The 55857-nt window shown below is 44.2% G+C and carries 72 protein-coding genes, 1 rRNA gene, 1 pseudogene and 1 other annotated feature (1 of these 75 only partly in view); of the genes and pseudogenes, 3 read left to right on the plus strand and 71 right to left on the minus strand.

Annotated features, from left to right (window positions below):
- From J2Z66_RS38670 to J2Z66_RS38680, 3 genes are all read right to left on the minus strand, one after another.
- A 16S ribosomal RNA gene (locus J2Z66_RS38670) occupies positions 1-77 on the minus strand; the annotation flags it as partial.
- Positions 78-511: 434 nt separating this feature from the next.
- Positions 512-730, minus strand: a complete 219-nt coding sequence (locus tag J2Z66_RS38675; RefSeq protein WP_209978770.1) for a regulator of G-protein signaling domain-containing protein — start codon at positions 728-730, stop codon at positions 512-514.
- Between the two features lie 108 nt (positions 731-838).
- The gene (locus J2Z66_RS38680) at positions 839-1450 is read right to left on the minus strand and encodes a stage II sporulation protein M (protein WP_209978791.1); all 612 of its coding nucleotides are present in this window, start codon (positions 1448-1450) and stop codon (positions 839-841) included.
- An 88-nt stretch (positions 1451-1538) separates the two neighbouring features.
- Between J2Z66_RS38680 and pdaB the strand changes: the two are divergent.
- Positions 1539-2363 (plus strand): annotated as a pseudogene (gene pdaB / locus J2Z66_RS38685) (polysaccharide deacetylase family sporulation protein PdaB); the annotation flags it as partial.
- 26 nt (positions 2364-2389) lie between these two features.
- Here the strand turns inward: pdaB and J2Z66_RS38690 are convergent.
- Positions 2390-2980, minus strand: a complete 591-nt coding sequence (locus J2Z66_RS38690; protein ID WP_209978795.1) for a KinB-signaling pathway activation protein — start codon at positions 2978-2980, stop codon at positions 2390-2392.
- Between the two features lie 140 nt (positions 2981-3120).
- On the opposite strand from J2Z66_RS38690, the gene gerD reads away from it, so the two are divergent.
- Complete coding sequence (gene gerD / locus J2Z66_RS38695; protein ID WP_209978797.1) at positions 3121-3786, plus strand: spore germination lipoprotein GerD; 666 nt, start codon at positions 3121-3123, stop codon at positions 3784-3786.
- Positions 3787-3840: 54 nt separating this feature from the next.
- Here the strand turns inward: gerD and salA are convergent, their stop codons facing one another.
- The 63 genes from salA to J2Z66_RS39010 all read right to left on the minus strand — a co-directional run bounded on the left by salA (position 3841) and on the right by J2Z66_RS39010 (position 50784).
- Positions 3841-4962, minus strand: coding sequence for an iron-sulfur carrier protein/transcriptional regulator SalA (gene salA / locus J2Z66_RS38700; RefSeq protein ID WP_209978799.1), 1122 nt, complete (start codon positions 4960-4962; stop codon positions 3841-3843).
- A 53-nt stretch (positions 4963-5015) separates the two neighbouring features.
- Positions 5016-5774 (minus strand): N-acetylmuramoyl-L-alanine amidase CwlD, encoded by a 759-nt coding sequence (gene cwlD / locus J2Z66_RS38705; RefSeq protein ID WP_209978801.1) that lies wholly within the window; start codon positions 5772-5774, stop codon positions 5016-5018.
- 107 nt (positions 5775-5881) lie between these two features.
- A complete protein-coding gene (sat, locus tag J2Z66_RS38710; protein WP_209978803.1) occupies positions 5882-7057 on the minus strand; it encodes a sulfate adenylyltransferase in 1176 nt (391 codons plus the stop codon).
- A gap of 36 nt (positions 7058-7093) precedes the next feature.
- A complete protein-coding gene (locus tag J2Z66_RS38715; protein WP_209978804.1) occupies positions 7094-7786 on the minus strand; it encodes a phosphoadenylyl-sulfate reductase in 693 nt (230 codons plus the stop codon).
- Between the two features lie 217 nt (positions 7787-8003).
- On the minus strand, positions 8004-8396 hold the full coding sequence (gene rpsI, locus J2Z66_RS38720; protein ID WP_209978807.1) for a 30S ribosomal protein S9: 393 nt from the start codon (positions 8394-8396) through the stop codon (positions 8004-8006).
- Between the two features lie 20 nt (positions 8397-8416).
- Positions 8417-8854, minus strand: a complete 438-nt coding sequence (rplM, locus tag J2Z66_RS38725) for a 50S ribosomal protein L13 (RefSeq protein ID WP_209978809.1) — start codon at positions 8852-8854, stop codon at positions 8417-8419.
- Positions 8855-9017: 163 nt separating this feature from the next.
- A complete protein-coding gene (gene truA, locus J2Z66_RS38730; RefSeq protein ID WP_209978811.1) occupies positions 9018-9779 on the minus strand; it encodes a tRNA pseudouridine(38-40) synthase TruA in 762 nt (253 codons plus the stop codon).
- Positions 9780-9910: 131 nt separating this feature from the next.
- Positions 9911-10276: a 50S ribosomal protein L17 gene (rplQ, locus tag J2Z66_RS38735; RefSeq protein WP_209978813.1), complete on the minus strand. Its 366-nt coding sequence runs from the start codon at positions 10274-10276 to the stop codon at positions 9911-9913.
- A gap of 12 nt (positions 10277-10288) precedes the next feature.
- On the minus strand, positions 10289-11233 hold the full coding sequence (locus tag J2Z66_RS38740; RefSeq protein WP_209978814.1) for a DNA-directed RNA polymerase subunit alpha: 945 nt from the start codon (positions 11231-11233) through the stop codon (positions 10289-10291).
- A gap of 124 nt (positions 11234-11357) precedes the next feature.
- Entirely contained in the window at positions 11358-11753 is a 396-nt protein-coding gene (gene rpsK / locus J2Z66_RS38745) for a 30S ribosomal protein S11 (RefSeq protein WP_209978816.1), read from the minus strand.
- Between the two features lie 18 nt (positions 11754-11771).
- A complete protein-coding gene (gene rpsM / locus J2Z66_RS38750; protein WP_209978818.1) occupies positions 11772-12140 on the minus strand; it encodes a 30S ribosomal protein S13 in 369 nt (122 codons plus the stop codon).
- Between the two features lie 19 nt (positions 12141-12159).
- Positions 12160-12273 carry a 50S ribosomal protein L36 gene (gene rpmJ / locus J2Z66_RS38755; protein ID WP_037291536.1) on the minus strand — a complete coding sequence of 38 codons (114 nt, stop codon included), beginning with the start codon at positions 12271-12273 and terminating at the stop codon, positions 12160-12162.
- Positions 12274-12306: 33 nt separating this feature from the next.
- On the minus strand, positions 12307-12525 hold the full coding sequence (gene infA / locus J2Z66_RS38760; RefSeq protein WP_009676800.1) for a translation initiation factor IF-1: 219 nt from the start codon (positions 12523-12525) through the stop codon (positions 12307-12309).
- 2 nt (positions 12526-12527) lie between these two features.
- Positions 12528-12830 carry a KOW domain-containing RNA-binding protein gene (locus J2Z66_RS38765; RefSeq protein WP_209978928.1) on the minus strand — a complete coding sequence of 101 codons (303 nt, stop codon included), beginning with the start codon at positions 12828-12830 and terminating at the stop codon, positions 12528-12530.
- A gap of 16 nt (positions 12831-12846) precedes the next feature.
- A complete protein-coding gene (gene map / locus J2Z66_RS38770) occupies positions 12847-13599 on the minus strand; it encodes a type I methionyl aminopeptidase (protein ID WP_209978820.1) in 753 nt (250 codons plus the stop codon).
- Positions 13596-14249 (minus strand): adenylate kinase, encoded by a 654-nt coding sequence (locus J2Z66_RS38775; protein ID WP_209978822.1) that lies wholly within the window; start codon positions 14247-14249, stop codon positions 13596-13598. The genes map and J2Z66_RS38775 overlap by 4 nt, the downstream gene beginning before the upstream one ends.
- 86 nt (positions 14250-14335) lie before the next feature.
- A complete protein-coding gene (secY, locus tag J2Z66_RS38780; RefSeq protein ID WP_209978824.1) occupies positions 14336-15637 on the minus strand; it encodes a preprotein translocase subunit SecY in 1302 nt (433 codons plus the stop codon).
- Positions 15637-16077, minus strand: a complete 441-nt coding sequence (rplO, locus tag J2Z66_RS38785) for a 50S ribosomal protein L15 (RefSeq protein ID WP_209978825.1) — start codon at positions 16075-16077, stop codon at positions 15637-15639. The genes secY and rplO overlap by 1 nt, the downstream gene beginning before the upstream one ends.
- A 36-nt stretch (positions 16078-16113) precedes the next feature.
- A complete protein-coding gene (gene rpmD / locus J2Z66_RS38790) occupies positions 16114-16302 on the minus strand; it encodes a 50S ribosomal protein L30 (RefSeq protein ID WP_209978827.1) in 189 nt (62 codons plus the stop codon).
- 11 nt (positions 16303-16313) lie between these two features.
- A complete protein-coding gene (gene rpsE, locus J2Z66_RS38795; protein ID WP_209978829.1) occupies positions 16314-16811 on the minus strand; it encodes a 30S ribosomal protein S5 in 498 nt (165 codons plus the stop codon).
- Between the two features lie 25 nt (positions 16812-16836).
- The gene (gene rplR / locus J2Z66_RS38800; RefSeq protein WP_209978830.1) at positions 16837-17205 is read right to left on the minus strand and encodes a 50S ribosomal protein L18; all 369 of its coding nucleotides are present in this window, start codon (positions 17203-17205) and stop codon (positions 16837-16839) included.
- Between the two features lie 63 nt (positions 17206-17268).
- Complete coding sequence (rplF, locus tag J2Z66_RS38805) at positions 17269-17811, minus strand: 50S ribosomal protein L6 (RefSeq protein ID WP_209978832.1); 543 nt, start codon at positions 17809-17811, stop codon at positions 17269-17271.
- A 28-nt stretch (positions 17812-17839) separates the two neighbouring features.
- Complete coding sequence (gene rpsH, locus J2Z66_RS38810; protein WP_209978833.1) at positions 17840-18238, minus strand: 30S ribosomal protein S8; 399 nt, start codon at positions 18236-18238, stop codon at positions 17840-17842.
- A 33-nt stretch (positions 18239-18271) separates the two neighbouring features.
- The gene (locus J2Z66_RS38815) at positions 18272-18457 is read right to left on the minus strand and encodes a type Z 30S ribosomal protein S14 (protein WP_209978835.1); all 186 of its coding nucleotides are present in this window, start codon (positions 18455-18457) and stop codon (positions 18272-18274) included.
- A 36-nt stretch (positions 18458-18493) separates the two neighbouring features.
- Positions 18494-19036 (minus strand): 50S ribosomal protein L5, encoded by a 543-nt coding sequence (rplE, locus tag J2Z66_RS38820; RefSeq protein ID WP_209978837.1) that lies wholly within the window; start codon positions 19034-19036, stop codon positions 18494-18496.
- Between the two features lie 32 nt (positions 19037-19068).
- On the minus strand, positions 19069-19422 hold the full coding sequence (gene rplX / locus J2Z66_RS38825) for a 50S ribosomal protein L24 (RefSeq protein ID WP_209978839.1): 354 nt from the start codon (positions 19420-19422) through the stop codon (positions 19069-19071).
- A gap of 75 nt (positions 19423-19497) precedes the next feature.
- On the minus strand, positions 19498-19866 hold the full coding sequence (gene rplN, locus J2Z66_RS38830) for a 50S ribosomal protein L14 (protein ID WP_209978841.1): 369 nt from the start codon (positions 19864-19866) through the stop codon (positions 19498-19500).
- Between the two features lie 36 nt (positions 19867-19902).
- Entirely contained in the window at positions 19903-20166 is a 264-nt protein-coding gene (gene rpsQ, locus J2Z66_RS38835) for a 30S ribosomal protein S17 (RefSeq protein ID WP_209978843.1), read from the minus strand.
- A 25-nt stretch (positions 20167-20191) separates the two neighbouring features.
- Positions 20192-20389, minus strand: coding sequence for a 50S ribosomal protein L29 (rpmC, locus tag J2Z66_RS38840; protein ID WP_209978845.1), 198 nt, complete (start codon positions 20387-20389; stop codon positions 20192-20194).
- Positions 20379-20813 carry a 50S ribosomal protein L16 gene (rplP, locus tag J2Z66_RS38845; RefSeq protein WP_209978847.1) on the minus strand — a complete coding sequence of 145 codons (435 nt, stop codon included), beginning with the start codon at positions 20811-20813 and terminating at the stop codon, positions 20379-20381. Before rplP ends, rpmC begins: the two co-directional genes overlap by 11 nt.
- Positions 20814-20815: 2 nt before the next feature.
- A complete protein-coding gene (gene rpsC / locus J2Z66_RS38850; protein ID WP_209978849.1) occupies positions 20816-21478 on the minus strand; it encodes a 30S ribosomal protein S3 in 663 nt (220 codons plus the stop codon).
- 13 nt (positions 21479-21491) lie between these two features.
- Positions 21492-21824 (minus strand): 50S ribosomal protein L22, encoded by a 333-nt coding sequence (rplV, locus tag J2Z66_RS38855; protein ID WP_209978851.1) that lies wholly within the window; start codon positions 21822-21824, stop codon positions 21492-21494.
- A gap of 30 nt (positions 21825-21854) precedes the next feature.
- Positions 21855-22133: a 30S ribosomal protein S19 gene (rpsS, locus tag J2Z66_RS38860; RefSeq protein WP_209978853.1), complete on the minus strand. Its 279-nt coding sequence runs from the start codon at positions 22131-22133 to the stop codon at positions 21855-21857.
- Between the two features lie 48 nt (positions 22134-22181).
- On the minus strand, positions 22182-23012 hold the full coding sequence (rplB, locus tag J2Z66_RS38865; protein ID WP_209978855.1) for a 50S ribosomal protein L2: 831 nt from the start codon (positions 23010-23012) through the stop codon (positions 22182-22184).
- Between the two features lie 30 nt (positions 23013-23042).
- Positions 23043-23333 (minus strand): 50S ribosomal protein L23, encoded by a 291-nt coding sequence (gene rplW, locus J2Z66_RS38870; protein ID WP_209978857.1) that lies wholly within the window; start codon positions 23331-23333, stop codon positions 23043-23045.
- Positions 23330-23956, minus strand: a complete 627-nt coding sequence (gene rplD / locus J2Z66_RS38875; RefSeq protein ID WP_209978858.1) for a 50S ribosomal protein L4 — start codon at positions 23954-23956, stop codon at positions 23330-23332. The genes rplW and rplD overlap by 4 nt, the downstream gene beginning before the upstream one ends.
- A 16-nt stretch (positions 23957-23972) precedes the next feature.
- Positions 23973-24596 carry a 50S ribosomal protein L3 gene (rplC, locus tag J2Z66_RS38880; RefSeq protein WP_209978860.1) on the minus strand — a complete coding sequence of 208 codons (624 nt, stop codon included), beginning with the start codon at positions 24594-24596 and terminating at the stop codon, positions 23973-23975.
- 42 nt (positions 24597-24638) lie between these two features.
- On the minus strand, positions 24639-24947 hold the full coding sequence (rpsJ, locus tag J2Z66_RS38885; RefSeq protein ID WP_028557496.1) for a 30S ribosomal protein S10: 309 nt from the start codon (positions 24945-24947) through the stop codon (positions 24639-24641).
- Positions 24948-25183: 236 nt separating this feature from the next.
- A complete protein-coding gene (tuf, locus tag J2Z66_RS38890) occupies positions 25184-26374 on the minus strand; it encodes an elongation factor Tu (protein WP_209978930.1) in 1191 nt (396 codons plus the stop codon).
- Positions 26375-26413: 39 nt separating this feature from the next.
- Complete coding sequence (gene fusA / locus J2Z66_RS38895) at positions 26414-28489, minus strand: elongation factor G (protein WP_209978862.1); 2076 nt, start codon at positions 28487-28489, stop codon at positions 26414-26416.
- Between the two features lie 38 nt (positions 28490-28527).
- Positions 28528-28998: a 30S ribosomal protein S7 gene (gene rpsG, locus J2Z66_RS38900; protein ID WP_209978864.1), complete on the minus strand. Its 471-nt coding sequence runs from the start codon at positions 28996-28998 to the stop codon at positions 28528-28530.
- A 45-nt stretch (positions 28999-29043) separates the two neighbouring features.
- Entirely contained in the window at positions 29044-29463 is a 420-nt protein-coding gene (rpsL, locus tag J2Z66_RS38905; RefSeq protein WP_209978866.1) for a 30S ribosomal protein S12, read from the minus strand.
- A gap of 157 nt (positions 29464-29620) precedes the next feature.
- Positions 29621-29872: a ribosomal L7Ae/L30e/S12e/Gadd45 family protein gene (locus J2Z66_RS38910; RefSeq protein WP_209978868.1), complete on the minus strand. Its 252-nt coding sequence runs from the start codon at positions 29870-29872 to the stop codon at positions 29621-29623.
- Between the two features lie 183 nt (positions 29873-30055).
- The gene (rpoC, locus tag J2Z66_RS38915; RefSeq protein WP_209978869.1) at positions 30056-33676 is read right to left on the minus strand and encodes a DNA-directed RNA polymerase subunit beta'; all 3621 of its coding nucleotides are present in this window, start codon (positions 33674-33676) and stop codon (positions 30056-30058) included.
- Positions 33677-33745: 69 nt separating this feature from the next.
- Positions 33746-37279, minus strand: coding sequence for a DNA-directed RNA polymerase subunit beta (rpoB, locus tag J2Z66_RS38920; RefSeq protein ID WP_209978871.1), 3534 nt, complete (start codon positions 37277-37279; stop codon positions 33746-33748).
- A gap of 401 nt (positions 37280-37680) precedes the next feature.
- Positions 37681-38277, minus strand: a complete 597-nt coding sequence (locus tag J2Z66_RS38925; protein WP_209978873.1) for a class I SAM-dependent methyltransferase — start codon at positions 38275-38277, stop codon at positions 37681-37683.
- A 69-nt stretch (positions 38278-38346) separates the two neighbouring features.
- Positions 38347-38709: a 50S ribosomal protein L7/L12 gene (rplL, locus tag J2Z66_RS38930; protein WP_209978875.1), complete on the minus strand. Its 363-nt coding sequence runs from the start codon at positions 38707-38709 to the stop codon at positions 38347-38349.
- Between the two features lie 42 nt (positions 38710-38751).
- Positions 38752-39261 (minus strand): 50S ribosomal protein L10, encoded by a 510-nt coding sequence (rplJ, locus tag J2Z66_RS38935; RefSeq protein ID WP_209978877.1) that lies wholly within the window; start codon positions 39259-39261, stop codon positions 38752-38754.
- Between the two features lie 71 nt (positions 39262-39332).
- Positions 39333-39486: a sequence feature (ribosomal protein L10 leader region), on the minus strand.
- Between the two features lie 51 nt (positions 39487-39537).
- Entirely contained in the window at positions 39538-40230 is a 693-nt protein-coding gene (gene rplA / locus J2Z66_RS38940; RefSeq protein WP_209978879.1) for a 50S ribosomal protein L1, read from the minus strand.
- Positions 40231-40303: 73 nt separating this feature from the next.
- Positions 40304-40729 carry a 50S ribosomal protein L11 gene (rplK, locus tag J2Z66_RS38945; RefSeq protein ID WP_209978882.1) on the minus strand — a complete coding sequence of 142 codons (426 nt, stop codon included), beginning with the start codon at positions 40727-40729 and terminating at the stop codon, positions 40304-40306.
- A gap of 182 nt (positions 40730-40911) precedes the next feature.
- Positions 40912-41445 (minus strand): transcription termination/antitermination protein NusG, encoded by a 534-nt coding sequence (gene nusG, locus J2Z66_RS38950; RefSeq protein WP_209978932.1) that lies wholly within the window; start codon positions 41443-41445, stop codon positions 40912-40914.
- 30 nt (positions 41446-41475) lie between these two features.
- A complete protein-coding gene (gene secE, locus J2Z66_RS38955) occupies positions 41476-41688 on the minus strand; it encodes a preprotein translocase subunit SecE (RefSeq protein WP_209978884.1) in 213 nt (70 codons plus the stop codon).
- Positions 41689-41707: 19 nt separating this feature from the next.
- A complete protein-coding gene (gene rpmG / locus J2Z66_RS38960) occupies positions 41708-41857 on the minus strand; it encodes a 50S ribosomal protein L33 (RefSeq protein ID WP_209978887.1) in 150 nt (49 codons plus the stop codon).
- A 227-nt stretch (positions 41858-42084) separates the two neighbouring features.
- Positions 42085-42729: an RNA polymerase sporulation sigma factor SigH gene (sigH, locus tag J2Z66_RS38965; RefSeq protein WP_209978889.1), complete on the minus strand. Its 645-nt coding sequence runs from the start codon at positions 42727-42729 to the stop codon at positions 42085-42087.
- A gap of 118 nt (positions 42730-42847) precedes the next feature.
- Positions 42848-43360: an NYN domain-containing protein gene (locus J2Z66_RS38970; protein WP_209978892.1), complete on the minus strand. Its 513-nt coding sequence runs from the start codon at positions 43358-43360 to the stop codon at positions 42848-42850.
- Between the two features lie 5 nt (positions 43361-43365).
- Positions 43366-44103 (minus strand): 23S rRNA (guanosine(2251)-2'-O)-methyltransferase RlmB, encoded by a 738-nt coding sequence (rlmB, locus tag J2Z66_RS38975; RefSeq protein ID WP_209978894.1) that lies wholly within the window; start codon positions 44101-44103, stop codon positions 43366-43368.
- A 31-nt stretch (positions 44104-44134) separates the two neighbouring features.
- Positions 44135-44569, minus strand: a complete 435-nt coding sequence (locus J2Z66_RS38980) for a Mini-ribonuclease 3 (protein WP_209978896.1) — start codon at positions 44567-44569, stop codon at positions 44135-44137.
- On the minus strand, positions 44566-45963 hold the full coding sequence (cysS, locus tag J2Z66_RS38985; RefSeq protein ID WP_209978898.1) for a cysteine--tRNA ligase: 1398 nt from the start codon (positions 45961-45963) through the stop codon (positions 44566-44568). The genes J2Z66_RS38980 and cysS overlap by 4 nt, the downstream gene beginning before the upstream one ends.
- A 7-nt stretch (positions 45964-45970) precedes the next feature.
- A complete protein-coding gene (gene cysE / locus J2Z66_RS38990) occupies positions 45971-46615 on the minus strand; it encodes a serine O-acetyltransferase (RefSeq protein WP_209978901.1) in 645 nt (214 codons plus the stop codon).
- 395 nt (positions 46616-47010) lie between these two features.
- The gene (gltX, locus tag J2Z66_RS38995) at positions 47011-48468 is read right to left on the minus strand and encodes a glutamate--tRNA ligase (RefSeq protein WP_209978904.1); all 1458 of its coding nucleotides are present in this window, start codon (positions 48466-48468) and stop codon (positions 47011-47013) included.
- 34 nt (positions 48469-48502) lie between these two features.
- Positions 48503-48985: a 2-C-methyl-D-erythritol 2,4-cyclodiphosphate synthase gene (ispF, locus tag J2Z66_RS39000; protein ID WP_209978906.1), complete on the minus strand. Its 483-nt coding sequence runs from the start codon at positions 48983-48985 to the stop codon at positions 48503-48505.
- Positions 48982-49686, minus strand: coding sequence for a 2-C-methyl-D-erythritol 4-phosphate cytidylyltransferase (gene ispD / locus J2Z66_RS39005; RefSeq protein ID WP_209978908.1), 705 nt, complete (start codon positions 49684-49686; stop codon positions 48982-48984). Before ispD ends, ispF begins: the two co-directional genes overlap by 4 nt.
- Before the next feature lie 60 nt (positions 49687-49746).
- Positions 49747-50784, minus strand: coding sequence for a PIN/TRAM domain-containing protein (locus J2Z66_RS39010; RefSeq protein WP_209978910.1), 1038 nt, complete (start codon positions 50782-50784; stop codon positions 49747-49749).
- Positions 50785-50924: 140 nt separating this feature from the next.
- Between J2Z66_RS39010 and J2Z66_RS39015 the strand changes: the two genes are divergently transcribed.
- Positions 50925-51320, plus strand: a complete 396-nt coding sequence (locus J2Z66_RS39015; RefSeq protein ID WP_209978911.1) for a nucleoside triphosphate pyrophosphohydrolase family protein — start codon at positions 50925-50927, stop codon at positions 51318-51320.
- A 185-nt stretch (positions 51321-51505) separates the two neighbouring features.
- On the opposite strand, the gene pssA is transcribed toward J2Z66_RS39015, so the two are convergent.
- The 4 genes from pssA to clpC all read right to left on the minus strand — a co-directional run.
- On the minus strand, positions 51506-52255 hold the full coding sequence (gene pssA, locus J2Z66_RS39020) for a CDP-diacylglycerol--serine O-phosphatidyltransferase (RefSeq protein WP_209978913.1): 750 nt from the start codon (positions 52253-52255) through the stop codon (positions 51506-51508).
- A gap of 84 nt (positions 52256-52339) precedes the next feature.
- Positions 52340-53419, minus strand: coding sequence for a DNA integrity scanning diadenylate cyclase DisA (disA, locus tag J2Z66_RS39025; RefSeq protein WP_209978915.1), 1080 nt, complete (start codon positions 53417-53419; stop codon positions 52340-52342).
- A gap of 55 nt (positions 53420-53474) precedes the next feature.
- Positions 53475-54845, minus strand: a complete 1371-nt coding sequence (radA, locus tag J2Z66_RS39030) for a DNA repair protein RadA (protein ID WP_209978918.1) — start codon at positions 54843-54845, stop codon at positions 53475-53477.
- A 244-nt stretch (positions 54846-55089) separates the two neighbouring features.
- A protein-coding gene (gene clpC, locus J2Z66_RS39035; protein WP_209978920.1) for an ATP-dependent protease ATP-binding subunit ClpC crosses the window boundary here: on the minus strand, positions 55090-55857 show its final stretch. 1677 nt of this gene lie beyond the right edge of the window; only the last 768 of its 2445 coding nucleotides appear in the window; its start codon lies off the right edge, out of view — the gene reads right to left on this strand; its stop codon occupies positions 55090-55092.

The following is a 55857-nucleotide window of genomic DNA, read 5'->3' on the forward strand; positions in this document are numbered from 1 at the left end:
GAACAAATCCGCTCGACTTGCATGTATTAGGCACGCCGCCAGCGTTCGTCCTGAGCCAGGATCAAACTCTCCAATAAAGTTGCGCATGCTGCCGAGGCAACACACGACTTTTTATTCTCAAGCTTAATAGCTCAAAATTCGAAACTGACGAGATTTACATCTCATTTTAAAACTTATTGTGATCACTTGTGCGCTTCATTTCCGTTAGGGATTTGAGGCCTCATCAGGCGATCTCTTCTTCACTCGTTGTTCAGTTTTCAAAGAGCAATGTTTCATTTTCTTGCTTGAAGCCCGTTTAGAGGCGACTTCTTTAATATACCATACTGTCCTAGTTAATTGCAAGCTTTTTTTTCAAAAACTTTTTTAATTCTTATTTGCTTCCAATAATCCGAGACACCTGCAAAAAGCGGGCGAGATATAAAGTAACATATTTTCGCTAGAGAAGTCAAGCATCTCGGTTCATTTTTTACAAAGTTTTTTAAAACACTATATTTTACAACGTTTACTGACCTTAATGTGATATTCGATTTCGGGCATATTTTGAAATTTCTTTAGGTGAAGCCAAGCGTGCATACATCCGAAATATCACTTTATATCTAGATTCGATAGCTAATTTGATTTCTTGGTCGATGCGTTTATCGCTTAAATCGAAAAGCATTTCGTCCAGTTCTTTGCGAAGCACGTAATCTAACTCCCTGCACTCTCGTTCATTAAACAAAAATCCAAGCATGGATGCTTCAAAACCCCTCTCAACAATTCATAACATATCGCCGCCATCTTCCGCTTTAATGGTATGCTCAAATTTTTCCATTTTTATTACATGAAAAACAATTAAATTTTATCCCCCGAGCAGCCAATAACTTATTGTGCTTTCAACAACAGCAGCCACCAATAACATACAAGCGATAAAAAGAATTAGGGGCCTGGTAAGCTTCAGAATTCGAATGAATTCGGCCCGTGCAGTGGTACCAACTTTTCGCACAATTAAATGGAGCAGCATTTTTCCTACAAGTGATCCCAGTTTAATTCCATAGGCACAAGCAATCATTACAGCTGAAAGCTCAAAGATGCCATGAGGCAATATGCCTTTAAGAATCAGCATAAATGTGGAACCCTCATTATTCAGTGAAAGCACATAGCCAAGAATCATGCCGTTGCTAACTAATAAAAACAAAGGAAGTATTCCAAAAAACAAGCCTAAAAAAATAAACATAATAGAGATTGAAAAATTGTTCGCAAAAATGATAATAAAAAGCCAGAGCTGAGGATTCTCTTTACTGTTAACAAAATCGCTGATCGGCTTCATCTTCTCTACGCCACCGCTTAAAAATGCTGAAAACTGCCCCGAGTCCTGCCATCCCAAAAAAATACCGGTCGCAAAAACAATAGCAACAGCAATAAAATAGTGCTTCATTTCACGGAAATGATTAAAAAGCAGTCTGAATTTCATCTCAAGTTCCTCCAAATTTACAAGCATAAGTGATGGGTGTACGAGCATACATTTGAATTAACCATTTGAATTTTATACTTCCCAATATTTTAAACAAGCCTTACTCAGTAAGGCAACGAGGAGGCTTTTCAGAATGAATTATTTTGTCGTGTTGAATGGAAAAAAGCTGAAGCAAACCGTTTTCATTATTGCTGCCGTACTATTTGCAGCAGCTATCATCTACTCGGAGAGAGGCAATGTTTCCGTCTTTTCCAGCAATGAGCCCGCAGCGATATATAGTGTGAAGACAGAAAAGAAGGTGATCGCCCTTACATTCGATATTAGCTGGGGGGATAAACGGACAGAACCCATCCTTAAAGTTCTGGAAGATAAAGGGGTAAAAAATGCAACCTTCTTTCTCTCATCCCCCTGGAGCAAAACTCATCCTGAAATCGTAGAACGTATCAAAAAAGATGGATTTGAAATAGGCAGCCACGGGCACAAGCATAGCAATTATAGCAGTCTAAGCGATGAGGAAATCCGCAAGCAGATCACTACAGCACATGGAATACTCAGTGATATGATTGGCAAAGAACCTAATCTCATACGTATGCCTAATGGCGATTTTGACAAAAGAGTGCTTAACATCGCTAATGAACTCGGCTATTCAGTTATTCAATGGGATACCGATTCACTTGATTGGATGAATAAAGGGGTCGATAATATTATAGATCGTGTAGTCACCAAGGCTCATCCAGGTGATATAGTATTGCTACATGCAAGCGATTCCTGCAAACAGACTCATGAGGCACTGCCAGTTATTATTGATCAATTGAGGGCTAAAGGTTACGAATTCGTGACAGTTAGCGAGTTAATGAAGCAAACACAAGTGGAGCATAAAGAAATTCAAGATCAGTCTGTGCAAATAAACTGAATGACGAAAGGAGCTAAATGAAAAATTTAGCTCCTTTTTTTGTCTGACATTTTGTGCAGATTAAGAATTTGATAAGCATTGCAGATCATTAAAGGAACAAGCATAAAAACTGTCGATGCAGCACTGTCTTGTTTAAAAGCTGGAACGGCTTCGAGGATCGTAACCACAACCATAAAAAATAACGCAGGAATAAATGCGGTTGGGTTCGTTAATTTCACTTTCCAGTAAGAAACAGCTACTGAGGCAAGTAAAATCAGAATTGGTGTAATGCTGTAAGCCCATAAGGAACCTTCAAAATTACTAAATCTGAGATACACCAAATCAACAAGAGCAACAATAACCAGTGCTAGCTGAATAATATCCCATATAAATTTCTTACGTATAATTCCAATAGCAATAAATCTCACAATCAGGAATGAAAAAAAGCCCATTTGACTCAATACACTTATGGTTGCTCCCCCAAGTATCATATTGATCACATTAAAACCAACACCGGAAATACCTGGAACCGGAAATTCACTATCGGAAAATTGCAGGATAAGTCCAGTTATTGTGGATGCAATAATTCCAATCAGCAGAGTAGACCAAAACAAATGAAACCATTTACGTAATGTCAAGCTGCATACCTCCATGATTCTGCTTTCTATTAGTTAATTGTACCAACCTTCTCATTAAAAAGCCAATTGTCAATGTTCATAAACACTCCCTTATTACGCATACTAGACGAACAAAGTAAAGAAGGGAGCGTAAAACAAAAATGATAAGAAAATGGCACAGCCTTATTCCTCTCGTACTCATGACCTTGCTTGTTACTTCATGCGGATCGGGCTCCTCCTCTGGATCTCAAGGCCCCGGATATAAAGAAACGAAAACGATGGTTATGGATATCCTGAAATCTGAGGATGGCAAAAAAGCTATTAAAACAGCCCAGGAAAGTGGAGGAGGTTCAGGAGCAGGCGGCAGCTCACAAATCAAGCTCTTGTCTGCAGAAGACTCCTCCCATCTTCAAATGGCGGTAAAGGATGTACTCGTTGCTCAAGAAAATAATAAATTTTTACAGGATTTAATGAAAGATCCTAAATTTGCAGGAGATTTTGCTAAAGCTATCCAAAAAGAAACAAAGCAGATGCAAAAAGATTTGCTCAAAGACCCTGAATATCAGAAACAGCTCCTAGATACGATGAAAAATCCGGAATATGAAAAACTGCTTATGGACACGATGAAGCAAGCTCAATACCGCCAGCAAATGATGACGGTTATCCAAGAATCCATGCAAAGCCCATTATTTCGCGCAGATCTTGTAGAACTGCTTAAAACAGCACTCAAGCAGCAAACAGAATCAGGCGGCAAAAGTGGCGGCAGTGGACAAGGCTCTGGCAGTGGTCAGGAGAAATCAAGTAACTCGGAAGGACAGAACATGTAATAAAAGGCCTGCGCTAATTATCGCAAGACCTCTTTTATATAAATATTGATCGGTTTACAGCTTCTCAAGCTTACTAATAACCTTATCAGCCATTTCCATGTATAGTTGGCCAGTGGCTGATTGTTCTTTATAGACCGAAGGAGAGTAATCCGCCTCTGATACATGGTTATCCGGGGCGCCTAACGGAATTTGTGCCAGCAGCTCACTATTTAACTCATCAGCAAGCTTGGCTCCGCCACCTTTTCCGAAAACATATTCTTTTTCCCCGCATGATTTGCATTCGAAATATGACATATTTTCCACAACACCCAAAATTTCATGCTCCGTATGAACGGCCATAGCGCCCGCCCTTGCTGCCACAAATGCAGCTGTAGCGTGAGGCGTAGTCACGATAATCTCTTTACTATGCGGGAGCATTTGATGAACGTCAAGAGCAATATCCCCTGTTCCTGGTGGCAGATCAAGAAGCATATAATCCAGCTCGCCCCACTCCACTTCATTGAAAAAATTACGAAGCATTTTGCCCAGCATAGGTCCCCGCCAAATAACAGGAGCATTATCCTGAACAAAGAAGCCCATAGAAATTACCTTCACTCCAAATTTCTCGATGGGGATGATTCTATTGTCTATAAGCTGGGGCATTTCTTCGATACCCATCATATCAGGGACACTAAAGCCATAAATATCGGCATCAACAATACCTACCTTTTTACCGCTTCGGGCTAAGGCAACGGCCAGATTAACGGTTACTGTTGATTTGCCGACTCCACCTTTTCCACTTGCAACTGCTATGAAATTTACATTCTCTGTCTCAAGTAGAGGCTCCCTTAAAGACGAAGGCTGCGAAGGCGCGGATGGCTGTGATGGTTGAGCCGGAGCTTCCTGCTGGCCATCCCCTTCTTGCATAGTCTGCTGAATTTGGTTACGTTCATGATCAGTGATCATCCGGAAACGAATATGTACCTGCTTCACGTCTTGACCTTGCAGTATTTCCAACACCGCTTGGCGCATTTCTTCTTTGTAGCTGTCACCTTCTTCTGTTGTTACAAATGTTAAAGAAACACTATCTTCTTTAATCATAATATCTCTTATCAAATTAAGCTTGGTTACGCTTTGTTTGAAATGTGGATCTTTCAGCTGTTGTACGAATGTCAGTATTTGTTCTTTGGTTATCATTACCGCACCTCAGTCATCAACATATTTACATGCGGTTATATTATATCACAAATTCAGTTTGTGCCTAATTTTTCTCCTGCGTAATAACGAAGTATTCCTTGATATATGGAAGCAGCGACTTTTTTCTGATAAGCTTCGCTTGTCAGCAAACGCCCCTCGTCTGGATTAGAGAGAAATCCTACTTCTACTAAGGCGCTCGGCATTTTCAACACCTTAAGCAAATAGATGGGCCTATCAGCTGGTTTTGCTATACGATCCGTATTTTCTAAATTTCTTACAAGCTCACTTTGTATTAAACCGGCAAGGTTAGCATTGTCCATATGATTGCTGGAATAAAACGTTTGTGCCCCTCTCCATCGGTTCGAAGGGATACTATTCAAATGAACACTGATAAACAAATTAGATTTCATTGCCGATACAAAGTCTGCACGCTTCATAAGATCCTCTGTTTTTCTCCGGCTGTAGCCTTTAGTGTCTTTGCTTGCGAGATCCTTGTCCTCTTCCCTAGTCATTATGACAATAGCTCCAGATTGTTGAAGGTAATCGCGCAAATGAAGAGTAATGGCCAAATTAATATCCTTTTCAATAACACCCTCACTATTTTTGGCTCCCCCATCAGGACCTCCATGGCCGGCATCAAGCGCTATCGTCTTTCCAGACAAGGGCAGAGTCCATTCAGACCAGGTCCTCGTCGCTGGCAGCTCATAAGTATATATAAAGACCAACAAAGCCATCAGCAAGACTGACAAGGCCAGCTTAAGCCCGCTGTTCGGGGTCAGCCAAACAACAAAACGTTTTCTTCTTTTCCACATAAAAAATCCACCTCTGCTCCTTATAGACTCTGTATCATCTATATGGGACAGGGTGGACGATTATACCATGAACCTGTCCTTAGACAGATTCTCTTGCATGTAATTTGTTAAACCTGATACTCAGGCTCTTTCATACCTTCAATAAGCACCTCAGCCACTTCAGGACGTGTAAACTGCGGAGGCGGACATTCACCGTTTCTCAACAGCTGACGAACCTTGGTGCCTGACAAATGAAGATGAACTGATTTATCATGCGGACAAGTTTTACTTGATGCCATATTTCCACATTTCGTACAGAAAAAGCTGTGCTCAAAAAACAGTGGAGTAATTCCAATTTCCTCAGCAGTAAAATTACTGAAAATCTCTTGCGCCTCGTAAGTGCCATAATAGTCCCCTACGCCCGCGTGATCGCGTCCAACGATAAAATGGGTGCAACCATAGTTTTTACGAACTGTAGCGTGGAATATGGCCTCTCTGGGGCCTGCGTAACGCATAGCAGCCGGGAATACGCCTAAAAACACACGATCCTTAGGATAGTAGTTTTCCAAAAGCACTAAATAGCTCTTCATACGCACATCAGCAGAAATATCATCAGACTTGGTCTCCCCAACAAGCGGGTTCAGAAATAGTGCATCCACAATCTCAAGTGCTGACTTTTGAATATATTCATGTGCACGATGAACAGGATTACGTGTTTGAAAACCAACAACAGATTTCCATCCGTTCTCAACGAATAGGCGCCGCGTATCCGCTGGATCGAAATAAAATTCTTCAAACTTCTTCGGTTTAGGACGATTAATAAGCTCAATAGGGCCGCCCAAATAAGTCGAGGAACGGGATAAAAGCTTCTGCACACCAGGATGCTCCGAATCATCGGTTTTGAACACTTTTACCGCTTCATTCTGTAGATCTACCGTGAAGATGCTGGTGACATCCATGATCGCATAAGTAATACCATCTTCTTCACCGGTAAGTGCAATCTGTTCCCCTTCCTTAATCGTTGCCGCCAGGGCGGGCTCAATAGCCAATGTGACGGGAATGCTCCATACAGTACCATCAGACAGCCTCATTGTATCCACAACGGAATGGTAATCCTGTTCAATCATAAATCCAGTTAGCGGAGAAAATGCCCCCACAGCAATTAAATCGAGATCAGATATTGTCCAAGCGCTTACTGGGATTTGTTTTAAACCAGCCGCTTTCTGCTCTGCAGCAGCCTTATCAGCTTCGGGTACTAATCTGTTGATTAAAGTTCCTCCATGAGGACGAATTGTTTCTTTCACTTTTTTAACCCTCCTACTTCCATTAGCCAGCTTATATTATTTATGAAGTCCGCATTCTGTTTTATCTGAATTTGCCCATCTTCCCGCCCGAGGATCTTCTCCATCAGCAACTTGGCGCGTACAATGTGTGCAGCCTATGCTTGGGTAATTACGGTCATGCAGAGGGTTGTAAATGACATCATTCTCACGAATGTAATTCCATACGTCCTCTGAGGTCCAGCTTGCCAAAGGATTAAACTTAATCAGACCAAACTTAGCATCATATTCAACCTTCTTAGAATTGGCTCTGGTCGGAGCTTGATCGCGGCGAATTCCTGTTATCCAAGCATCGTAGTTTTTAAGTATATCTGTAAGTGGATCCACTTTGCGAATATTGCAGCATTGGTTCGCATTGCTTTTCCATAATTCATCTCCAAACTGCTCAGCTTGCTCATCAAGAGTTAGCTTTGGAAGCACTCTTACAAACTTCTTTCCATAATGCTGCTCTAGACGATCTCTGGTTTCATAAGTTTCATCAAAATGAACATTTGTGTCCAGATAAAAAATATCCACATTGGAATCAATTTTTTGCAGCATATCCACAAGCACAACATCCTCAGCACCAAAACTGCAAGCTAACGTAAGGCTAGAGAACTTCTCCACAGCCAAACGGATCACAGCTTCTGCTGATTGATGCTCATATTCCTCACTGCTCTTTGTAACGAATGCTTCTTTCTCAAACAAATTCATCTGTATATGCCTCCCTCTTATAATTCCGACTAAACTTATGCGAATTTACTTTTAATCTAATTATAAATGTATTTCAGCCATTGTCAATAACTTCTTTTCATTTTGGTTTTTTGTTTGGCTTTTATGCGTTCCTATATCCTATTCATAAGAGTAAATTTGGATAAAAAAAAGACCCTTTTCGGCAATTTGCCAAAAAGAATCTTTTTTGAACCGTATATTAACGTTTCGAGAATTGCGGTGCACGACGTGCTGCTTTCAAGCCGTACTTTTTACGCTCTTTCATACGTGGATCACGTGTTAGGAATCCAGCTTTCTTCAAAGATCCACGATATTCAGGATCTACTTTAAGAAGTGCACGGGAAATTCCGTGACGGATAGCTCCTGCTTGTCCACTGATTCCGCCTCCATGAGCGATAACCAAAACGTCATATCTGCCTACAGTTTCAGTTAAATTCAGGGGTTGCTTAACGATAAGCTTTAATGTCTCAAGACCAAAATATTCGTCCAGCTCACGTTTGTTGATAATGATACGTCCTTCACCCGGTATAAGGCGTACACGCGCTACCGAATGTTTACGACGACCAGTTCCATAGTATTGAACTTGTGCCACAAAACAGTCCTCCCTTTATATTATCCGCGAAGTTCCCAAAGTTCAGGTAGTTGTGCTTGATGTGGATGCTCAGAACCAGCATACACCTTCAATTTTGTTTTCATGCTGTCGCCAAGACGGTTCTTAGGAAGCATACCGTGAATAGCGAGTTCAATCATTTTCTCAGGCTTGTTGTTCAACATATCCTGAGCAACAGTTACTTTTAGTCCACTTTGGTACATAGAGTGGCGGTAGTATTTTTTGTTTTGCAGCTTTTTACCGGTCAAATGAATTTGTGATGCATTGATTACAATCACAAAATCTCCTGTATCCACATGCGGAGTAAACTCCGGCTTGTGTTTACCACGGATAATGCTTGCCGCTTCACTGGCCATACGACCTAAAGTTTTACCGGCAGCATCAATAATGTACCATTTGCGCTCTACTTCGTTTGGCTTAGCCATATATGTGGTACGCATGCTTAATCCTCCTAAAATATATCTCGATCCGTCATCCTATGTTCTTGATCTTACGTGATGTTGTTGTTTCTGTGATCACGGGGCTGTGGGATAGCCGATCAAGAAACGCCAATTAATATCATACATGATACTGGAGAAAGAATCAAGTAGTTCTTTTTGCAAACTAATACTCCACGTTCCAAAGCGTTAAACCGTTTGCTTCAGCAGTAGGACCTGCCTGGCTGCGGTCACAAGCTTCGAGAATACGTCTCATATCACTGCTATCTCTTTTGCCTTCACCGATTTGGAATAGGGTGCCTACTATAATTCTCACCATATTGTACAGAAATCCGCTCCCTGTAATCATCACTCTTAAGCTTCCCGCCTTGGTGTCATCCGACATAGCATCAGGCTCCACTTCGATTCTGGCCTCATAGATGGTCCTGACCCGAATTTCTTTATCGGTTCTAACCGTACAGAAGGATGTGAAATCATGCTCGCCTATCAAACATTCAAGAGCTTCCCTCATAGCCTCAATATGCAATGGAGTATAGTGATGAAATTCAAATTTTCGTTGAAATACATTGGGGAATCGCGCAACACGAACGGCATAGCAGTACGTCTTACGCTTTGCAGATTTACGGGAGTGAAAAGTAAGAGGCGCTTCTTCCGCAGATAAAGCCACAATATCTTTAGGCAATCTAGTGTTTAGAGCCAAACACCAGCGTTCGACTGGAATCACCGAGTTGGTTATGAAGTTAATAACCTGCCTTCTTGCATGTACGCCTGCATCCGTTCTTCCAGAAGATATCACCTTTACAGATTCACCTGTAAGCTTGAAAATCGTGTCCTCAAGCTTGTCCTGAATGGTGTTCCCTCCAGGCTGTGTCTGAAAGCCAGAATAGGCTGTACCATCATAGCTAATAATAAATTTTAAGTTTTTCACACTTGTTCCTCCGCTTAGCAGCGAAGTCCAGGATACTATAGGCTGCAAAGCCAGCCCACAGTATCCTAACTAAGACTGCAAAAAAAGGGCTTCAGCAGAATCGCAGATTCCGTCCACCCTTTCCCACTGTCTTATGCGCGATCTACTAGCTCTAAATACACCATAGGTGCAGCGTCTCCACGGCGCGGTCCAAGCTTAAGGATACGAGTATATCCGCCTGGACGCTCGGAATAGCGAGGAGCCAGCTCAGAGAAGAGCTTTTGTATAGCGTCTTGATCAGCATTTGCAGCTTCTCTACGAACAAAAGCAGCCACCTGACGGCGTGCATGAAGATCTCCGCGTTTAGCTAATGTAATCAGCTTTTCCGCAATAGAACGAAGCTCTTTTGCTTTAGCTTCAGTTGTTTGAATGCGCTCATGTATGAACAGATCCGTTACCAAATCACGAAATAAAGCTTTACGTGAACTGGAATCCCGGTTCAGTTTCTTGTAGTTCATGGTTTAACCTCCTTATTCCTCGTTACGTAAACCCAGACCAAGCTCTTCGAGCTTCTCTTGAACTTCTTCAAGTGATTTACGGCCTAAGTTCCGTACCTTCATCATATCTTCTTCGGTCTTCGTTATTAGCTCTTGAACGGTATTAATACCGGCACGCTTTAGGCAGTTATAAGAACGAACAGATAGATCCAGTTCCTCGATAGTCATCTCTAGAACTTTCTCTTTCTTATCTTCCTCTTTTTCAACCATAATTTCGGCATCCTTCGCTTCGTCAGTTAGGCCAACGAAAAGGAACAGATGCTCAGTCAAAATTTTGGCGCCTAAGCTAACGGCTTCTTCAGGTCGAATACTGCCATCAGTCCACACTTCGAGGGTAAGCTTGTCATAGTTAGTTACTTGGCCGACGCGAGTATTTTCTACTGTGTAATTAACGCGGGTAATAGGTGTGTAGATCGAGTCAACCGGAATTACGCCAATAGGCTGCTCATCCCGTTTGTTCTTATCTGACTGCATATAGCCGCGGCCTCTGTTAGCATGAATTCTCATATGAAGACGAGAATCAGAAGAGAGCGTCGCTATATGCAAATCTGGATTAAGAATTTCGACATCACTATCGCCGCGGATATCACCAGCAACGATATTGCCTTCGCCTTCAGCGTCAATTTCAAGTATTTTTTCCTCATCGGAGTGAATTCTCAGCGACAATCCTTTGAGATTGAGGATTATTTCTGTTACATCCTCAAGCACGCCGGGTATCGTTGAGAACTCATGCAAAACTCCGTCGATGTGAACAGAGGTCACTGCAGCACCCGGTAAAGATGACAGTAAAATACGACGTAAAGAGTTACCTAATGTTGTCCCATAGCCACGTTCCAGCGGCTCTACGACAAACCTGCCGTATGAGCCATCTTCACTTAAAGCTACAGTTTCTATTTTTGGCTTTTCGATTTCGATCATGAAATGCACCCTCCATTCAAAACGTCGTTTCCTCTGGATACTTTAGCAAAAATAGGGTAGTATGCCTATCCTTCAACACCATTATTCACGATTTTGGGATATTTATACTACAGAGAACCCTGAATTATACGCGACGACGTTTCGGAGGACGGCAACCATTATGCGGGATCGGTGTCACGTCTTTAATTAAGTTTACTTCCAAGCCAGCTGCTTGCAAGGAACGAATGGCTGCTTCACGTCCGGCACCAGGGCCTTTAACCATAACTTCTACAGCCTTCATGCCGTGCTCCATAGCTGCTTTAGCTGCTGATTCAGCTGCCATTTGTGCTGCGTATGGAGTGCTTTTACGGGATCCCTTGAAACCAAGGTTTCCTGCACTTGCCCAAGAAATCGCATTACCATGCGGATCCGTGATAGTCACGATGGTATTGTTGAATGTGGAGCGAATATGTGCCACTCCGGAATCAATATTTTTACGGTCACGACGTTTCGTACGGACTACTTTTTTAGGTTTTGCCATTAGCTCTAACCCCCTTTATTATTTCTTCTTATTAGCCACTGTACGACGAGGACCTTTACGTGTACGGGCATTTGTTTTGGTACGTTGACCACGAACAGGTAATCCACGACGGTGGCGAATACCACGGTAAGAACCGATTTCAATCAGACGCTTGATATTCAGGGAGATCTCACGACGAAGATCGCCTTCTACTTTGATCGTCTTGTCGATAACTTCGCGAATTTTGCTTACTTCATCCTCAGTCAGATCACGAATACGTGTTTCAGGGCTAATCCCTGTGCTGCTGACGATTTTTTGGGAAGTCGTATTACCGATACCAAAAATGTAAGTTAAAGCAATCACTACGCGCTTGTCACGAGGTAAGTCTACTCCAGCTATACGAGCCATTTACCAGCTGCACCTCCTTCTATCCTTGTTTTTGTTTATGCTTTGGATTTTCACAAATTACCATAACATTGCCTTTACGGCGAATAACTTTACACTTTTCACACATGGGCTTGACCGAGGGTCTTACCTTCATTTCGATTCCCTCCTAAGAGTAGATTCATGCCATTTATTTAAATCGGTAGGTTATACGGCCTCTTGTTAAATCGTAAGGCGATAATTCTACGGTAACCTTATCTCCAGGTAATATTCGGATAAAATGCATTCTGATTTTACCGGAAACATGGGCAAGGATTTTATGACCATTCTCCAATTCAACCTTGAACATTGCATTAGGAAGAGGTTCAATCACTGTACCTTCTACTTCAATCACATCTTCTTTGGCCACAGTCATTCTCCTTTCTCATGTGCTTCAGCTTTTAAATTTTCCACGAACTTAGCAATTGCAAATCGCAATTTACCATTAGTTACACGACCCGTATCCATTAAGCTTCCTACAACCTCACTGCTAATTGTCGTCTGCAATTGAAGATGTAGCAGATTCTTCTTTTTGGGGGAGTCAAACCTTCGCTTGTCTCCATCAGCGATCAAGACAAAGCGAGAATCCAGAAGAGCGATGATAACGGCATATTTGCCGGGATCACTCCCGCGAAGCACCTTGACAATCTGCCCGAGTTCAGGGGTTTGATTTATAAACACGCATTATCACCTACGCTTTGAGTTTCGTCAGGATCTCAAAACCATCCGCCGTAATCGCCACTGTATGTTCAAAATGAGCGCATAACGAACCATCCACTGTCACTACAGTCCAATCATCATCCAAAGTCTTCACAAATCTATCGCCAACTATAACCATAGGCTCTATCGCCAAAACCATGCCTTGTCTTAATCGAGGCCCTTTATCCGGCAGCCCATAGTTAGGAATTTGCGGCTCTTCATGAAGCTTGCTTCCGATTCCATGCCCGACATATTCTCGAACGACAGAAAATCCGGCATCTTCAATACAGTTTTGAATCGCATGTGAAAGCGAGAATAACCTAACATCCGGTTTTGCTACTGCAATTCCTTGCTCTAGAGACTTCTCTGTTACCTCCAAAAGCTTTTTAGCGGTTTCCGAGACCGCACCCACCGGGTACGTCCATGCGGAATCCCCATGATAGCCTTTGTACTGAGCTCCAATATCAATGCTGATAATGTCACCCTCTGCCAGTCTTCTAGGACCAGGGATGCCGTGTACTAACTGTTCGTTGACTGAAGCACAAATGCTGCCTGGAAAACCGTTGTAGCCTTTAAAAGATGGAGTCGCTCCCTGGCTGCGAATGTAATCCTCTGCGATCTGATCAAGATCCTTCGTTGTAACATTCGGACGAATCGCCCCTGCTAGCAAGCGGTGGGTCTCAGCTACGATACGACCTGCTTCTCGCATAAGGTCCAGTTCAATCTCGGACTTACAAATGATCATTCCGCCAATCCTCTGAGCAATGAGCTTATTTGCTGTGTTACCGCATGAATATCTTGTTCCCCGTTAACCTCACGTAAGATTTCTCTTTTGTTGTAATAATCCAGCAGCGGAGCTGTCTTATTCGTATACTCATCTAGGCGGGTGCCGACTTTTTCTTCCGTATCATCGCTTCTTTGATACAACTCTCCGGAGCATTTATCACAAATGTCTGATTGCTTCGGTGGATTAAAGATCACATGATAGGTAGCGCCGCAAGACTTGCAAATTCTACGTCCGGTAAGTCTTGCAAGGAGAAAACTGCGATCCACTTTCAAATTAATAACATGCTCAATCTTTTTGTTCAGGGATTGTACGATTTCACCCAGCGCATCAGCCTGCGCTATTGTTCTTGGAAAACCATCAAGCAAAAAGCCCTTTTCACAATCCTGCTGAGCCAGACGCTCTCTTACAATACCGTTGGTGATCTCATCAGGCACGAGTAGACCTTTATCTACATAGCCTTTAGCTTCTATGCCCAGAGGTGTTCCTTGACTCATAGCCAAGCGAAACGCGTCTCCAGTAGAAATATGGGGAATTTGAAATTCACTGACGATTTTCTCCGCCTGCGTACCTTTGCCTGCACCAGGAGGACCCATAAAAATAACGTTCACCTTGACTCCCTCCCATCGCACTTGGCATTACGAACAGCACAATAGGTGCCGATGCCGCAACAATTTGCCCCATCAGAACCTATCTGCTATTTATTGATAAATCCTTTGTAATGGCGTTTAATCAGATGGCTTTCGATCTGTTTCATGGTCTCAAGTCCAACCCCTACAACGATTAGTATCGAGGTACCGCCAATCTGTACGGAACTGGGCAGCCCGGCTAAACGACCGAACAGCATCGGCAGTATGGAGATAGCTGCCAAGAATAGAGCTCCAGATAACGTGATTCTCGTCATGACACGAGTCAGATAAACCGATGTGGTTTTACCAGGACGAATTCCTGGAATGTAGCCACCGTTCTTTTTCATCTGATCTGCCATTTGTACCGGATTGATTTGAACGAACGTGTAGAAATAAGTGAACCCGATAATGAGCAGAATGTAGAGTACCATACCCAATGGCGCCGTATAGCTTAGGTTGTTAATAATCCAGTCGGCTACTACATTACCTCTCCAGTAACTTGCAATAGTTGGTGGAAATACCAGTAGTGATAATGCAAAGATTACTGGAATAACACCTGCTGCATTTACCTTGAGTGGAATGTGTGTTGTTTGACCGCCATACATCTTGCGTCCAACGACACGCTTCGCGTATTGTACCGGAATTTTCCGAACACCCTGCTGAACGAAGATAACCCCTGCCACGATAGCAATTACGACTAACAGGATAAGGATAACCTTCACGATATTTAAGAATAGCGCTCCACTTGCATCAGCAAACAATGTTTTGTAAATTTGCTGAATACCTGTTGGAAACGCGGCAACGATACCTGCAAAAATGATAATGGAAATACCGTTTCCTATCCCAAACTCGGTGATTTGTTCTCCTAACCACATCAGAAACGCAGTTCCAGCCGTCAATACAATAGCGATCATCACATAAGTTGTGAAGCTAGGATCGATAACAAGACCGTTGTAGGCATTGTTAAAACCAATAGCAAGACCAAAGGCTTGAATGATACCTAATCCTATCGTACCGTAACGAGTAATTTGCGCCAGCTTCTTTTTACCAACATCGCCTTCTTTAGCCCATTGTGCAAAACGTGGAATCACGTCCATGGACAATAGCTGAACAATAATCGAAGCGGTAATGTAGGGCATAATCCCCATCGCGAAGATGGAGAATTTAAAGAGCGCCCCACCAGAGAAAGTGTTAAGTAAACCAAAGACATCAGCTTGATTCGTTTGGTCTTGCAGCTTCAGAACGTCTGTATTGATGTTAGGTACCGGGATAAAAGCACCTATTCTGTAGACGATTAATACAAGAAGGGTGAATACTATTCTTTTGCGCAAATCCTCTACCTTAAAGATGTTGGATATGGTATTAAACATTAAATCACCTCGGTTTGACCGCCGGCAGCTTGGATTTTCTCTACCGCAGATTGAGAGAACTTGTTCGCCTTAACGGTTAATTTTACTGTGATTTCACCGTTACCTAGAATTTTAATACCATCTTTAGGAGACTTTACTATACCGGAATTCAAAAGAATTTCCGGAGTCACTTCGGTACCATCAGCGAAACTGCTAAGATCTTCTAAGTTGACGATCGCGAACTCTTTGCGGAAAGGATTGTTAAATCCGCGTTTCGGTAAACGACGGTATAACGGGTTTTGTCCGCCTTCAAATCCTGGACGAACACCGCCACCTGAACGTGCATTTTGACCTTTGTGTCCGCGAGTGGATGTTTTACCCATTCCGCTACCTACACCACGGCCAACACGCTTACTAGCGTGACGAGAACCGGTTGCGGAGCTAAGCTCATGTAACTTCATCGTTGCACACCTCCTCTAGATCTTAATGTAACTCATTTATGCTTCTATTTCTTTAACTTCAACAAGGTGACTTACTTGCTTAACCATCCCTCTGATAGCGGCGTTATCCTGATGAATCACAGTTTGCTGCAGCTTGCGCAGACCTAAAGTTTTCACAGTAACGCGTTGTGTTTCCGGACGACCGATCAGGCTGCGTTTGAGGGTAATTTGTAATTGTTTTGCCATGTTTACCCCTCCTAACCTAATAGCTCTTCAACGGTTTTACCGCGAAGCTTCGCAACGTCTTCCGCTCTTTTCAGACGGCTTAAGCCTTCAAGAGTTGCATTCACCATATTCATGGAGTTGGAAGAACCCAAAGATTTTGTCAAAATATCGCCTACACCAGCAAGCTCAAGAACCGCACGAACCGGTCCTCCAGCAATAACTCCAGTACCTTGCGAAGCCGGTTTAAGTAAAACACGGCCAGCACCGAAACGGCCTGTAACCAAGTGAGGAATCGAAGTTCCAACGATCGGAATATGAATTAGATTTTTCTTCGCATCTTCAATGCCTTTGCGAATTGCATCCGGAACCTCGGATGCTTTCCCAATCCCTGCACCAACCCAGCCGTTACCGTCTCCTACGACAACAAGTGCGCTGAAGCTGAAACGACGTCCGCCTTTTACTACTTTAGCTACGCGATTAATATTTACAACTTTTTCTGTAAGCTCTAAAGTATTAGGATCTACACGCAAGTCGTTTACCTCCTTATATATTATTCTAGAATTCTAATCCTGCTTCACGAGCCGCATCAGCTAATGCTTGAACACGTCCATGATATAGGTAACCGCCGCGGTCGAAGACAACTTTCTCCACGCCTTTTTCTTTAGCACGCTTTGCGATTAATTCTCCGACTTTACGAGCTGCTTCTACGTTGCCACCATTAGTAACATCGCTTTTCAGATCTTTATCCTGAGTTGAAGCTGCTGCTATAGTAACTCCGTTTGCATCGTCGATAATTTGCGCATACATATGCTTAGAGGAACGGAAAATGTTCAACCGAGGACGTACTGTTGTACCTTCGATTTTTTTACGAACACGAAGATGCCTCTTTAAACGGGCTTTATTCTTATCGCCTTTATTAATCATTTGGGCATACACTCCTTCCAACAGTATTACGAAGCTAAAGCTTCTATAGAACCTATTAGATTGTTATTTTTTCTTACCAGCTTTTCCTTCTTTACGAAGAATCCGTTCGCCTTCATACTTGATTCCTTTACCTTTATACGGCTCAGGCTCACGTACAGAACGAATTTTAGCTGCTGTTGCTCCAACTAACTCTTTGTCGATCCCTTTAACGATAATTTTCGTGTTCGTAGGAACTTCGAATTCAATACCGTTCTCCGGGTTGATTTCAACCGGATGGGAGTAGCCAACGTTAAGAACTAGCTTATCTCCATTCTTGTTGGCACGATACCCTACACCTACAAGATCAAGATTTTTTACAAAACCTTCCGTTACACCATTAACCATGTTCGCTACAACACTGCGTGTTGTTCCGTGCAAGGAACGATGAAGCTTGTTATCGGAAGGGCGCTCAACGTTAATTTCGCTTTCAGCAACGTTGATCTTCATATCTTTATGAAGTTCACGAGACAAAGTACCTTTCGGTCCTTTTACTGTGATTAAAGTATCTTCCAGGGTAATATTAACACCACTTGGAACGCTAATCGGTTTGCGACCAATACGAGACATGTTTGCACCTCCATTCAATTACGTTGTATTACCAGACGTAGCAGATTACCTCTCCGCCGGCTTTGGATTGACGAGCATCTTTATCCGTCATTACTCCGTTTGATGTGGAGATGATGGCAATTCCCAAACCTCCAAGTACACGGGGCACTTCTTGTGATTTGGTATAAACGCGCAAACCTGGTTTGCTAATTCTTTTCAATCCGGAAATAACACGTTCATTGTTTGAACCGTATTTCAGGAACAAACGGATAATTCCTTGCTTGCTATCTTCTACGTATTCAGCGTCACGGATAAATCCTTCTTTTTTAAGGATTTCAGCGATTTCCCTCTTCATCTTGGATGCAGGGATTTCTACTGTTTCATGACGTACGATATTCGCATTACGAATGCGTGTTAACATATCTGCAATTGGATCTGACATGACCATTTAGTGTAAACCTCCTTCCCGAAAATAGGGTGATTACCAGCTTGCTTTTTTCACACCTGGAATCTGACCTTTGTATGCTAATTCACGGAAACAAATTCTGCAAACTTTGAATTTGCGTAGCACGGAATGCGGACGGCCGCAGCGCTCGCAGCGTGTGTATGCTTGTACTTTAAACTTCGGCGTACGTTGTTGCTTTACTTTCATCGAAGTTTTTGCCACTTAGTTTAACACCTCCTGAAAAGGTACGATTATAAGCTATTTGACGAAAGGCATACCGAGTTGCGTTAACAGCTCGCGTGACTCTTCATCTGATTTAGCTGTTGTTACGATAACAATATCCATACCGCGCACTTTGTCGATTTTATCATATTCGATCTCTGGGAAAATCAATTGCTCTTTCAAACCAAGCGTATAGTTGCCGCGGCCATCAAAAGCTTTGTTGGAAACACCGCGGAAGTCACGAACACGTGGAAGTGAGATGTTAAAGAGCTTATCTAAGAAATGGTACATGCGCTCGCCGCGCAGTGTTACTTTTGCACCGATAGGCATATTTTCACGAAGCTTGAAACCCGCAATGGATTTTTTTGCTTTCGTTACAACAGGCTTTTGACCTGAAATTTTTTGTAGATCTTCTACTGCAGTATCGAGAACCTTGGAGTTAGAAACTGCCTCACCAACACCCATGTTGATGACGACCTTCTCAATCTTAGGCACTTGCATCACTGTTGTGTAGTTGAACTTTTGAATTAATGCTGGTGTGACTTCATTTAAAAAACGATCCTTCAATCTTGCTGCCATGTTTCAAGGGCCTCCTTTCCGAGCATTTGGCTTTAGTCGATTGCTTCACCGGATTTAGTCGCTATGCGAACTTTAGTTCCGTTGTCTAGCACTTTATATCCTACACGAGTAGGCTTTCCGCTCTTCGGATCGATCAGCATCACGTTGGAAACGTGAATCGCAGCTTCCTGATTCAAAATACCGCCTTGAGGGTTTTGCTGAGTAGGCTTAGAATGCTTCTTCACCATATTCACACCTTCTACAAGAACACGGTTTTCACGGGGATACGCAGCGATCACGCGTCCTTTTTTACCTTTGTCCTTACCGCTGATTACAAATACTGTATCGTCTTTTTTAACGTGCAGTTTATTGTTATGAGACTCAAGTCTCTTTTTCAATCTTGGCATTGTCGTTTACACCTCCTGGAAAAAAGCTTACTGCGTTAACTATGCTTAGCCTTTCTCGCCGAAAGGCATGCCTTACTAAATGACTTCAGGAGCCAGAGAGACGATCTTCATGAAGTCTTTATCACGAAGCTCACGAGCTACTGGTCCGAAAATACGAGTTCCGCGCGGGCTCTTATCGTCTTTCACGATAACAGCAGCATTCTCATCAAAAGTGATGTAAGATCCGTCTTTACGACGAGCTCCGCTCTTTGTACGAACGATTACCGCTCTTACAACATCGCCTTTTTTGACAACGCCACCTGGTGTTGCTTCTTTAACCGAACAGATAATCAAATCACCGATGTGACCTACGCGACGACCTGTACCGCCTAGTACACGAATGCACATAAGTTTCTTTGCACCAGAGTTGTCAGCCACATTCAAACGGGATAATGGTTGAATCATCGTATTTCCTCCTTTCGGGGTTCATGCCTGAAATGTTTAAATAATTACTGCTGTTTCCACGATTTCAACGAGTCTCCAGGACTTATCCTTGGAAAGTGGTCTAGTTTCCATAATTTTCACAACGTCACCAATCTTGGCTTGGTTGTTCTCATCATGAGCTTTAAATTTCTTCGTGTATTTAATTCTCTTATGATAGAGATTATGCTTTTTGTAAGTTTCGACGGCAACAACGATGGTTTTTTGCATCTTGTCGCTGACTACTTTACCAACTTGCACTTTACGGTCATTGCGTTCACTCATATCGAACCCTCCTCTCTAGATTTGGTTACCCAATCCCCAGTTCTCTTTCTCGCAAAACAGTTTTGGCACGCGCGATCTCTTTCCGTACATGACGGATTTGAGTCGGGTTATCCAATTGACCTGTAGCTAGTTGAAAACGGAGGTTAAAGAGTTCTTCTTTAAATCCGGATACTTTTTGCTCGATCTCAGCAGTGGTTAAGTTGCGGAATTCACTAGCCTTCATTTGCTTCACCACCTACTTCATCTCTCTTCACGAACTTCGTTTTAATCGGAAGTTTGTGAGCAGCTAGACGCATCGCTTCACGAGCGATCTCCTCGCTTACACCTGCAAGTTCAAAAAGAATTTTGCCGGGTTTTACTACGCATACCCATTTTTCCACGTTACCTTTACCGCTACCCATACGAACTTCAAGCGGTTTTTGTGTAACAGGCTTGGATGGGAAAATTTTAATCCATACTTTACCGCCACGCTTGATATAACGAGTCATGGCAATACGAGCTGCTTCGATTTGACGGTTGGTTACCCAAGCCGGTTCTGTCGCCTGCAGACCGAATTCGCCGAAAGCAACTTCTGTGCCGCCTTTAGCTTGGCCTTTCATGCTGCCGCGGTGTTCCTTACGATGCTTAACACGCTTTGGTACTAACATGATTAATTTCCTCCTTCCGGCTGAGCCTTTTTCTTAGCTGTCGGAAGAACTTCTCCACGGTAAATCCATACTTTAACACCGATACGACCATAAGTGGTGGCTGCTTCTGCAGTACCATAATCAATATCCGCACGTAGTGTATGAAGTGGAACGGTTCCTTCGCTATATCCTTCCGTACGTGCGATTTCTGCTCCGCCAAGGCGTCCGCTTGTTGCAACTTTAATACCTTTAGCTCCGGCTCTTGTGCTTCTTTGCATTGCTTGCTTCATAGCGCGGCGGAATGATACCCGACGCTCCAGTTGTTGAGCAATACCTTCTGCAACTAAAATCGCATCCAGTTCTGGATTTTTAATTTCGGCAATGTTGATGTGGACTTTCTTGTTGGAAAGGTTAGCAATGTAAGTACGAATAACCTCAACTTCGGCTCCGCCTTTACCAATAACCATTCCCGGTTTAGCTGTATGAATCGTAACGTTCACGCGATTAGCCGCACGCTCGATTTCGATATGGGATACTGCTGAATCTTTAAGCTTATTCTTCAAATATTCACGGATTTTCACGTCTTCCATCAACAGGGTTCCAAAATCTTTCCCTGCGAACCACTTGGATTCCCAATCGCGAATAATCCCTACTCTGAGACCTACCGGGTTTACTTTTTGACCCACTCGTTATCCCTCCTTATTTCTCGGATACCACTACTGTAATGTGGCTGGTACGCTTCTTGATGGCACTTGCACGGCCCATCGCGCGTTGTTGGAATCTCTTCATTGTTGGCCCTTGGTTAACAAAGACCTGTTCTATAACCAATTTATTTGGATCTAACGAATAGTTATGTTCTGCATTGGCAATAGCGGAATTGAGCAGTTTCTCCACGATTGGAGAAGCTGCTTTTGGCGTGTGACGCAAAATTGCAATCGCATCGCCTACCGCTTTTCCCCGAATTAAGTCAATGACTAATTGTACTTTACGAGGAGCAATCCGAACAAAGTTTGCAGCTGCTTTCGCTTGCATGGTAGTACCTCCTCTCGGCAAAAAATGCGATTAGCGTTTCCCTGTTTTCTTATCATCGTCGTGACCTTTGTAAACACGAGTTGGTGCGAACTCACCTAGCTTATGTCCGACCATATCTTCTGTTACATACACAGGCACGTGTTTCTTACCATCATAAACCGCAAAAGTGTGACCAACGAACTGCGGGAAAATTGTAGACCGACGCGACCAAGTTTTGATTAGTACTTTCTTGCTCGCTTTATCCATATCTTCTACTTTTTTCAGTAAATAGCCATCAATAAATGGACCTTTCTTCAAGCTGCGCCCCATTGATGAACCTCCCTTCCCTGTACCTTACGAGTTTTGGTAGACCCTCTATTACTTCGTACGACGACGTACAATGTATTTATCGGATGCTTTGCCTTTTTTACGAGTTTTGTAACCGAGTGTAGGTTTGCCCCATGGAGACATAGGAGACTTACGTCCGATTGGTGCACGTCCTTCACCACCACCGTGTGGGTGATCATTCGGGTTCATAACAACCCCGCGAACTTCAGGTCTTTGACCTTTCCAACGATTACGTCCAGCCTTACCAACCTTCACTAGCTCATGATCCCCGTTACCAACGGATCCGATCGTAGCGCGGCAAACCTTAAGAACTTTACGAACCTCACCAGATGAAAGGCGAACGGTTACGTATTGCTCTTCTTTACCAAGCAATTGGGCCTCTGTACCAGCAGCACGAACAAGTTGTCCGCCTTTTCCTGGCTTCAATTCGATATTGTGGATAACCGAACCTACAGGGATGTTTTCCAAAGGAAGTGCATTCCCAATCTTGATATCGGAAGTTGCTCCAGATACGATTTGATCGTCAACTTTCAAGCCTTTAGGAGCCAGAATGTATCTCTTTTCTCCATCCGCATAGTGAATCAATGCAATGTTAGCTGAACGGTTTGGATCGTACTCGATTGTAGCAACGCGTCCTGGTATTCCATCTTTATTCCGTTTGAAATCGATAATCCGGTATTTACGTTTGTGTCCGCCGCCACGGTGACGAACTGTAATTTTACCTTGATTGTTACGACCTGCAAACTTATGCAGAGGAGCCAGTAACGTTTTTTCCGGTGTTGATGTTGTGATTTCTTCAAAAGTAGAAACCGACATCGCACGTCTAGCAGGTGACGTTGGTTTATATTTTTTAATTGGCACTAGGATTCCCTCCTTACTTCAGAAAATGAGTTACACAGTTTCAAAGAATTCCAATTCTTTACTTTCCGGACTAAGAGACACAATCGCTTTCTTCCATTCGGAAGTGTAGCCAGAGTGACGACCTTGGCGCTTCGGCTTGGCCGGCATTCTAAGTGTGTTTACATTTGTAACTTTAACTTTGAAGATAGCTTCAATGGCTTGTTTAATTTCTGTTTTGTTAGCACGAAGTTCGACTTCAAAAACATACTTTTTGTTTGCCATTAAATCGCTTGTGCGTTCCGTAATGATCGGGCGCTTGATAATGTCGCGTGGATTTTTCATTGTGCAAGCACCTCCTCTACCTTCTGTACAGCATCTTGGGTAATGATCAATTTATCATAGAGCATTACGTCCAGAACGCTGATTCCATCAGCAGCAACAAATTTCACACCTGGAATATTACGTGTCGATAATGCAATGTTATCTTCAAGTGTTGCAGCAACCACTAATGCTTTGCTATTCACTTTAAGATTGCTTAGAATCGCAATGAAATCTTTAGTCTTAGGGGCATTCATTTGAAGTTGATCCAGAACGATCAATTCATTATCAATTACCTTTGAAGACAAAGCGGATTTAATCGCTAGACGACGAACTTTTCTTGGCAATTTGTAGCCATAGCTGCGAGGAGTCGGTCCAAAAACCGTACCGCCGCCTTTCCATTGAGGCGCACGAATGCTGCCTTGACGAGCACGTCCAGTACCTTTTTGTTTCCACGGCTTACGTCCACCGCCACGAACCTCAGAACGACCTTTGGTCTTGTGTGTTCCTTGACGCATAGATGCTTGCTGCAAGAGCACGGCTTCATGAAGCACATGCACATGAGGCTCAATGCCGAATACGGCATCTGACAATTCTACTTCACCAACCTGAGCACCCGTTACATTATATAAAGCTACTTTTGGCATCAGTTTTCCTCCTTTCCTACTTTTTCACGGCAGATTTCACGCTAACGTAGCTGTTTTTAGGTCCAGGAATAGATCCTTTTACTAGAAGCACGTTGCGATCTGTATCTACTCTTACGATTTGCAGATTTTGAAGAGTCACTGTTTCATGACCCATATGTCCTGGCAGGTTTTTACCTTTAGGAACACGATTCGCTTGAATGGAACCCATGGAACCCGGTCCACGATGGTAACGCGATCCGTGAGCCATTGGCCCTCTGGACTGGTTATGTCTCTTGATATTACCTTGGAACCCTTTACCCTTGGAAGTACCTGTTACATCAACGAAGTCGCCCTCTGCGAACAGATCTGCCTTCAGCTCTTGGCCAACCTCATAGTCAGCGAGTTGAATGCCGCGAATTTCTTTAATGTAGCGCTTAGGTGTTGCGCCCGCTTTTTTCGCATGGCCCAACTCTGGTTTAATTGCATTCTTTTCTTTCTTGTCGTCAAAACCGATTTGGATAGATTCGTAACCGTCATTCTCCGCATCTTTCTTTTGAAGAACCACGCAAGGACCAGCTTGAATTACAGTAACTGGAATTACTAAACCTTCCGGAGTAAATACTTGAGTCATCCCAAGTTTCTTCCCTAAGATACCTTTCATCGTTGACACCTCATTTCCTTCACATTTGTTTCTATCTATGGCTTACAGTTTGATTTCGATGTCTACACCAGACGGTAAATCCAGTCGCATTAGAGCATCAACAGTTTGCGGTGTTGGATTCACAATATCGATCAAACGCTTATGCGTACGCATTTCGAATTGCTCTCTGGAATCCTTGTACTTGTGAACCGCACGAAGAATCGTGATGATTTGCTTCTCAGTAGGAAGCGGAATCGGTCCGGATACACCTGCACCAGATCTTTTTGCAGTTTCTACAATTTTCTCAGCGGATTGATCAATGATTCTGTGATCATACGCCTTCAAACGAATACGAATTTTTTGCTTTGCCATATAAGTCCCTCCTTCTATCGCCCAATTTATTATCGGACATACTCCGCGAAAATCCCCTGACGCCCTCCCCATGGCAAAGGGGCCGGGTGTGTCAGCAACCTCCCGCATCATCGCAACGTCGCAGACCAACGTTCACTATTATATAAAAAAACAAAAAGAAAAGCAAGTAAATTTTAGATGTTTGCCTAAAAAAAACTCATCACGCGAAGTGATGAGCTTTTTTCCTATTAAATTGCTTACTTTTGAATGGAAGCAACTGCTCCTGCGCCTACAGTACGTCCGCCTTCACGAATAGCGAAACGAGTACCTTCTTCTACAGCGATTGGGGCAATAAGTTCTACTGTAACAGTGATGTTGTCACCAGGCATAACCATTTCAGTTCCTTCAGGAAGGTTAATGATTCCTGTTACGTCCGTAGTACGGAAGTAGAACTGAGGGCGGTAACCTGTGAAGAAAGGCTTATGACGGCCACCTTCTTCTTTAGTAAGAACGTAGATTTGTGCAGTGAAGTTTGTGTGTGCTTTCACTGAACCCGGCTTTGCCAAAACTTGGCCGCGCTCAATGTCATTACGATCAACACCACGAAGAAGTGCTCCGATGTTGTCGCCCGCTTGTGCGGAATCAAGCAATTTTCTGAACATCTCAACGCCTGTAACTACACATTTGCGAGTTTCTTCAGCAAGACCAATAATTTCTACTTCGTCTTGGATTTTAACTGTTCCACGCTCTACACGGCCTGTAGCAACTGTTCCACGGCCAGTGATGGAGAATACATCCTCAACAGGCATAAGGAAAGGCTTGTCAGTTTGACGCTCAGGAGTTGGGATGTAAGCATCGACTTGTTCGAACAACTCGATAATTTTGTCAGCCCAAGCACCATCAGGGTTGGAAAGAGCTTCACGAGCAGCTCCACGGATGATTGGAGTATCATCGCCAGGGAATTCATATTCATTCAACAGGTCACGAACTTCCATTTCAACAAGCTCAAGAAGCTCTTCGTCATCAACCATGTCGCATTTGTTAAGGAAAACTACGATGTAAGGAACACCTACTTGTTTGGAAAGAAGGATGTGCTCACGAGTTTGTGGCATAGGACCGTCAGCTGCGGATACAACTAAGATCGCTCCATCCATTTGTGCTGCTCCAGTAATCATGTTCTTAACATAGTCGGCGTGTCCAGGACAGTCAACATGTGCATAGTGACGATTAGGAGTTTCATACTCAACGTGTGCTGTGGAAATTGTAATACCACGCTCGCGCTCTTCTGGTGCTTTATCGATTTGATCGAATGCTACTGCTGCTCCACCGTATCTTTTGGAAAGTACAGTTGTGATAGCTGCAGTCAAAGTTGTTTTACCATGGTCGACGTGACCGATTGTACCGATGTTAACATGCGGTTTATTACGTTCAAATTTAGCCTTTGCCATTTCAAACAATTCCTCCTTAGGGGTTACAATAGTTTATTTTTAAACGCCTTTGGCCTTTGCAACAATTTCTTCTGCAATGGACTTAGGAACCTCTTCATAATGTGAAATTTCCATGGAGTAAACGCCGCGGCCTTGTGTTCTTGAACGAAGTGTTGTCGAGTACCCAAACATTTCAGACAAAGGCACCTTAGCACGAATAATTTGCGCTCCAAAACGGCTGTCCATACCTTCAATACGTCCACGTCTGGAGTTCAAATCCCCCATAACGTCGCCCATATATTCTTCAGGTACAGTAACTTCAACTTTCATGATTGGCTCAAGAAGAACCGGTTGACACTTGTCTTTAGCTGCTTTAAGGGCCATGGAACCAGCGATCTTAAACGCCATTTCGTTGGAGTCAACATCATGATAAGATCCGTCTACTACAGTAGCTTTGATGTCCACGAGCGGGAATCCAGCAATTACACCATTCTTCATGGATTCCTCAATACCAGCTTGAATAGGTGCAATGTATTCTCTTGGAATAGAGCCCCCTACTACTTTGCTTTCAAAAAGGAAACCTGCGCCTGGCTCTTGCGGACTAAATTCAACCCAACAATGTCCGTATTGACCACGGCCACCGGATTGACGAACGAACTTACCTTCAACCTTGGCAGATGCACGGAAGGTTTCTCTGTAAGCAACCTGAGGCTTACCAACATTGGTCTCAACTTTAAACTCGCGAAGCATACGGTCAACAAGAATCTCTAGGTGAAGCTCACCCATACCTGCAATAATCGTTTGGCCTGTTTCTTCGTCCGTATGAGCACGGAATGTTGGATCTTCTTCAGACAGCTTTTGCAGAGCGATCCCCATCTTATCTTGGTCAGCTTTTGTCTTTGGCTCAACCGCAAGCTGGATAACCGGCTCAGGGAAGTTCATTGACTCTAGAATAACCGGGTTCTTCTCATCGCATAAAGTATCTCCAGTAGTTGTATCCTTCAAACCAACAGCAGCTGCAATGTCACCGGAGTAAACATCGCTAATTTCTTGACGGCTGTTTGCATGCATTTGAAGAATCCGACCAACTCTTTCCCGTTTGCCCTTGGTGGCGTTCAAAACATAAGAGCCTGAACTTAGAACACCAGAGTACACACGGAAAAACGTAAGTCTTCCTACGAAAGGATCCGTCATAATTTTAAATGCAAGAGCTGAGAATGGTTCAGCATCTGAAGATTTACGAATAACTTCAGTACCGTCATCCAGCAGTCCTTTAATATCTGGTACATCCAAAGGTGAAGGAAGGTAATTAATTACCGCATTCAACATCAGTTGAACTCCCTTATTTCTGTAAGAAGACCCACAGATAACCGGGAAAATCTTAACTTCGCAAACTCCCTTACGAAGAGCTGCCTTGATTTCAGCTACAGTAAGTTCTTCACCCTCGAGATATTTCATTGTAAGCTCTTCATCAAGCTCAGCAACCTTCTCTACAAGCTCCAATCTTAATTCAGCAACTTTATCTTTGTACTCATCAGGAATTTCAACTTCTTGAATATCCTTACCAAGATCGTCCATATACATATAAGCTTTTTCTTCAACCAGGTCGATAATGCCTTTGAATTCATTCTCAGCACCGATCGGAAGTTGAATCGCAACTGCATTTGCACCAAGCTTTTCTTTCATCGAAACAATAACGCCTAAGAAATCCGCTCCGATAATGTCCATCTTGTTTACATAAGCAATCCGGGGAACATTATAACGGTCCGCTTGTCTCCAAACGGTTTCGGACTGTGGTTCAACGCCTTCTTTGGCACTAAACACACCTACTGCTCCGTCCAACACACGAAGGGAACGCTCTACCTCAACAGTAAAGTCTACGTGCCCTGGGGTATCGATAATATTGATGCGGTGACCTTCCCATTGCGCTGTAGTAGCAGCGGAAGTAATCGTGATTCCGCGCTCCTGCTCCTGCTCCATCCAGTCCATCGTTGCGCCACCTTCGTGGACCTCACCGATTTTGTGTACACGGCCTGTATAGTACAGAATACGTTCAGTTGTAGTCGTTTTACCGGCATCAATATGAGCCATAATCCCAATGTTACGTGTATTAAACAAGGAGAACTCTCTAGCCATACGTATTTCTCCTTCCTATATTGGGGGGAAAATTTATTCTACCAACGATAGTGAGCAAACGCTTTGTTTGCTTCAGCCATCTTGTGTGTATCTTCACGTTTTTTCACGGAAGATCCTGTGTTGTTGCTGGCATCAATAATTTCATACGCCAGTCTTTCTTCCATTGTCTTCTCTCCGCGCAGACGCGAGTAGTTTACGAGCCAACGAAGACCTAAAGTTGAACGGCGATCCGGTCTAACTTCGATAGGTACTTGGTAGTTAGCTCCACCCACACGGCGTGCTTTTACTTCAAGAACTGGCATAATGTTTTTAATTGCTTGTTCGAAAACTTCCATTGGCTCTTTGCCAGTGCGCTCTTGAACTAGGTTAAAAGCATTATATAAAATGGACTGTGCTACCCCTCTTTTTCCGTCAATCATGATACGGTTAATTAGACGGGTAACAAGCTTGCTGCTATAAATCGGATCTGGCAATACATCTCTACGAGTAACTGGACCTTTACGAGGCATAGTTATCCCCCTTTCTTGAAAAAATCATCCCTGATATAGTCGATCTTATTTCTTTACCTTCGCACGTTTCGTTCCATATTTCGAACGAGCTTGCTTACGGTTGTTTACGCCTGAAGTATCCAAAGCGCCACGAACGATGTGATAACGTACCCCTGGAAGATCTTTAATTCTTCCTCCACGAATCAGAACAACGCTATGCTCTTGCAGGTTGTGTCCAATACCTGGAATGTAGGCTGTTACCTCTACACGGTTTGTCAAACGAACACGGGCATATTTACGAAGAGCTGAGTTAGGCTTCTTAGGAGTCATCGTACCTACGCGGGTGCAAACACCACGTTTTTGAGGAGCGCTCAAATCGGTTGCTTCTCTTTTCAAAGCGTTAAAACCTTTTTGCAAAGCTGGGGATTTGGATTTCTCCACCTTCGCTTCACGGCCTTTACGAACTAATTGGTTAATTGTTGGCATTTCGCCACCTCCTCCCTAGAATTATAAACCACTTCTTATTGCAAGCCCACAGATCCAGGCGAGTCATAAATGGACAAAGGAAATGTCTCTGTCAGGGGACTTAGGCTTTAATTCTGAAGAATCATGCTTATGTCCTGCAACAAAAACGTCTTTCGGATCACTCATTCACGATGGCTGCTACGGCAGCTCCAACTTCAATTCCACATGCTTTACCTAAAAGCTTCATAGAATCTACGTAGATTACTTGTACATCCATCTTCTTACAGAGGTTCACCATTTTTATCGTCATACGTGGATCTGCATCTTTGGCAACAAAAACTTCGGCCGCCCTGCCAAGCTCGACCATTCGAATAGCTTTCTTGGTACCAATACTCACGTTCTTTGCCTGTTTCACTTTTTCATAAGACATCAAACATATCCTCCAAAGCACAGGAAAGCATATTAACATAGGCACACTTTGATATATTAGCACTTCAAAAAAGCAGTGTCAAGAAAATTAAGTATTCTTCACAAAATTTATCTCAGAAAAAAGCGCTCGGAAAGAGATCCTCTCAAGAAGATCTGCTTTCCGGCGTTGCTTCTTCACACAATTTTATTCAACTGCAACTGTTTCTTTTTCCAGTCCTTCTACTTCTATATCCACTTCGTTCGGATTCGTAATACGAATATTCCGATAACGCGGCATACCCGTTCCAGCTGGAATCAGCTTACCAATAATAACATTCTCTTTAAGTCCGAGAAGCTGATCGACTTTTCCTTTGATCGCCGCATCTGTCAAGACACGAGTTGTCTCCTGGAAGGAAGCAGCGGATAGGAAGGAATCTGTCTCAAGAGAAGCTTTGGTAATACCAAGCAGGATTGGTTTGGCTACTGCCGGCTCACTATCTGAGAAGAGAGCTGTTTTATTAGCCTCCTCGTATTCATGAATATCTACGAATGAACCAGGAAGCAGAGTCGTGTCTCCGGCATCAACGATACGGATTTTACGCAGCATTTGACGTACCATAACTTCAATATGCTTGTCGTTAATTTCCACCCCTTGGTTCCGGTAAACGCGCTGTACCTCTTGCAGAATATAGTTTTGAACGCCGCGAATCCCTTTAATGCGGAGCATATCTTTAGGATCGATAGAACCTTCTGTCAGCTCATCCCCTGCTTCAATATGCTGATTCACTGAAGCACGGATTCTGGATCCATAAGGAACTGCATATGTCTTGGATTCAGCTTCGCCTTGAACTTCAATTTCACGACGATCCTTAGCCTCACGGATTTCTTTCACTACACCATCAATTTCGGAGATAATTGCTTGCCCCTTCGGATTCCGTGCTTCAAAGAGCTCTTGAATACGCGGCAAACCTTGGGTGATATCATCTCCGGCAACGCCCCCGGTATGGAACGTACGCATGGTCAGCTGAGTTCCCGGCTCACCAATCGATTGAGCAGCGATAATACCAACAGCTTCTCCGATTTCTACGTGCTGGCCTGTTGCCAAATTACGGCCATAGCATTTTTTACAAACACCATGTCTGGAACGGCAGCTTAACACAGAACGGATTTGCAGCTTCTCGATGCCAGAGTTGATAATTTTATCAGCTGTTCCGGCTTCAATCAGTTCATTGCGGTTTATGATAATTTCTCCCGTTTGCGGGTGACGCAATGTTTCAAAAGCGTAACGTCCTTCAATACGGTCGTAAAGATCCTCAATGACTTCTTTACCGTCTTGAATTTTACTTACCATAAAGCCTTTGTCAGTACCACAATCTTCATCACGAACGATGACATCTTGAGCAACGTCAACAAGACGACGAGTCAAGTAGCCGGAATCCGCGGTACGAAGCGCTGTATCGGCAAGACCTTTACGGGCACCGTGCGTGGAAATAAAGTATTCCAGAACCGTAAGTCCTTCACGGAAGTTCGATTTAATTGGAAGCTCGATAATTTTACCGGAAGGATTGGCCATCAGACCACGCATTCCTCCGAGCTGTGTAATTTGTGATTTGTTACCCCGAGCCTTGGATTCAACCATCATATTGATGGAGTTGTATTTATCAAGGGATTTCATCAAGATATCTGTGATTTCATCCTTCGCTTTACTCCAAATGGAAATGACTCTGTCGTAACGCTCTTCATCTGTAATCAGACCGCGGCGGTATTGATTCGTTACGGAACGTACCTTTTCTTCGCTTTCTTGAAGAATAAGATCCTTTTCCTTCGGCACGATAACATCCGAAACCGCAACTGTAATACCTGCTTTAGTCGAATACGTGAAGCCTAACTCTTTAATTTTATCCAGAATCACTGAGGTTTGGGTCGTATGATATTTACGGAAGCATTCCGCAATAATCGTTCCGAGATATTCCTTGCCTACAGCCTTACCTTCTGGAAGCTCCTGCATAATCGTTCTCAGATCCGCCCCTTTGTCAAAAACAAAATGGGAATCCGGGATACCATTCAACAGATTTGTCTTCGTAGGCTCATTGATAAACGGCAAATCTTCCGGGAAAATTTCATTAAAGATGATTTTACCGATTGTCGTGATCAATATCGCTTCCTGCTGCTCAGGAGTGAAGCTTGTTTTATTTAGAACCTTGGCTGGGATAGCTACTCTGGCATGAAGTGCAGACTTCCCGGACTGATAAGCAGAAACTGCTTCATTCACGGATCTAAGTATGCTCAGCGCGCCTTTGGCAAACTTGTTATCTGTTGTTAAATAAAAGCTTCCCAGTACCATATCCTGTGAAGGAGTAACAACAGGCTTGCCATCCTTAGGATTCAAAATATTCCCGGACGCCAGCATCAGCACACGTGCTTCAGCTTGGGCTTCAGAGGATAAAGGAACGTGAACCGCCATTTGGTCACCGTCAAAATCAGCGTTGTATGCTGTACATACGAGCGGATGCAATTTGATCGCACGACCCTCAACGAGAATAGGTTCAAACGCTTGAATACCTAGTCTATGCAAGGTAGGGGCACGGTTTAGAAGAACCGGGTGCTCCTTAATTACTTCTTCAAGAACATCCCATACATCAGGACTTACGCGCTCGACTTTACGCTTCGCACTCTTGATGTTGTGAGCTAAGCCTTTATTTACAAGCTCTTTCATTACGAAAGGCTTAAATAATTCTAGTGCCATTTCCTTCGGCAGACCACATTGATACATCTTCAGATCCGGGCCTACAACGATAACAGAACGGCCTGAGTAGTCAACACGTTTACCCAGCAAGTTCTGACGGAAACGTCCCTGCTTCCCCTTCAGCATGTGGCTGAGGGATTTAAGTGGACGGTTACCAGGTCCCGTAACGGGACGGCCGCGGCGTCCATTGTCGATCAAAGCATCGACAGCTTCTTGAAGCATACGCTTTTCATTCTGAACAATGATATCGGGTGCACCCAGATCAAGCAATCTCTTGAGACGGTTGTTCCGGTTGATTACACGGCGATACAAATCGTTCAAATCGGAGGTAGCAAATCTGCCCCCATCCAGCTGAACCATTGGGCGCAGTTCCGGCGGGATAACTGGCAGTACATCAAGTACCATCCAGCCTGGCATATTTTTGGAATTACGGAAAGCTTCCATAACTTCCAGGCGCTTGATCGCACGATTACGACGTTGGCCCTGTGCGGTCTTGAGCTCTTCCTTAAGCATTTCCACTTCTCTATCGATTTCGATATCCTGAAGCAGCTTTTTCACAGCCTCAGCGCCCATACCGGCCTGGAAGGCGTATCCGTACTTCTCGCGATAGCTGCGGTACTCTTTTTCGGACAGAAGCTGTTTCTTCTCTAAAGGTGTATCTCCTGGATCTGTGACGACATAGGATGCAAAGTAAATGATTTCCTCCAACGATCTTGGAGACATATCCAGTGCAAGTCCCATACGGCTTGGAATCCCTTTGAAGTACCAGATATGGGAAACAGGAGCAGCGAGCTCGATGTGTCCCATACGTTCACGACGTACCTTTTGACGGGTTACTTCTACGCCACAGCGGTCACAGACAACGCCTTTATAACGGACGCGTTTGTATTTACCGCAATGACATTCCCAGTCCTTTGTTGGCCCGAAGATCTTCTCACAGAAGAGCCCTTCTTTTTCCGGCTTTAAAGTTCTGTAGTTGATAGTTTCCGGCTTCTTCACTTCCCCACGAGACCAGGAACGAATTTTATCGGGTGATGCTAAGCCGATTTTCATGTACTCGAAGTTATTAACATCTAACAAGGAGCAACCCTCCTTAAGAATATATAGCCTAGCAAGCTACGAAGCTTATTCGATCTTCGTCAAGTTCGTTTATTCCATTCCCATTTCGGCGCCTTCTAAATTAAGGTTCAGCTTGTCGCTGGTAACCTCATCGTCTTCATCCGATTCCTTCATCTCGATCTCTTCTTCAGTGCCTGACAAGATTTTGACATCCATACCCAAGCTTTGAAGCTCCTTGATCAGAACCTTGAAGGATTCCGGCACGCCTGGCTCCGGAACATTCTCGCCTTTGACAATAGATTCGTAAGTTTTCACACGTCCTACGACATCATCCGACTTGACGGTAAGAATTTCCTGAAGTGTATAGGCTGCGCCATAGGCTTCAAGCGCCCAAACTTCCATCTCCCCGAAACGCTGTCCACCGAACTGTGCTTTACCACCCAACGGCTGTTGAGTAACGAGTGAGTAAGGACCGGTAGAACGTGCATGGATTTTGTCGTCAACCATGTGCGCAAGCTTGATCATGTACATGACACCAACGGTAACTTCCCGTTCAAAAGATTCTCCGGAGCGACCATCATAAAGCATAGTCTTGCCGTTACGCTGCATCCCAGCTTCTTCCATAGCATCAAATACGTCATACTCACGCGCGCCATCGAAAACTGGAGTGGCAGTGTGAATACCCAAAAGCTTTGCAGCCATCCCCAAGTGAACTTCCAGCACCTGTCCTATGTTCATCCGGGAAGGTACTCCCAGCGGGTTTAGAACGACTTCTACAGGAGTTCCATCAGGAAGGAACGGCATATCTTCTTCAGGAAGAATACGCGCGATAACCCCTTTATTACCGTGACGTCCGGCCATCTTGTCACCTTCGGAAATTTTCCGTTTTTGGGCAATATAGACACGAACCAATTGATTAACGCCCGGAGGAAGCTCATCGCCGTTCTCACGGGTAAATACTTTAACGTCAACAACGATACCATCTGTTCCGTGAGGAACCCGCAGGGAAGTATCCCGGACTTCACGAGCCTTCTCACCGAAGATAGCATGAAGCAATCTTTCTTCTGCCGTCAATTCGGTAACACCCTTAGGCGTTACTTTACCGACAAGAATGTCTCCGGCGCCAATTTCTGCACCTACGCGAATAATTCCACGCTCATCTAAATTTTTCAGGGCGTCTTCACCAACATTGGGAATATCCCTGGTGATTTCTTCTGGTCCAAGCTTCGTATCGCGAGCTTCAGATTCATATTCTTCAATGTGGATTGAAGTATATACATCTTCTTTCACCAGCTTCTCGCTAAGTAAAATCGCATCCTCGTAGTTGTACCCTTCCCATGTCATAAAGGCAACGACTACGTTGCGGCCTAGAGCCAATTCACCTTGCTCAGTGGAAGGACCATCAGCAAGAATGTCTCCTACTTTAACCTGTTGTCCTTTTTTAATAATAGGACGTTGGTTGATACAAGTACCTTGGTTGGAACGCATAAATTTATGCAGCTTGTGCTTAACAAGATTTCCGTTAACCAATTTGCCATCAACAAGCTCTTGTCTGCGAACCCAAATTTCATTAGCCGAAGCTTTTTCAATAATTCCATCGAATTTGGAGACAATACATACACCCGAGTCCTTCGCAGCTTTATGCTCCATACCAGTACCGACAAGCGGTGCCTTTGGAATCAAAAGAGGAACGGCTTGACGCTGCATGTTCGAACCCATTAGCGCTCTGTTAGAGTCATCATTTTCCAGGAAGGGGATAAGCGCCGTCGCGACGGATACAACCTGCTTGGGAGATACGTCCATGTAATCTACACGTTCGATCGGAAGAATAAGGTTGTCATCCTTGAAACGAACAATTTCCGTATCTTGGACAAACTTTCCTTCTTCAGTAAGCTGGGCGTTCGCCTGTGCGATAACGTAATTATCTTCTTCATCCGCTGTCATATAAGCAATCTGCTCGGTTACAATACCCGACTTCGGATCTACCCAACGATACGGAGCTTCTATGAAACCATACTCATTGATTCTGGCAAAAGTGGAAAGAGAGTTGATCAAACCAATGTTCGGACCCTCTGGCGTTTCAATCGGACACATACGGCCATAGTGAGAGTGATGAACGTCACGGACTTCAAAGCCTGCGCGCTCTCTCGTCAAACCACCTGGTCCCAGTGCTGAGAGACGTCTCTTATGAGTCAGCTCGGCAAGCGGGTTAGTCTGATCCATAAATTGGGACAACTGTGAGCTTCCGAAGAACTCTTTGATCGAAGCGATAACGGGTCTGATATTGATCAAAGCTTGTGGTGTGATCACGTTAGCATCTTGAATGGACATACGCTCACGTACTACACGCTCCATACGGGATAATCCGATACGGAATTGGTTTTGCAGAAGTTCACCAACGGAACGCAATCTACGGTTGCCAAGATGGTCAATATCATCCGTGTTTCCAATGCCATGAAGAAGGTTAATAAAATAATTAATTGAGGAAATAATATCGGCAGGAGTAATATTCTTAATGGCTTTATCAATAACACCATTAGAAATGACTTTAACTACTTTGCCGTCTTCTATTGGAGAATAGACTTCAACGCACTGCACTGGAATTTGCTCTGCTTCAGAAACGCCAGTAATATTGTACTGCCTGAAGCCGACACCCTTTTCCAAGTATGGTAAAACTTCATCCAAAGCACGGCGGTCAAGCACTTGCCCTGCTTCTGCAATAATTTCACCTGTCTCTGGATCTACCAGTGTTTCTGCAAGACGTTGATTAAACAAACGATTCTTAATGTGCAGCTTCTTGTTAATTTTGTAACGACCCACGTTTGCTAGATCATAGCGTTTAGGATCAAAAAAGCGTGCAACAAGAAGACTTCTAGCATTATCTAATGTAGGAGGTTCACCCGGACGAAGACGTTCATAGATTTCAATCAACGCTTTGTCTGTTGAATCCGTATTATCTTTATCTAGCGTATTGCGGATATATTCATCATCACCTAGAAGCTCCAAAATCTCCATATCTGTACCGAAGCCCAAAGCTCTTAACAGCACGGTCACAGGAATCTTCCGGGTACGGTCAATACGTACATAGATGATATCTTTGGCATCGGTCTCTAGTTCAAGCCAAGCCCCACGGTTCGGAATAACCGTCGCGGTGTAAGTTTTTTTGCCGTTTTTATCAACTTTCGTGCTATAATAAACACTGGGTGAGCGAACGAGTTGGGAGACGATAACACGCTCCGCGCCGTTGATAATAAAGGTTCCCGTTTCAGTCATAATTGGGAAATCTCCCATGAACACTTCTTGCTCCTTGACCTCGCCGGTTTCTTTATTAATCAAACGGACCTTCACCCTTAACGGCGCTGCGTAGGTCACGTCACGCTCCTTGGACTCATCGACCGAATATTTAGGCTCACCTAAACTGTAATCGATAAACTCCAATATCAAGTTTCCCGTAAAATCCTGGATCGGTGAGATATCCTGAAACATTTCCCGCAAACCTTCATCCAAAAACCATTGATATGATTTCTGTTGGATTTCGATCAGATTGGGAATGCCCAGCACCTCATTAATTCGTGCATAAGTCCTGCGTTTACGTCGTCCAAATTGAACAAGATGTCCCGCCAACTTTCATTCACCCCTCAACTCTACTCATTAAGTAAAAAATAAAGAAGAAAAACTTCTACCTACCTACACTCAGGACGCCTCCATTTTGGAGCCCGTCCGAACAAGCGACTGTATGGATGGAGGTTTTTCTCTGTTCATCGACAAGACTTTTTCCATATATTTCTTTTCATCATGTTAGAGTTGCCTAAAATTTCAACATTATACGCTGGATGCTAAAATTTTATTCATTTCTCCCTGAAAAAAAGACTTGACATTTTTGTAGACTACATACATGTGTCCCATCTTAATACTGACATTTTTTAATGATACCACATCCAAAATGTCAAGTCAAACATTTCTTTGTTAGCCGTTACGGGCTTTTACTCACCTATCATCTACCTTGCCAGTTGTGCAGCTATCTATCACTTCGTCGCCTTCAAAATCCAGTACCCCTTATCCCTGGATACTTCCTCAACTTCACTGTATAAGGATTCCAGTTTCGCTTTCGCAGAAGGTGCCCCCTGTTTTTTTTGAATAACGACCCATAACGAGCCCCCTTGTGTTAAACACTCATAAGCTTCTGAGAAAATACGATGGACGGTCTCCTTACCTGCCCGAATAGGCGGATTCGTAAGAATGACATCGAACTGGTGGCCCTTCACCTTTTCAAAAAGATCACTCTGCATGACCGATACGTGAAAAACTCCATTTTTCCGAGCATTTTCCGCACATAGTTCTACTGCCCGCTCATTGATATCAATCATTGTTACATGTCCATCCGGACATAATTTAGCTGCCGTAATGCCGATCGGGCCATATCCGCAACCAACATCGAGAACTCGTGCTGATCTATCGAATTTCATCGTCTCAATCAGAAGTTTACTTCCATAATCGACTCCTTTTTTTGAGAAAACACCAGCATCCGTCCCAAACACTAGCTTATATCCCCGAAGCACCTCTTCTGTTTGATGGTGATCATGCTCTACTGTAGGCTGCTTAGTATAATAATGCTCAGACATTTTCGAAACTCTCCTTTCAAAAGAAAACCTCTTGAAGACTAGCTTCAAGAGGTTTGGTTGAAATTAGAATTACTTCACTTCTATAGTTGCGCCAACTTCTGTAAGCTTAGCTTGAATAGCGTCAGCTTCTTCTTTACCAATTTTCTCTTTAATTGCTTTAGGTGCGCTGTCAACAAGATCTTTAGCTTCTTTCAGGCCAAGACCTGTGATTTCGCGAACTGCTTTAATAACGTTGATTTTGGATGCGCCTGCGTTTGTCAGGATAACATCAAATTCAGTTTGCTCTTCAACTTCTGCTGCTGCTGCGCCGCCGCCAACTGCTACTGGAGCTGCTGCAGTTACACCAAATTCTTCTTCAATAGCTTTTACCAGATCGTTCAGTTCAAGAATAGTCATACCTTTTATTGCTTCTAAGATTTGTGCGTTGCTCATAGGTTAAACCTCCATTATTTTCGTAGAATTATTTAAATAAGATTAAGCTTCCGCTCCGCCTTCTTGTTTCTCAGCAACTGCTTTAACAGCAAGTGCAAAGTTACGAACAGGAGCTTGAAGAACGCTAAGCAACATAGAGAGCAAGCCTTCTTTGGAAGGAAGATCTGCTAAGGCTTTAATTTGGTCGTATCCAACAACGCGGCCTTCAACGATTCCAGCTTTAACGTTCAGTTTATCATTTTTCTTAGCGAACTCAGTTAAAATCTTGGCTGGTGCCACGATGTCACCTGAGCTGAATGCGATAGCTGTAGGACCTGTCAGATACTCATCCAAACCGGATAGTTCCGCATTAGCACTCGCTCTTCTGGCCAAGCTATTCTTAAGAACAGTAAACTCGATGCCCGCTTCACGCAAGGTTTTGCGCAGCTGAGTTACTTGAGCTACGTTCAAACCGCGATAATCCGTAATAATTGTGCAGCTGCTGTTTTTCAGCTTTTCTGTAACCACGGATACAGCCTGTTCTTTTTCTGCGATAATTTTCGCGTTTGCCATTTCAGTAACACCTCACTTCTTGAGCATTGTATCTTTCTATTTTACAAACAGCAGACCGGTCAGCATTTCCTATAGACATAAGAAATGCCTTCGTAGACTCTACGAAGGCATGATGTGCTGATTTTCCCTTGTGTAAACAAAGAAATATATCGTTCTATCATAACACCTCGGTAGGAAATTAAGCGGTTAAGCACCTACTGTCTACGGTTTGCATATTCATTTTTAGACTTTAGTCAGATTACCATGTTTGAACCCGAAAGTCAAACGTGCTAATTCTTATCTAAAGGATGTTAAATTCACACGTACGCTAGGTCCCATAGTTGAAGAGATTGCAACACCTTTAAGGTAAACACCTTTAGCTGCTGCAGGCTTCGCTCTAAGAAGAGCATCAATCAATGCACGGAAGTTTTCATTCAACTTAACGGCATCAAACGATACTTTACCCAGTGGAGCATGAATTTGGCCGGCTTTATCCAGACGGTATTCGATTTTACCAGCTTTGATCTCCTGAATGGCTTTAGTTACGTCGAAGGTTACAGTACCAGCTTTCGGGTTAGGCATTAAACCTTTACCCCCGAGAATACGGCCCAGTTTCCCTACTTCGCTCATCATATCTGGAGTGGCTACGCAAACATCGAAGTCGAACCAACCTTGTTGGATTTTGTTGATCATATCCAGATCGCCTACAAAATCGGCCCCGGCTGCTTCTGCTTCTCTGGCTTTGTCGCCTTTAGCAAAAACGAGTACGCGCTTTGTTTTACCAGTACCATGCGGAAGTACAACTACCCCCCGAACAGCTTGGTCTTGTTTTCTTGGGTCTACACCCAGACGAACTGCAACATCTACAGTTTCATCGAATTTAGCTGGAGCTGTTTTCTTTACCAGCTCGATAGCTTCTGACGGATCATATAAGGCTTCAGCGTCAACAAGCTTGGAAACTTCTTCGTACTTCTTACCGTGCTTGGGCATTTCTACTCCTCCTTAGTGGTTTTAACGGATAATCCTCCCACCGAGCGGCATAATTACCGCATTCCTTACGGAATTAATCTTCGATGACGATTCCCATGCTGCGAGCAGTACCTTCAACCATGTGCATTGCACCCTCTACGGTTGCAGCGTTAAGATCGGGCATTTTTTGCTCAGCGATTTCGCGAACTACCGAACGCTTGACAGTTGCGACTTTCTTTTTGTTTGGTTCTCCGGAACCTTTTTCAATACCTGCAGCTACGCGAAGCAGAACTGCTGCCGGAGGCGTTTTGGTGATGAATGTAAAGGAACGATCCTCGAATACGGAGATTTCAACCGGAATAATAAGTCCAGCCTGGTCTGCAGTACGAGCATTAAATTCTTTACAGAAAGCCATGATGTTCACACCTGCTTGACCTAATGCGGGACCGATTGGCGGCGCCGGATTTGCTTTCGCAGCTTGAACCTGAAGCTTTACTACTTTGATTACCTTCTTTGCCATTTTGACACCTCCTTGCAATAGTGTGGTAAGCGGGTCTGGGACCCTCCCACTAACGAAGGTCTATCCCAAGGAATAGACCTGGTAGTGACTTGTCGATAAACCTTCCTTGCCTGCGAAGCTGGCTCACCGCTCGCGAACGAGACGGGAGTTCGTTCCCCAAGGAAAGTCGATACACGCTGTAGCTACAGCTTCTCTACTTGAGTGAAATCAAGCTCCACCGGGGTCTCTCTGCCAAACATATTCACATGTACCTTAAGCTTGCTCTTGTCCACAATAATATCTTCTATCGTTCCGACGAAGTTGGCGAAAGGCCCCACCTTGACGCGCACAGTATCTTTGAGCTCGAAGTCGATTCTCGGCTTCGGTTCCTCCATACCCATGTGCTTCAGGATAGCTTCCACTTCCTCCGGAAGGAGCGCAGTCGGCTTGGAGCCGGAACCCGTAGAACCTACGAAGCCGGTAACTCCAGGAGTATTACGGACGACATACCAGGAATCATCAGTCTGCACCATTTCAACGAGAACATAACCTGGATAAACTTTGCGCATGACGGTTTTTTTCTTGCCGTCCTTGTTTACCAGTTCCTCTTCCATAGGCACGAGCACACGGAAGATCTTGTCCTGCATTTCCATAGATTCAACACGTTTTTCGAGGTTTGCTTTTACTTTGTTCTCATACCCGGAATAGGTATGTACGACGTACCATCTTTTTTCCATTTCCATTTTCTAAGTCACCTATAGTCCTGTTTATTTAAAAACAAGGCGCAGCAGCTCAGTTAGGCCAAGATCAAGTACAAAGAAATACACAGTAACAAAAGTTACTGTACCAATAACGACAAGCGTATAGGTGATCATTTCTTTGCGACTTGGCCACTTCACTTTTTTAAGTTCTGACCAACTGTCGGTGAAGAAAGAAAAAGAGGACCCCAAGCTTTGCCTCATTTTAGCTAAGAAAGCCACAAACTACACCTCCAAAGAACTACCTGGTTTCGCGATGAGCCGTATGTTCATTGCAAAATCTGCAATATTTCTTCAACTCAATACGGTCTGGATTGTTGCGCTTATTTTTAGTGGATGCATAGTTTCTTTGTTTGCAACTTGTGCACGCAAGTGTAATGATAACCCGCATGTTGTACACCTCCTACTACAGACACTTTCTGATTACAGCCCTTTTTGCGCATCAGAAAGAAAGCGACTTTGAGGGCTACCTGCAATACTGTATCACAACTGAAATAGAGTGTCAAGAAAGAAGTAGCTTCAAGTGATGCTTCAAGAAGAAGTATCTTCATTATGCACTTGGACAGCAGTGATTAAACCTTATAAAACAAAAAACACCCTCGAACAACGAAGGTGCCGCTATAAATCTCTCACTTCTAAATATCGCTCAAGCTTGCGCTTTACACGCTGCAGCGCATTATCGATAGACTTCACATGTCTGTCCAAATCTACGGCAATTTCTTGATAAGATCTGCCATCCAAATAGAGCATCAACACTCTGCGTTCCAGCTCACTCAAAATTTCCCCCATTTTATCTTCAAGACCGCTAAATTCTTCTTGATTGATAATCAATTCTTCGGGGTCGGTAACCCTTGATCCGCAAATGACGTCCAATAAGGTGCGATCGGAATCTTCATCGTAGATGGGCTTGTCTAAGGAAACATAGGAATTGAGAGGAATGTGCTTCTGACGGGTGGCTGTCTTGATTGCAGTAATAATCTGCCTGGTGATACATAGTTCAGCAAACGCTTTAAAGGATGCAAGCTTGTCTCCACGAAAGTCACGAATTGATTTGTACAAGCCTATCATACCTTCTTGCACTATGTCTTCCCTGTCGGCGCCTATTAAGAAATAAGATCGAGCCTTGGCACGAACGAAGTTCTTATATTTGTTAATTAGGTATTCCAATGCTTCACTACTGCCTACTCGGACTGCCTCGACTATGTCTTCGTCTGTCTTGAGGTCATAATCTTGCATTCTCAGTTCTTTGAGGTCGACACTCACCAACAATCCCTCCGGCCTGCAGGACTACCCAGATTCTCTTAAAAGATAGGATAAGTATACATGATGTAATCTAACATCGTCAACGGGGAGGCGCTCCCTTTATAGTCCCGAAAGTCTATTATTTACCTCTTCTCCACTTTTCCAGGGCATCTTTGACGTCATTTTTCAGATTACTGTCAAAAGAATTACGCTTGGAAGCAGGTTCCTGACGTATTTTGGCGCGCATTTCCCTGCGGCTTTGCTCAATCTTGGTCAACAGCTCGCCTGATGGCAGCCTTAGCGCCCCTTTGCCGAAAATAACATGCTGCTCCATCATATCCGAGGTAGCTACATATATCTGCTTCCGTCTTCCGACCAGTTTGGTGACCAGGCTTTCAATCAGCTCATCTGCCGTTTCCTTCTCTTTGGTATAAAGAATCCGCAGCTTGCTCTGCACATATTTTTTTCCCAAGCCCGGAACCCGGTAGGCATCGAAGACAAGATATACTTTCATTCCCGAAAAAGCTTGGTATTCCGCCAGCATATGAATCAGCTTATCACGTGCTTCCTCTAACTCTGTGTCTTTCAGTTTCTGCAGCTGCGGCCAAGCCCCAATTATGTTATATCCGTCTACGATTAGATACTCTTCCATAGCTCTTAGCTCATACTGCGCTGTCTTACCACTTCATACATCAAGACGCCGGCCGCCACCGAGGCGTTCAAAGAATTAATGTGCCCAGCCATAGGAAGCTTCACAAGAAAGTCGCATTTCTCTTTGATTAACCGCCCTACGCCCTTCCCTTCGTTTCCGATCACAAGGGCAAGCGGCAGCTTGAATGTGGCTTTATACACATCCTGAGTCGCCGAAACGTCCGTTCCTGCCACCCAAACCCCTGCTTCCTTCAACAGGTCGATCGTTTGGGCGATATTCGTTACACGGGCTACAGGCACATATTCTACAGCTCCAGCCGACGTTTTGGACACCGTTGCCGTTAAGCCAACCGATCTCCTTTTGGGAATAATTACACCATGTACGCCTGTGCAATCTGCTGTTCTAAGAATCGAACCCAGATTATGAGGGTCTTCGATTTCATCCAAAATCAAAATAAAAGGCTCTTCACCAAGTTCCTTGGCTTTGGCTAAAATATCTTCAATCTCCACGTATTCATAAGCAGCAACTTGAGCAACTACACCTTGATGCTGAATGCCTTCAGCCATTTGATCAAGCTTGCGCTTGTCTGTGAACTGCACAATAATGCCGTTGTTTTTGGCTTCAGCCACAATCGGTCCGGCAAATTGCTTCTGGGCGCCCTCGGCAATCCAAATTTTATTAATCGTCCTGCCCGCACGCAGCGCTTCAAGAACGGAATGCTTACCACCGATGTAATCCTCCATTAGATTCCCTCCTTCATCGAAACGTTATTTGCTATTTCCCCGCATCTGCTTTAGAAGCCATTACGAAATCCAACAGCTCTTTTAGCCTCGCATATGACTGCGTATAATATAAATATCCAACCAGACATTCAAATGCCGTACTGTGACGATATTCAAGCACCTCTGCATTTTTGGCCGTAGAACCTGACTTAGCGTTACGGCCCCTTTTAACGACATCCTTCTCTTCCTGCGTAAGCAGAGGCATTAATGTTTCCAGCAGCTTGGCCTGCGCTTTAGCTGAGACATATTTCGTCGCCGTTTGATGCAGGTGATTGGGACGGTGATTCGTTTGGGAAATGACATACTGCCTAATATATACTTCGAAAATAGCGTCCCCTATATACGCAAGCACAAGTGGATTTAATAAATGGGGCGCCTTGGACGGTGGAAAATGAAACAAATTCAACTCATCAGCCCATTCACTCATTTGCGCCGCCAGCGAATGCCTTGAGGCGTATCCTCAAGAAAAATCCCCTTCTCCGTCAGCAAATCCCTGATTTCGTCTGCACGCGCCCAATTCTTCGATTTCCTTGCTTCCGTACGCTCAACAATAAGCTGATCGATCTCTGCATCAAGAAGCTCAGCAGCTGCTTCACTTAAAATGCCAAAGATCGCATCAAAGCTATGCAGTTGATCCAGGAGAAGCTGTAATCCCTGAAGGCTAACACGGTCCTGCTGCAGGTAAAGATTCGCTTCGGCAACGAGGTCAAATATCGCTGTTATAGCATCCGGTGTATTGAAATCATCATTCATTTTTTCTTCAAAATTGCTAGCAATCTCTTTAACCCGCTCGGCCAGTCCTTCAGGAATTATGCCTTCTTGGGCAACGGCCATACGATGCTTAAGATTATCAACGGAGTTCTGAATACGCTCGAGTCCATTAGCAGCCTGAAGCAAGCTATCATCACTATAGTTTAACGGATTGCGGTAATGACCAGTCAGCATAAAAAAGCGGAACACCTCAGGACGGACCTGCTTCACTATATCGCGAATCAGGACACCATTGCCAAGTGATTTGGACATTTTCTCATTATCAATGTTCACAAATGCGTTATGCATCCAATAATTGGCCATAGGACGGCCTGTGATCACTTCCGTCTGGGCGATTTCGCACTCATGATGCGGAAAAGTCAAATCATGTCCGCCTCCGTGGATATCAATCGATTCGCCCAAATATTTGAGAACCATTGCTGAGCATTCAATATGCCAGCCAGGACGGCCTTGTCCCCATGGACTATCCCAATATATTTCACCCGGCTTAGCAGCCTTCCACAGCACGAAATCCTGCGGACTCTCTTTGCGTTCGTCCACATCAATGCGAATTCCATACTGCAGTTCATCCAGCTTCTGGTGGGAAAGCTTGCCGTATTCTGCAAACTTTGAAGTCCGATAAAACACATCGCCACCACTCTCGTAAGCGAAGCCCTTCTCCAAAATCGATGAGATGAAAACGATAATCTCATCGATGTTTTCGGTCACTCTCGGATTCAGACTAGCATCCCTGACCCGCAGCGCCGCGATATCCTCTTTGAAGGCCTGAATGAACATCTCAGCTAGCTGAGGCACTGTCATATCAAGCTCTTCAGCTTTACGGATCATTTTATCGTCCACATCTGTGAAATTAACCACATAGTTCACGTCAAAACCTTGTGTTTCCAAATATCTGCGCACTACGTCAAAGAAAATAACCGGTCTGCCGTTGCCAATATGAATATAATTATAGACAGTTGGCCCGCAAACATACATCTTCACTTTCCCTGGTTCTAAAGGAATGAACTCTTCTTTTTGTCTGGACAAGGTATTGTATATCTTGAGCGTCATGCTCTTTTCACCCTCCGTTCTTTCGTTTCTCTGCTTCAAGCTCCGTCTTCAGCGAATCGATCTGCTGCTGCAGATCTCGGCATAGCTCAATAATCGGATCAGGCACATTCGCATGATCCAGCCGGTTCACCCGCACGCCATCACGCTTCACGATTCTGCCTTTAGGACCTACCACGGTAGTATTGGCAGGCACTTCCTCCAACACAACAGCATTTGCACCAATACGGGAATTATCCCCTACACGGAAGGATCCTAATATTTTGGCTCCAGAGGATATTACCACATTATTGCCGATTGTAGGATGTCGTTTCCCCTTTTCTTTTCCTGTACCCCCTAAGGTAACACCTTGATAGAGAATTACGTCATCGCCAATTTCACATGTTTCCCCAATAACAACCCCCATACCATGGTCGATAAACAACCGCTTTCCAATTACCGCGCCAGGATGCACTTCGATGCCTGTCATAAAGCGGCTCGTCTGTGAGATAATTCTGGCAATCGTATGCAAGCCATGCCGATACAGCCAATGGGCCAGCCGGTGCCCCCATATAGCATGCAGACCTGAATAGGTAAAAATCACCTCAAACCAATTACGCGCAGCAGGATCATTATCGAACACGGCGGTTATATCAGATCTGAACGTTTTCCACATACACTCACCTTCTTATGAATGCCAATGCATCCTTATGTGCTAAGGGTAGACGGCTTCGCAATCCTACTTAAGAATGAACCCCTGTTTGTCCTGATAATCAAAAAAGCCCCCACAGCCCGAAGGCTGCAGAGGCGTTGTAACGCGGTTCCACTCTGCTTGGTGACTTTGAAGTCTCCCAACTCATCGCCCTGTAACGTGGACGTCCCCGGCTGAACCTACCCCGCGCTTTCACACGGATCGGTTCAGCGGCTCCCAGGTGCATTTCCAGTTAAGGGGAATGGATAACTTTCACCCAAAGCTTCCGCTTTGATTATCCTCTCTGTGAATCCCTGCTTATCTGTACTTTCCTGATCATTGCTTTTCCTGCCTTTTAGTATAGCTAAAATAATGTCCGTTTACAATAATTTCTGCAGCCGGGACACAACTTTTTCTTTGCCTAGCAAATACAGCGACATATTCAGATCCGGTCCATGCACCTGTCCAGTCAATCCGGCGCGTATAGACATGAATAATGGCTTGCCTTTGTACCCAGTTTCCTTCTGCACCTGCTTCAGCAGAGCCGGCATTGCTTCTGGTGTAAACTGCTCAGCTTGCTCCACTTGCGCAAGAAAGCTTTTGAGCACCACAGGTACATGCTCCTCAGCGAGAGCAGCTGTTGCCTCTTCATCCAGTACTAGCTCCTCTTTGAAGAAAATAGCGGACAATTCGACGATTTCTGCAGCAAAACGCATTCTGTCCTGATTCAGTCCAACTAAAGCAGCTACCCAGTCCAACGTTTCCTGGTCCGGCTCAGCTGCGATGTAGCCTGCTTTTTGCAAATGGGGCAGGGACAGCTCCACCACTTGAGACAAAGGCGCTTTTTTGAGGTAATGATTGTTCATCCAATTTAGCTTGTCCATATCGAAAACAGCGGGACTTTTCGAAACACGGTCCAGATCGAACTGGGCAATCAGCTCCTCCTTGGTAAAGAACTCCTCTTCACCTTTTGGAGACCAACCCAGCAAGGCTATGAAATTTACGACCGCTTCCGGCAAATAGCCCAAATCTTTATATTGTGCAATAAACTGGATGATGGACTCATCACGCTTACTCATCTTTTTACGATCCGTGTTAAGAATCAGAGCCAAATGGGCAAATTCGGGGACAGACAAGCCCAGCGCCTCATACATCATGATTTGTCTTGGTGTATTGGATAGATGCTCCTCGCCGCGAATGACCAAAGAAATCTTCATCATGTAATCGTCAATGATAACAGCAAAATTATAAGTGGGAATCCCATCGGGACGGGCAATAATAAAATCGCCAATACCATCTGACTCAAATTCAACATGTCCACGCACTTTATCTTCAAAAGCAACGATCTTCTGCGCTGGTACACGGAACCGTATAGAAGGCTTACGTCCTTCAGCTTGAAACGCTGCCACTTGCTCAGCAGTCAAAGAGCGGCATTTGCCTGAATAGCCAGCAGCCAGTTCGCCGCGGCTCTCCTGTTCAGCACGTTCCTGCTCCAAATCCTCTTCCGAACAAAAACAGGGGTACGCGTTGCCTTCCCGCACTAATTGATCAATGTAAGGCTGGTATAAATCAAGCCGTTCCATTTGCCGGTAAGGACCATAAGGCCCTCCAATATCTACACTTTCATCCCAATCCAGACCCAGCCATTTCAGCCCGTCGAGCTGGTTGCCAATCCCAGACTCCAAATGTCTGGTTTGATCCGTATCTTCAAAACGAACAATAAATGCGCCGCCGCTGCGGCGGGCCGCCAAATAATCGAAAAGTGCTGTACGCGCTCCCCCAATATGAAGATGCCCCGTTGGGCTAGGTGCGTAGCGCACCCTTAGTTGACTAGTCATAACGCACCCCTTTTTTTAAATATAATACCAGCAATCATAGCATATCTTTAAATAAACAAACAACAGATTGAGCCGCGATACCTTCTCCTCTGCCGGTAAAACCAAGCCATTCAGTCGTCGTCGCTTTGACATTGATCTGCTCTGGTGCAGCTTCAAGAGCTTCGGCAATGATAGCTACCATGGCAGGTATATAAGGAGCCATCTTAGGCAGCTGAGCGATGATTGTACTGTCCGCATTGCCCAGGCGATAGCCTCTCTCCTTGGCAAGCTGCCAGACTTGCTTAAGCAGCACCAAACTATCTGCATCCTTGTACTCTGCAGCTGTGTCCGGAAAATGTTTGCCGATATCGCCAAGACCGAGCGCTCCCAAAATAGCGTCACTAATCGCATGCAGCAGCACATCGGCGTCAGAATGCCCCAAAAGTCCTTTCTCGTATGGAATATGTACGCCCCCGATAATACAACTTCGTCCTTCAGCTAATTGATGAACATCAAAGCCTTGCCCGACTCTAATCATGATGATTTCTCTCCCCTTACATTCTTTGCAATCCATTCGCCCCAAGGTAAATCCTCCGGGGTTGTAATTTTAATGTTGTAATAATCTCCCTCGACCACATGAACAGGCACTCCCATTCGTTCTACCAGCATAGCATCATCCGTACCAACAAACCCGTCCACATTCGCCCTTTCATGCGCTTCAAGCAAAAGGGAAAAGCGAAAAGCCTGCGGCGTTTGGATTGCCCACAAGCTCCTTCGGTCTGGCGTAGACTGAATCTGCCCTGCTTCATCAACTATTTTAATTGTATCCTTAACAGGCACGGCCAGCACAGCCGCTTCCTCCTGCATGGCTTTGTGCCAGCAGGAGAGCACCTGCTCAGGAGCCACGAACGGTCTTACCCCGTCATGTACCAATACCCATTCTGTCTCGCCCGAGAGGGCGCCCAGCCCCTTATACACCGAATCCTGCCGTTCCTTTCCACCAGCCAGCACATGCTTGACCTTAGTGAACGCATATTCGGTTATATATTGACTGCAACGCTCCAAATCGGCTTCTCCTACTACAAGTACGATACTGCCGATTTGCTGTATGTTTTGAAATAATTGCAAGGTATGTACGAGTATTGGCCGTCCACCAAGCTGCATGTATTGCTTACTCTCTTCTGACCGCATACGCGAGCCTTTACCCGCGGCTACGATGATCACGCCTAGCTTCCCCATGTTTTCCCCACCTGTTATCTGCTTGCTGCCTGCACAGCTCCTCTCCTTATCATACTGGTTTTACTGCGCTTTTTCCAATAGTTTCGGTTTAGCGAAGATCATCCGCCCTGCAGAGGTTTGCAGCACACTGGTTACCATAACCTCCAGCAGCATGCCTATAAAGTCACGGCCGCCTTCAACCACAATCATCGTACCATCATCCAGGTAAGCAACACCTTGTCCATGCTCCTTGCCATCCTTGATGACCTGCACGAGAATCTCTTCACCGGGCAAAACAACAGGTTTTACAGCATTCGCCAGGTCGTTAATGTTAAGCACGGATACACCTTGAAGCTCACATACCTTATTCAGGTTAAAATCATTTGTAATTACTTTTCCCTGCAGCACCTTCGCGAGCCGGACCAGCTTGCTGTCCACTTCCGAAATGTCCTCGAAATCACCTTCGTAGATCAAAACCTTTACCTCAAGCTCTTTTTGAATCTTATTGAGTATATCCAGTCCTCTTCTGCCTCTGTTGCGCTTCAGCAGATCTGAAGAATCCGCAATATGCTGCAGCTCCTCCAGCACAAATTCCGGAATTACCAGCGTGCCCTCGATAAAGCCCGTTTTACAAATATCCGCAATACGGCCGTCAATAATGACGCTGGTATCAAGAATTTTATGCTCCTCATAAGGTCTTGGACCTGGTTTGTCCGCCCCTTGCGAACGGCTCTTCATAATAATTTGAGCTAACTCGTCCTTTTTTACATAACCAATCCGAAATCCCATAACTCCCAATACAGAAGAAACGATAACAGGAAGCACCGCACCGATCCAAATCGCTTTTTCCAAAACGGGAAATAAAAGTACGGAAATAAATAACCCCACAACCAGTCCGAAAGTCCCCGCCAGCAAATCCGCCGCCGGGATGCTCGCTATGTTCCGCTCCCCTTTCAGAAGCAGCTTCATTCCATACCCCGCTATAGCAGCCGCAATTAAACACATGATGCATGCGCCCAGAGCAGCCATCCATAACGTTTGCCCACTCCACTCACTCCACTGATATCCTAATACTCCACCCATGATTGCAAAAATGACCTGAACCCATTTTCTCATCATAGATTCACCTCCAATTCAACAAAGTTAACGTTCTATTACAATTATGTTCCAATTTCCTATTCGTTAATCATTAAAATTGAAATATTGAAAGGCTTCCTATATAATAAAAATGGAAATTACAAACACACGAGGTGGATGGAATGGACTCCCTGACTTTAAAGCAGTTTCAGGATCAAGTATCAGAATTGTTACTCCGTCACCGCAGCTTACTTGATGTTTTATCGAAATTCCAGCAATCGAACGCCGCTGTCAATCGTTCCGTTATTAAATCTATAACAGAGTGCGGATGTATTGAAGTCATAGCTGGCAAGCAGGCTTATCACCCTGAGATGACGATGCAGGAAGCGAAGGATACGCTGGGCACGCATGTGAACGGTCAATTATGTGAGAATTGCAGGGAAGCAGTTGGCACGGAACTGGGCAGAAACCTGTTTTATATGTCGGCTTTAGGCAACATTCTTGATGTCGATCTGGAGCAGGTCGTTGAGGAAGAATCGAAGAAATGTTCTACGCTTGGTTTTTTTAACATGTCTTAATCAGGGCTGAGGTAAACGGTTTTATGTTCTTTAGGAATTGATAGCGTTTACTTGGTAATATTAGTGAAAAGTATGGAGCATCGACTTTCTGATATTGCCATATGGCAGCAACAAAAAAGCATTTATTTTTCTGAGAACTCAGAGAAAATAAATGCTTTTTATTTTCCTTGCTTAATATTATCCGTCTAACCATTGGGCTTAGATTCAAGAAATTTCTCTACTTTCTTAACCTTATTACGTCTGCGAAAGCGAATGAAGATCCCATCAACGTTTTTTTTTAAGCCATAGAGGGCGTAGAGTAATAAGGGTACGAAAATCATCTTGGAAATGGACTCTGGCCACTTAATCGCGATGATAACCGCCGCTGCGACTATAAAAGGAGTAATCCAAATAGCTGCCTTGGGAATTCCCGCTTTTTTGAAATTCGGATATTTAACTGTGCTTACCATCAAATAAGATAAGAGAACCGTGCTAATGACTAACACATACGAATTGATTTCGCCGTGAAACAAGGCTAGTGTGCAGAGAATACCTCCGGCAGCTGGAATCGGCAGTCCGATGAAATAGCCGGGAGTACCCGCAACTACGTTAAATCTTGCAAGCCGAAGAGCTCCGCATATCGGGAAAATGGCTGTTACAATCCATGCAAATCCAGGACTTAACAGTGTGGGATCATTAAAAGCTACTACATACATAATAAAAGCGGGGGCAACCCCGAAAGAAATAACATCCGATAAGGAATCAAGCTCTTTACCGAACTCACTTTGCACATTCAATGCTCTCGCCACTCTGCCATCCAGGCCGTCTAAAAGCATGGCCACAATGACCAGCACCGCAGCACGTTCAGGTTCATTATTGAAAACAAGAATAATCGAAAGTATGCCTAAAAAAAGGTTCCCTACCGTAAAAAGGCTGGGAAGTGACTTTGTTATCATAAGTTTTATCCACCTCTGGTTTACTATACCCCAAATGCTACTGGTCGCATACGGAATAGTGATCCTTTACTGATTGTATGCAATTTAGATATGCCTGTCAATGAACATTTGGTCTTGAATGCGCTTGAGGCCTTCTTTTATCGCCCTTGCCCTAACTTCTCCAATGCCGTCAACTTCATCCAAATCTTCAATTGTTGCCTTAGTCATATGAGGTAAGTACTGGAATTTTTCGATCAAGTTATTAATAATAATGGAGGGAAGTCTTGGAATTTTGTTGAGTACTCTAAAGCCTCTTGGAGATACGATTTCCTCTAGCACGGCATTTGAATTCGAATATCCAAGCAGTCTTACGATATGTTGCGGCTCCAGTAGTTCATCCGAGGAAAGCCGCTTAAATCCAAGAAGCGCTTCTCTCACTTTATCATCCGTCAACTCACGCACATAATCTTTGATGAGCAATCGTGCTTCCAGCTCTGCATTGCCTACAAGCTCTTCCAGCTGCATCCGAATTAACCGGCCTTCATTGCCTAATTCATTGATATAACGATTGATTTCCGTCTTGATTCTAAGCACCATCTCCACGCGTGATATAACATTTGTTACATCGTGAAGGGTCACTAGCTCCTCAAATTCAGAAGCCCCAAGATTAGTCAGTGATTGATCCAATACTACCTTGTATCTTTCGAGCGTCTGGATCGCCTGATTCGCTTTAGTCAGGATTACTCCTATATCCTTCAGAGAGTAGCGTAAACTGCCCTGGTACAATGTAATTACATTTCTGCGTTGTGATATGGACACGACCAGTTTGGATGTTTGCCGGGCTACTCGCTCTGCGGTCCGATGGCGAATCCCGGTCTCTGTAGATGATATGGAAGAATCGGGAATAAGCTGGGTGTTCGCGTAAAGAATTTTTTTGATATCTTCACTGAGGATAATGGCTCCATCCATTTTGGCTAACTCATACAAATAATTGGGCGAGAAATCACAATCGATGGAGAAACCGCCGTCCACGATCTCCATCACCTCGGGGCTGCATCCAACAACAATTAATCCTCCTGTTTTGGCACGCAGCACATTTTCCAGCCCATCGCGAAAAGGAGTCCCGGGAGCTACCATTTGCAGCAGTTGGCTCATCACATCGCGTTTGCTATCTTCTTTACTCATCATGTTCCTCCTGGAGCTATACTAATTAAGTTTGATATGTCCTATTCTTATTCTTCTAATTACCCAATGCTGCTGCCAATGCTTCTGATACTGTGTTAACCCCTATAATTTCCATGCCAGATGGCGGAGTCCATCCCTTGAGGCTTTTTTCCGGCATGATCACTCTACGGAAACCAAGCTTTTCTGCTTCTTTCACTCTCTGATCAACACGGGAAACACCGCGTACTTCTCCTGTTAAGCCGATCTCCCCAAAAACAACATCGTACGGTCTTGTAGGCTGATCCTTGAAGCTGGATGCAATACATATTGCTATTGCCAAATCTACAGCAGGCTCATCAAGCTTGACGCCACCCGCCACGTTCAGATAAGCATCCTGATTTTGCAGAAAGAGGCCCATTCTTTTCTCCAGAACCGCAATGATTAATGATAAACGATTATGATCAACACCAGTAGCCATTCTTCTTGGAGAGGGGAAATTTGTAGAAGAAACCAATGCTTGAATTTCTACCAGGACTGGCCTTGTTCCCTCCATGCTGGCTACAACCGTAGATCCGGCAACACCCAGTGGCCTCTCAGATAAAAACAATTCCGAAGGGTTGCTGACTTCAACGAGCCCTGATTCCTGCATTTCAAAAATTCCGATTTCATTCGTCGAACCGAAGCGATTTTTCACCGCCCTCAGTAACCGGTAAGAATGATGTCTCTCGCCTTCAAAGTAAAGAACGCAATCTACCATGTGCTCAAGCAGCCGCGGCCCTGCAATAGCCCCTTCCTTCGTTACATGGCCTACAAGCACTATTGCGATGCCTTGCCCTTTAGCTATTCTCATAAAGTGCCCTGTACATTCTCTAACTTGCGCAACAGTACCAGGAGCCGAAGCAATAGACGGATGATATACCGTTTGGATGGAATCTATGACCATGAAATCCGGCTTTAAGTCCTCAATAGCTTCGGCAATCAAGTCAAGGTTCGTCTCACATAGTACATAGAGCAGATCAGAGAACGCATTCAAGCGATCAGCCCGGAGCTTTGTTTGTTTGATGGATTCCTCACCCGAGATATAAAGAACTTTCTGCCCAACCTGGGTTAGTGCGAAAGAGGTCTGCAGCAGCAGCGTGGATTTCCCAATTCCCGGATCGCCCCCTACCAATATCAGAGATCCGGGGACAATACCGCCGCCCAGAACCCGATTAAGCTCCTTATTGTTCGTTAAGACCCTTGGTTCAGGGCTACTTTCTATTTGTATGATAGGAGTCGGTTTTTCTTTCGTCCGGACGACGGAAGAATTCATTCCTTGCGTCCTGACCACCGTTTCCACTTCTTCCACCATCGTATTCCAGGATTGGCAGCCTGGACATTTCCCCATCCATTTGGGTGTCTCATATCCACATTCCTGACAGCAATATTTGGTTTTCTGTTTACTCATTAACGTATGACTCCTCTTAACCGACCGCATATTAAGTCCAGGATCGATTAATCAAAGTTTACCATTTTTACTAAGCCCGGGAAACCCCTAGCCCATGAATATTAGATATCCCCTAAGATATATCTAATATTCATGGGCAGATGAAATCAGTCCATTCATAAAAGAAAAGAAATAGAGGCAAGATGCGTCTCCCTTGCGGGAAGCTGCATTTTGCCTCATATCATCATATTTATTATTGATTTGATTATTTATTTAACGTAATGCCTTCGCCGCGAAGAACTGTCAATTCACCATCAACTTCATCAATTGTTAATGAATCTCCTTTGGAAATCGTTCCTTTTAGCAATTCTTCTGACAGGCGGTCCTCGATATGCTTTTGAATCGCTCTGCGCAAAGGTCTTGCCCCATAAGTTGGGTCAAACCCTTCCTTAGCAAGGAATTTCTTCGCCTTATCTGTAAGCGTAAAATCAACCTCTTGCTCTTTCAAACGCTTGCGGAGCTCTTCTGCCATTAAAGTAACAATACGGGCGATATGCTCCTCGTCCAAGGAATGGAACACGATGATCTCATCAATACGGTTAAGGAACTCAGGACGGAAGCTTTTCTTCAGCTCTGTCATAACTTTATCCTTCATATTGGTGTAATCCCGGCCTGCATCCTGAGTAGCTGTAAAGCCAAGTGAAGAATTTTTCTTAATAGCTTCAGCACCCACGTTAGAGGTCATAATAATCAGGGTATTGCGGAAATCAACAACACGTCCCTTGGAATCGGTCAAACGGCCATCCTCAAGAACTTGAAGTAAAATATTAAATACCTCTGGATGCGCTTTTTCAATTTCATCAAGAAGCACAACCGAATAAGGCTTGCGTCTCACTTTTTCCGTTAACTGTCCGCCCTCTTCATATCCTACATATCCTGGAGGCGCCCCAACCAATCTGGAAGTGGAATGCTTCTCCATATACTCGGACATATCAATGCGAACTACCGCATTCTCATCACCAAACAGCGATTC

The sequence above is a fragment of the Paenibacillus eucommiae genome (genome assembly GCF_017874215.1).
GTDB classification, from domain to species: Bacteria; Bacillota; Bacilli; order Paenibacillales; family NBRC-103111; genus Paenibacillus_AI; species Paenibacillus_AI eucommiae.

Excerpts from the sequence above, each read along its gene's own strand:
- rpsK (WP_209978816.1), bottom strand. The coding sequence starts at position 11,753 with ATGGCAAAACCTAAAAAAGTAGTCCGTACGAAACGTCGTGACCGTAAA.
- rplC (WP_209978860.1), bottom strand. The coding sequence starts at position 24,596 with ATGAAAGGTATCTTAGGGAAGAAACTTGGGATGACTCAAGTATTTACT.
- cysS (WP_209978898.1), bottom strand. The coding sequence starts at position 45,963 with ATGACGCTCAAGATATACAATACCTTGTCCAGACAAAAAGAAGAGTTC.
- J2Z66_RS38740 (WP_209978814.1), bottom strand. The coding sequence starts at position 11,233 with ATGATCGAAATCGAAAAGCCAAAAATAGAAACTGTAGCTTTAAGTGAA.
- rplW (WP_209978857.1), bottom strand. The coding sequence starts at position 23,333 with ATGAAAAATCCACGCGACATTATCAAGCGCCCGATCATTACGGAACGC.
- radA (WP_209978918.1), bottom strand. The coding sequence starts at position 54,845 with ATGAGTAAACAGAAAACCAAATATTGCTGTCAGGAATGTGGATATGAG.
- rplN (WP_209978841.1), bottom strand. The coding sequence starts at position 19,866 with ATGATTCAACCATTATCCCGTTTGAATGTGGCTGACAACTCTGGTGCA.
- salA (WP_209978799.1), bottom strand. The coding sequence starts at position 4,962 with ATGATAACCAAAGAACAAATACTGACATTCGTACAACAGCTGAAAGAT.
- rpmG (WP_209978887.1), bottom strand. The coding sequence starts at position 41,857 with ATGCGGGTTATCATTACACTTGCGTGCACAAGTTGCAAACAAAGAAAC.
- ispD (WP_209978908.1), bottom strand. The coding sequence starts at position 49,686 with ATGGGGAAGCTAGGCGTGATCATCGTAGCCGCGGGTAAAGGCTCGCGT.
- rpsJ (WP_028557496.1), bottom strand. The coding sequence starts at position 24,947 with ATGGCAAAGCAAAAAATTCGTATTCGTTTGAAGGCGTATGATCACAGA.
- pssA (WP_209978913.1), bottom strand. The coding sequence starts at position 52,255 with ATGATAACAAAGTCACTTCCCAGCCTTTTTACGGTAGGGAACCTTTTT.
- map (WP_209978820.1), bottom strand. The coding sequence starts at position 13,599 with ATGATCATTTGTAAGTCCGAGATTGAACTGGACCTTATGCGAGAAGCA.
- rpsH (WP_209978833.1), bottom strand. The coding sequence starts at position 18,238 with ATGGTCATGTCAGATCCAATTGCAGATATGTTAACACGCATTCGTAAT.
- rplJ (WP_209978877.1), bottom strand. The coding sequence starts at position 39,261 with ATGGCAAACGCGAAAATTATCGCAGAAAAAGAACAGGCTGTATCCGTG.
- J2Z66_RS38680 (WP_209978791.1), bottom strand. The coding sequence starts at position 1,450 with ATGAAATTCAGACTGCTTTTTAATCATTTCCGTGAAATGAAGCACTAT.
- gerD (WP_209978797.1), top strand. The coding sequence starts at position 3,121 with ATGATAAGAAAATGGCACAGCCTTATTCCTCTCGTACTCATGACCTTG.
- disA (WP_209978915.1), bottom strand. The coding sequence starts at position 53,419 with ATGAGTAAAGAAGATAGCAAACGCGATGTGATGAGCCAACTGCTGCAA.
- J2Z66_RS38925 (WP_209978873.1), bottom strand. The coding sequence starts at position 38,277 with ATGTCTGAGCATTATTATACTAAGCAGCCTACAGTAGAGCATGATCAC.
- rplD (WP_209978858.1), bottom strand. The coding sequence starts at position 23,956 with ATGCCAAAAGTAGCTTTATATAATGTAACGGGTGCTCAGGTTGGTGAA.
- secY (WP_209978824.1), bottom strand. The coding sequence starts at position 15,637 with ATGTTTAATACCATATCCAACATCTTTAAGGTAGAGGATTTGCGCAAA.
- rpsS (WP_209978853.1), bottom strand. The coding sequence starts at position 22,133 with ATGGGGCGCAGCTTGAAGAAAGGTCCATTTATTGATGGCTATTTACTG.
- fusA (WP_209978862.1), bottom strand. The coding sequence starts at position 28,489 with ATGGCTAGAGAGTTCTCCTTGTTTAATACACGTAACATTGGGATTATG.
- J2Z66_RS38970 (WP_209978892.1), bottom strand. The coding sequence starts at position 43,360 with ATGGAAGAGTATCTAATCGTAGACGGATATAACATAATTGGGGCTTGG.
- rplM (WP_209978809.1), bottom strand. The coding sequence starts at position 8,854 with ATGCGTACCACATATATGGCTAAGCCAAACGAAGTAGAGCGCAAATGG.
- J2Z66_RS39010 (WP_209978910.1), bottom strand. The coding sequence starts at position 50,784 with ATGATGAGAAAATGGGTTCAGGTCATTTTTGCAATCATGGGTGGAGTA.
- tuf (WP_209978930.1), bottom strand. The coding sequence starts at position 26,374 with ATGGCAAAGGCTAAATTTGAACGTAATAAACCGCATGTTAACATCGGT.
- J2Z66_RS38715 (WP_209978804.1), bottom strand. The coding sequence starts at position 7,786 with ATGAATTTGTTTGAGAAAGAAGCATTCGTTACAAAGAGCAGTGAGGAA.
- rpsL (WP_209978866.1), bottom strand. The coding sequence starts at position 29,463 with ATGCCAACAATTAACCAATTAGTTCGTAAAGGCCGTGAAGCGAAGGTG.
- cysE (WP_209978901.1), bottom strand. The coding sequence starts at position 46,615 with ATGTGGAAAACGTTCAGATCTGATATAACCGCCGTGTTCGATAATGAT.
- rplP (WP_209978847.1), bottom strand. The coding sequence starts at position 20,813 with ATGTTAGTACCAAAGCGTGTTAAGCATCGTAAGGAACACCGCGGCAGC.
- rplA (WP_209978879.1), bottom strand. The coding sequence starts at position 40,230 with ATGCCCAAGCACGGTAAGAAGTACGAAGAAGTTTCCAAGCTTGTTGAC.
- rplE (WP_209978837.1), bottom strand. The coding sequence starts at position 19,036 with ATGGCAGCAAGATTGAAGGATCGTTTTTTAAATGAAGTCACACCAGCA.
- rplQ (WP_209978813.1), bottom strand. The coding sequence starts at position 10,276 with ATGAACTACAAGAAACTGAACCGGGATTCCAGTTCACGTAAAGCTTTA.
- nusG (WP_209978932.1), bottom strand. The coding sequence starts at position 41,445 with ATGGAAAAAAGATGGTACGTCGTACATACCTATTCCGGGTATGAGAAC.
- rplV (WP_209978851.1), bottom strand. The coding sequence starts at position 21,824 with ATGCAAGCGAAAGCAGCTGCAAACTTTGTTCGGATTGCTCCTCGTAAA.
- rplK (WP_209978882.1), bottom strand. The coding sequence starts at position 40,729 with ATGGCAAAGAAGGTAATCAAAGTAGTAAAGCTTCAGGTTCAAGCTGCG.
- rlmB (WP_209978894.1), bottom strand. The coding sequence starts at position 44,103 with ATGGAGGATTACATCGGTGGTAAGCATTCCGTTCTTGAAGCGCTGCGT.
- rplX (WP_209978839.1), bottom strand. The coding sequence starts at position 19,422 with ATGCCAAGATTGAAAAAGAGACTTGAGTCTCATAACAATAAACTGCAC.
- rplR (WP_209978830.1), bottom strand. The coding sequence starts at position 17,205 with ATGATTAATAAAGGCGATAAGAATAAAGCCCGTTTAAAGAGGCATCTT.
- J2Z66_RS38675 (WP_209978770.1), bottom strand. The coding sequence starts at position 730 with ATGCTTGGATTTTTGTTTAATGAACGAGAGTGCAGGGAGTTAGATTAC.
- J2Z66_RS39015 (WP_209978911.1), top strand. The coding sequence starts at position 50,925 with ATGGACTCCCTGACTTTAAAGCAGTTTCAGGATCAAGTATCAGAATTG.
- J2Z66_RS38910 (WP_209978868.1), bottom strand. The coding sequence starts at position 29,872 with ATGTCTTATGAAAAAGTGAAACAGGCAAAGAACGTGAGTATTGGTACC.
- rplO (WP_209978825.1), bottom strand. The coding sequence starts at position 16,077 with ATGAAGTTACATGAGCTTAGCTCCGCAACCGGTTCTCGTCACGCTAGT.
- ispF (WP_209978906.1), bottom strand. The coding sequence starts at position 48,985 with ATGATTAGAGTCGGGCAAGGCTTTGATGTTCATCAATTAGCTGAAGGA.
- rpmJ (WP_037291536.1), bottom strand. The coding sequence starts at position 12,273 with ATGAAGGTAAGACCCTCGGTCAAGCCCATGTGTGAAAAGTGTAAAGTT.
- J2Z66_RS38980 (WP_209978896.1), bottom strand. The coding sequence starts at position 44,569 with ATGAGTGAATGGGCTGATGAGTTGAATTTGTTTCATTTTCCACCGTCC.
- rpsM (WP_209978818.1), bottom strand. The coding sequence starts at position 12,140 with ATGGCTCGTATAGCTGGAGTAGACTTACCTCGTGACAAGCGCGTAGTG.
- rpsQ (WP_209978843.1), bottom strand. The coding sequence starts at position 20,166 with ATGAGTGAACGCAATGACCGTAAAGTGCAAGTTGGTAAAGTAGTCAGC.
- rpmC (WP_209978845.1), bottom strand. The coding sequence starts at position 20,389 with ATGAAGGCTAGTGAATTCCGCAACTTAACCACTGCTGAGATCGAGCAA.
- cwlD (WP_209978801.1), bottom strand. The coding sequence starts at position 5,774 with ATGTGGAAAAGAAGAAAACGTTTTGTTGTTTGGCTGACCCCGAACAGC.
- rpmD (WP_209978827.1), bottom strand. The coding sequence starts at position 16,302 with ATGGCAAAACAATTACAAATTACCCTCAAACGCAGCCTGATCGGTCGT.
- gltX (WP_209978904.1), bottom strand. The coding sequence starts at position 48,468 with ATGACTAGTCAACTAAGGGTGCGCTACGCACCTAGCCCAACGGGGCAT.
- rplL (WP_209978875.1), bottom strand. The coding sequence starts at position 38,709 with ATGAGCAACGCACAAATCTTAGAAGCAATAAAAGGTATGACTATTCTT.
- rplF (WP_209978832.1), bottom strand. The coding sequence starts at position 17,811 with ATGTCTCGTATTGGTCGCAAACCGATTAGCGTTCCAAGTGGTGTTAAT.
- rpsG (WP_209978864.1), bottom strand. The coding sequence starts at position 28,998 with ATGCCTCGTAAAGGTCCAGTTACTCGTAGAGATGTATTGCCAGATCCG.